Origin of the sequence: Photobacterium kagoshimensis (assembly GCF_050337045.1) — a bacterium.
Classification (GTDB): Bacteria; Pseudomonadota; Gammaproteobacteria; order Enterobacterales; family Vibrionaceae; genus Photobacterium; species Photobacterium kagoshimensis.
In genome coordinates this window covers 1-57,671 of sequence record NZ_JAKJSO010000021.1, presented here as the reverse complement: position 1 = coordinate 57,671, position 57,671 = coordinate 1, and the positions used below count along the sequence as shown (strand labels likewise).

The following is a 57,671-nucleotide window of genomic DNA, read 5'->3' as shown; positions in this document are numbered from 1 at the left end:
GCGAAGAAATAGCTCGGTAGCGGTGGCTACTGGGCTTTTTATTTGAACGATAGCTGAGTAAAAATTGCTGTTGTACCGAGGCGTCATTGAAATCCCCCAGTGTTGTTTGCAGACTTTTCAGTAACGTTAACTGCTCTTTAAGTCTTTCTCTGTTTATTAAGGGGGCAAAAAACTCTAGGTTATAGCGTAACTGCTTACAGGCAATACGTAATTGATGGATCTGGCAATCGTCACGATTCCTATCTCCATTCTTATCACTGACAAGTAAAACGCTGTGTTGCTTTACTGCTTGAGTCGTTTTTTTTATGACTTTTTGCGCGGCATCTAGGCATTGTCGTTGGCTTGCATTTTCACGTTGTTTTTTTTGTTGAGCGAGTTCTTTTGTTTTTTGCTGTCCCCAATTTTGGTTCAGTACGGCTTCTATATGCGCCGCTTGTTGTTGGTAATCATCGCTTTTTAGCCAACGTTTAACCGCTTTAAAACTGCTTTTACGTGCATCCTGAAGATCATCAAAAAAACGTGCCAGCCCTTGATGGTGAATATGTTCTAAGTAATTAAAATAATCGTCCATTTTGAGTAAATAGACATCGAGATCCCGCAGTTGGTTGGTGTGTATCATCATTATTTTTAATTGAGGGATCAACGCGGAATAGGCGTCCGTTGGACAAAGGTGTTTAAGTTGCTTTAGTAAGCTTCTAATCCGTCGTAACGACACCCGATATTGATGAACAAACTCTAAGTTATCGTCACGGATAATGCCTTTTTCGTGTTGGCGAGCATGCGTAAATTCGTTTAAGAGGAATTGTTGAAACAGTGGCAGTAATGGGGCTTCTGATTGGAGTTTTAGTTTCAGTGATTTCCGCTTAGGTAACGTCAACGTATCTCGCGTTGTCACATTCATAATTTACTCCCTAACTACGCCCACTGGCTTTATATTGGCTTCCACATGCGTGCCAATTATAAATTTAGCGTGTCTGCGTGCGTTTTGTTGATTACTTGATTGGCAAGTTGGGTTTACGGACTGGGTTTACAAATGAGCAAGATGGTTTTAGCTGTAAATCTCCCATTATTCCAGAGTAACTGCTAACTCTATTAATAAGGTTTTTCTACCACGGTAGGGTGAAAGATGGAAAAGCAAGAAGGTAACCCATTGGGAACCGACGGGTTTGAATTTGTAGAATATACAGCGCCAACCCCTGAAGGGCTTACCAAGCTTAAACACCTCTTTAGCTTGATGGGTTTTGCGGAGATTGCGCAGCATAAGCACAAAAACGTCTGGCTATTTCGCCAAGGTGATATCAACTTTATTATTAATGGTGAGCCGCAATCACAAGCGGCAGGTTTTGCTGGGGCGCATGGTGCTAGTGTGAACGCCATGGCTTTTCGTGTTCGAGACTCGGCGCGAGCGCTTGCGTATGCGGTTGAAAAAGGGGCTACAGCGTGTGCGGCTCAGGCTGGGCCGATGGAGCTAAATATTCCTGCAATATACGGCATTGGGGAGTCCTTGATATACCTTGTTGACCGCTACGGCGAACAAGATATTTACGAGGTAGATTTTGATTTTTACTCAGACTATGAAGTGCGGTTAGCGCACGCAAATGCTGGGCTAGAGGTGATCGATCACCTTACGCACAATGTGAAGCAAGGCAACATGAACTTATGGGCCAGCTTTTACGAAAAAATTGCTAACTTTCGTGAAATTCGCCACTTTGATATTAAAGGGCAATTGACAGGGTTAGTGTCACGCGCAATGACAGCACCCTGTGGCAAAATTCGGATCCCTATTAATGAATCGAGCGATGATAAGTCACAAATTGCTGAGTACCTAGAACAGTATAAAGGGGAGGGTATTCAGCATATAGCACTGAGTACATCAGATATTTACGCAACCGTTGCGCAGTTAAAAGCTGGGGGACTTGTGTTTATGCAAACCCCGTCAACCTATTATGAAGGCATTAATGCACGTATTACGGGGCATGAAGAGGACATCACGGCATTGCAGTCACTGAATATTTTAATTGATGGCGATGAATCGGGGATTTTACTGCAGATATTTACTGATACGGTTATTGGGCCTGTGTTTTTTGAGATTATTCAGCGCAAAGGCAACGAAGGGTTTGGTGAAGGTAATTTCCAAGCACTGTTTGAATCAATAGAGCTCGATCAAATTCGTCGAGGGGTATTGAACAAATCTTAGCTCGACAAATTTGTACAGAGAAGGCAATCGTTATGATAATGGGCGAGAAGGTTTCGTGCTTAGTTGCTTCTTTTGCCTATTTAAAAGTTCATGTTCGATTTGGTCAACACGATCATGAAAGGCTTGGTTAGCTTGCGAATATAGCCGATGATATTCTTGTTCTGACTGATTTTCTTTTTCAAGTTTTAATTTAGTTCGTTATGCACGCCACCAAATTTCAGCTTTTCTTTTAGCATCGCGTAATTGAGAGTCGGTGAGCGTGGCGATTGAAATGGTCAAAGTTGTACCTTAGTGATAAGTATTGGTTTGATATTCTATCACTTTGTTTTATGACTTCATCAATTGAATAGCAGGACAGATAAAAAAGCCTGCTATATAGCAGGCTTAGTAGATTAAGTGAGGTGTTTAGCTTTCTTGCAAGCCATGCCATTGGTAATGGTTGTTGGGCTTTTTACTCACGATACCTTCAGCCATAAACTGTTTGAAAATGTCATCGACATCATCACTGTTCATCTTCAAAAAGCGTGTAACAGCGCGCTTAGTACAATTTACTTTGTTGTCATTCAGTGCGGCAAAAACTTGCTCATAAGGCGTGAGTGGTTTTTCTGGCTCGACTGGCGCATCATTTTCAGGCTCACGTTTTTCGTCAGTATTCACGTGGGTCAGTAGCTCGGGCTGTTTGTGTAGCGCGTTATCAAAAGCATCGATGGTAATTGGGTTCATACGTCGGAATTGATGACGAAAACGTTGCTCTTCACCGATCAAGCCAACAAAGAAAGCCGCAAAGAAATCCAGTAAAACTGAAAGGAACACCACGAGCCCAAGTTGTGCTGTCTGGGTTTGAACATTCAGTGACTTCGCTAAACTGTCAATCAGCCCCAATACTGAACCTTGGCTTACTACGGGTAGGCTATCGCGTTGCATTGCCAATTCTTGTTGCTGGTGGCGTAATTTATCGTTCTCTTTTTGAATTCGCGTTACGCCCGTCGCAATGCGCTCCATCTGAATGTATTTTTCTGCGGCGACATTGTTAAGTGCAATTTGCTGTTCAATGGCTTCGATTTGCATATTGAAGGCGGTGATTTTGCTTTGCTGAACATTGACATGGCTTTGCGCTTGGTTGGTTGCGCTGTTGATACCACCAACAGAGCCGCCAATCGAGATTGCCGCTAATACGGTATAAAAAGCAAATGCCGAAAAAGCGCCTGTGTAATTACGGCGGGCGCGGCGTTCGCCAAATTCATACCATGCGAAGAATTTACCTAACTCAAAAATCACCGCCAAGCCGCCAAAAAGGAACTGCATTAACGGGTCTTCATCGATCGATAAAAAGAGTAATAGTGAGAAAACAATCGACGCTAGAATGGAAGCGCTTGTAAAACTGTAAACCGTCCACATTGCGAACGGACCTTTGGGATACCTTACCGGTAGGGTGTCATTGTAAATCATAGTTATCGTATCTATTGCGTAGGTCGTTAAACCCTGCACGACGGAGAGCCCATCGCACTCAAAATTTAAGGTGCGAAAGGATACCTTAAAAAGCGGTGCTATCCCTTATAAATCAGCCCTTGTGGCATTTTTAAGCTGTAAATTCACACTCGGCTTTCATAACTGTTTAAAGCTTGAACGATGCCTTGCTGTAGCAAGGTTAATTTGTGCTAGTGATCTTAATGAATCAGCGATGACTGTAAATAATGGGTCTAAATAGAAACAAGGGGGAGCACACTCTGTCGTATCCAGCTGGCGGCTACTTTTGTCGCTGCGTTACCTATGTGCAACGAGCATTCTGAACTTTCTACTAAATTGCATTTATAAAGGCAGCCAAGCAACACAAACAGTTGTACAAAATAGGCGGTGAGGCTATGTACGTTGCCGTCAATGATGCCAATAAGGAATTAAGTTAACTTGTTGATTTAAATTGATTAAATATCAAGCTGTTAGCCTGCGTATTTTTGTGATTGCTCCTTTGGGGATGTAGTATTTGTGCCGCTTATGAGTATACGCTCACCCATTCACATCTAGAGTGCACATATAATAATGAATCACAAAAAAGTAGGGCCATGGCTAGCGAGTGCTTTGATTAGCTTATCCGTTGCAGGATGTAACAGTGATAGTAAGGAAAGCGCACCGAAGAAAGAGCCCCAAACTGTCGTTAATGCACAATTTGCAGCGACTTATCTTCAAACTATTCAGCCGCCTGAATTAACGAGTTACGCCTTTCACTATGATTCGTCAGAATCGACGACGAAGACAATCTCTAAAGCTGCGCAAGATGTATCGTATAAAGGGACATTGCGTATCACTAATCGTGCCACCCCTTCTGAACATACCGATTATGACTGGCCTGTCACGCAGCGCGCTGATGGGAGTGTGGAATCGCACCGCGCCTTGTCTTTAAAACCGGGTACTTACGACTTTTTACTTATCGTTGAAGACAGTAAAGGTCACCAGTATTTAGCAGAATCTCTGGGGCAGCAAATAGTTGATAACGAGCAGCCTGAATTGACGTTTGTGTTAAAGCCAAACCTTGGTGAAACCATTACTGATCTTGATTTTGTCGCTTACGTTACTAACTTAAAGTTCTCATTCACCGCCGAAGAATTAGCGGCGTTAGTTGAGCCACAATTTGGCCTGAAAATTAACGATGAGAAAGAGCGTGTCTTCAACATCAACAAAGAAACGGGTCTGTCAGAAATCGTTCTGAACGTTCAACCGGGCGAATACACCATGGATCTGAAGCTGTATGACGGTGATCTGATGGTTGGCAAGAACGAGAATGAAACCAAGCTCAATATCGTTGAAGGCTCAGATGCCAAGATGGACGTGATCCCGCTACAAGCGGATGTCACGGTGAAACTGGATGAGCTAAAAGATCTGGGTGAGTTTACCTTTAATGTCCCGTCAGAAATTGTTGAAGAGGTGGGCGATGAAAGCAAAGTCTCACTGATTGTTCGTCTTTCATCTAACAGTACTGATGCGTTAATTCATGAAAAAGTGCTTACAGTTGTGAGTGACAATAAAGGTGGTTTTTTTGCGAGTGATGTTTTTGAAACCCAAGGTGAAAGTGCAGTAACCGCAAGCTTGGCATTTCATCATATTGATGAAGCGGCTGATGGGTATCAAAAGGCCCCGTATGCTCAGTGCTTAAGTGCGATCAATATCGATCTTAACCAAGGTACGGGTTGTAAATTAAGCCTAAAGCGCGCAGGTATTATTACCGGTCACATTAAAGGGACAGTGCACTTCAATATTATCGATCAACAGCAACAAGCAGCCAGTGGCGCCAAGGTCTACTTGAACAATGAATTAGTCGGTATCACAGGTAAAGAACTGAGCCCTGGTTCCTTAAAGCTGAACTTGGTCGCTGGCGAGTATATGGTGAAAGCTTCTCAAGGCACCATGCTTGCGAAAGATACTATTGAAGTAAAACCTCTCGATGTATTGAATAAGGCCTTGTACCTAGGGCGCAACCCTGACTTGGGTACGGGTAATTTTGTTGAGCAGAGTCAGATTTATACATCTAGTTATGTCGATCCCAACTCGATTAGCAGCGGTGATATTAATGGTGATGGTTTAGTTGATTTAGTGATGGGGGGATATCGAGGTTATCAGGTAGAAATCGCTCAACTTGACGGCAGCTATAAATCGGTGAAGAAAGAAATTCTACCTGCAACTTATCGACAAGTCGCATTAGGTGATATGAATGGTGACGGTGATCTGGACTTCATTCTTAGCGCAGATAAAGGTGGAACGATTGATTATTATCAAAATGATGGTTTGGGGAATTTCACGAACTACAGTGAAGTGATGGCGCAAAGCGATGATTATTCCATTAGAACGATAAAATTAGCAGATATCGACAATGATGGTGATTTAGATATTGTTGCCACGGTTTCAGGAAATAAAAGTGCTAGTGGCGATCAAACTCGAATCTTTGTCAATCAAGGCGGTGGACGGTTTGTGGATTCAGGGCAGCGCCTCGCGACGAAAACCAACCAACCTACCATTGCACTTGCCGTTGGTGATATGAATGGTGATAAGAGCATCGATATAGTTGTGGGTGAATCGGGCACTGGGAGTAAAGGATTAATTTACCTAAACAATGGTAAAGGTATCTTTGATAGTGCGACAGTCATCTGGGACGATAACAATGAGTCTTCAACTTCCGTCGCGTTAGCGGATGTAAATGATAACGGCAAGTTAGATGTATTTGTCACAGATGCAGATGGCAGAAACCGTTTATACCTCAATGAAGGTGATGTTACGTTTAGTCAGTCGAGTTCGAGCTTCGGCACTAAAGGCCAACGTGCTGTTTTTTCAGATATCAACAGTAATGGTAAGCCTGATATCTTAATACTCGATGCTAATAGCTTAGTTACCGCCTATTCAAATAATGGCAATGGTACTTATGCTTTATCACACACAGTGGTTGGTGCTTCAGATTTCGGAACTACGGATGACTTACATAGTACTGATCTTGATAAAGATGGTGATCAAGACATAGTGGTATTGGGCTATAAAATTGAAACACCAAAACATGTTTATGGTCGTATTTACCACAACACCCCACATTAACCGAGTGTAGTGAAGCCCCCCTAGTAAGGTAAGCGGTAGTTTTTCTGCCGCTTTTTTATGATTGCTCGTGAGGTGAGTGTCAGTATTGAGCTGACGTGTGACTGCTATCAATATTACTGACTTTGTTGTTCACTGGTGTTGTAAAAATGTTAATTGACTTCTAGTGTTAAGACTCTATTCAAACAGCTGTTTAGATCTATACCTTATATAGGAGCAAAACATGGAAGCGATGCTAAAGGATTACCCTGTTATCACTAAAATCCCCGTCGCATGGGGAGAGATGGACGCACTTAATCACGTGAATAACGTGGTTTACTTTCGCTACTTTGAAACAGCACGTATTGATTACTTTTTACAGCTTTCATTGATGGATGATCTGCAAAAGACAGGGATCGGCCCTGTGCTGAAAGAAACGCAGTGCAGTTATAAAATTCCGGTGACCTTTCCAGACACTTTGCACATAGGATCCAAGATTCGCAATATGGGTGATGACCGTTTTACCATGGAATACAGTGTGTATAGCCAAAAATTGGCTAAGATCACTACCGTTGGTCGTGCAGAAGTGGTGATGTTTAACTTTAAAACCAATCAAAAAGCATCTATATCCGAAGAAATAAGGGCTCGAATTAAAGAAGTTCAAGCAGAAACAGATGACGTAACACTATAAAAGAGATGGATTTGCACTTTTTTATGATTTTTTGCTGGAATTGTGCCCATTTGGTCGTTTGAGGGGTTTACAGTCGTCTAATGCATCGCTAATATACGCCGCACTTACGGAGAGATGGCTGAGTGGTTGAAAGCACCGGTCTTGAAAACCGGCATACGTTTATAGCGTATCTAGGGTTCAAATCCCTATCTCTCCGCCACATTTTAAAAACCCGCCTAGTGGCGGGTTTTTTCGTATGTAGCACGTGTTTATAAGCTGAGCTCGTTCTTAGTTTATGAAGACGGTTATCTAGGCGTCCTGAGAGCATCAGTTCAGAAGTTTAGGGGGAGAGGAAGCGTGAGTATTACTCAGACAGTGCTATATTTTAGCAAGCTATACTCACCCCTTTATTACAGCATGTTGTCAGGTTATTTTAGGTGAGCGAGTAAATTGATGCTGATGTGACCAAAACAATCAATACTATATGCAGCGATTCCTGTAATTGACGCTATAGCTATGTTTCGTTTATCACAATAAGTGTTATACTCCCCACCTTGAATAGTGACAGTAATTGTTTATAGAGAAAAACAATGACAGATTTATCTAAATACAGAAACATTGGTATTTTCGCGCACGTTGATGCGGGTAAAACTACTACTACTGAGCGTATCCTTAAGCTTACCGGTGAAATCCACAAAATCGGTGACACACACGATGGCTCAACAACTACTGACTTCATGGAACAGGAAGCTGAGCGCGGTATTACTATCCAGTCTGCAGCAGTAAGCTGTTTCTGGAATGATCACCGCCTAAACGTTATCGATACTCCTGGACACGTTGACTTCACAGTTGAAGTTTACCGTTCACTTAAAGTACTTGATGGCGGTGTTGGTGTATTCTGTGGTTCTGGTGGTGTTGAACCTCAGTCAGAAACTAACTGGCGTTACGCGAACGAATCAGAAGTTGCTCGTCTGATCTTCGTAAACAAACTAGACCGTATGGGTGCTGACTTCTTTAACGTTGTTGACCAAGTTAAGAAAGTTCTAGGTGCTACTCCTCTAGTTATGACTCTACCAATCGGTCGTGAAGATGACTTCGTTGGTGTTGTAGACGTTCTAAGCCGTAAAGCATACGTTTGGGATGACACAGGTCTTCCTGAAAACTACGAAATCCAAGAAATCCCTGCGGATATGGTTGATGACGTAGAAGCTTACCGTGAAGAAATGATCGAATCTGCTGTTGAGCAAGACGACGATCTAATGGAAGCTTACATGGAAGGTGAAGAGCCTTCTATCGAACAAATCAAGGCTTGTATCCGTAAAGGTACACGTAACCTAGCGTTCTTCCCAACGTACTGTGGTTCTGCGTACAAAAACAAAGGTATGCAACTTATCCTTGATGCTGTTGTAGATTACCTACCTGCTCCAACTGAAGTTGACCCACAACCTCTTACTGATAAAGAGACTGGCGAACCAACTGGTGAAGTAGCTACAGTATCTGCTGATGAGCCACTACGTGCTCTAGCGTTCAAAATTATGGACGACCGTTTCGGTGCCCTAACATTCATCCGTATCTACTCTGGCCGCATGAAGAAGGGTGACACTATCCTTAACGCAGCTACGGGTAAAACAGAGCGTATCGGCCGTATGGTTGAGATGCAAGCTGATGACCGTAACGAGCTAACTGAAGCTCAAGCTGGTGACATCATCGCTGTTGTTGGTATGAAGAACGTTCAAACTGGTCACACTCTATGTGATGTTAAGCACGAGTGTACGCTTGAGCCTATGATCTTCCCAGTTCCAGTAATCTCAATTGCTGTTACGCCTAAAGATAAAGGCGGTTCTGAGAAAATGGGTATCGCGATCGGTAAAATGGTTGCAGAAGATCCATCTTTCCAAGTTGAAACTGACGAAGAAACTGGCGAAACCATCCTTAAAGGTATGGGTGAGCTTCACCTAGATATCAAAGTAGATATCCTTAAGCGTACTTACGGCGTAGACCTAATCGTTGGTCAACCACAAGTTGCTTACCGTGAAACTATCACTCAACCTGTTGAAGATAGCTACACGCACAAGAAACAGTCTGGTGGTTCTGGTCAATTCGGTAAGATCGATTACCGTATCAAGCCTGGCGAAGTTGGTTCTGGCTTCAAGTTCAGCTCTGTTGTTGTTGGTGGTAACGTACCTAAAGAATTCTGGCCTGCAATCGAAAAAGGTTTTGCTGGCATGATGGATACTGGTGTACTAGCTGGCTTCCCAGTTCTTGACGTTGAAGTTGAACTATTCGACGGTGGTTTCCACGCAGTCGATTCATCTGCAGTAGCTTTCGAAATCGCAGCGAAAGGCGCATTCCGCCAATCTATGCCTAAAGCTGGTGCTCAACTTCTTGAGCCAATCATGCACGTAGACGTGTTCACACCAGAAGATCACGTTGGTGATGTTATCGGTGACCTTAACCGTCGTCGTGGTATGATCAAAGACCAAATGGCTGGTGTTACTGGCGTACGTATCAAAGCGGACGTTCCACTATCAGAAATGTTTGGTTACATCGGTTCTCTACGTACAATGACATCTGGTCGTGGTCAGTTCTCTATGGAGTTCGCACACTACGCACCATGTCCTGCTAACGTAGCAGAAGCGGTAATCGCTGAAGTTAAAGAACGCGAAGCAGCTGCTAGAAAATAATTTAGCACTTTTCGTTAATTAGCTTTATAGCCCCGATAGTGAAAACTATCGGGGCTATTTTTTTATCTGTACATCATAAAATTAGCGAGATAAAAATATGAACATAACGCTATCAGAGCGCGATGCCGTCTATAAAACCATTTTTTCACGACGAGATGTCCGTGGTGAATTCTTGCCTACCCCTATACCGCAAGATGTATTGTTACGTATTCTTAACGCGGCTCACCATGCGCCAAGTGTTGGGTTTATGCAGCCATGGGACTTTATTGTCGTTAAACAGCCGCAAACGAAAGCAAAAATTAAGCAAGGATTTTTGCAGGCGCACCATGAAGCCGCCGAGTTGTTTGCGAAAGCGTTTTCTAATGAAACTCGGAACCAGTATTTATCATTAAAATTAGAAGGTATTGAAGAAGCGCCCATTGGGATTTGTATCACCTGCGACCGCCATCGCTTAGGGCCTGTAGTGTTAGGCCGTACCGCCAAGCCCGAGATGGATTTATACAGCTCAGTGTGTGCAATACAAAATTTATGGTTAGCGGCAAGAGCTGAAAATTTGGGTGTTGGTTGGGTGAGTATTGTTCATGATGATGTGATGCGTGAAGCGCTGAATATTCCCGAAAATATTGAGATTATTGCGTATCTTTGTGTGGGGTATACAACATATTTTCACGACAAGCCAGAGCTTGAAAAGAAAGGTTGGCGAAAAAGAAGGCCATTATCGGAGGTTATTCACGAAGAAACATGGGACTCTGATAAGTTAGACCAATAATCCCCCCTCTGTGCACACAAAGGGGGGATTTTTTAACGATTAAAATCTAAAGTGGTTTAATTCGTGCTTTTGACGCTCAGCAAGAGAAGATAGTTCATTACTTGCAGCGGCACTTTGACTAATACCTGTTGCGCTTTGGCTCACAATTTCATAAATATTAGTAATATTGCGATTAATATCAGCCGTAACTTGTGACTGTTCTTCAGCGGCAGTCGCCACCTGAGTATTAATGTTGGTAATGTTTGACACTGATTCTGTAATACTGATCAGTGCGTCATTGGTTTGCTGGGCTAGCTCTCTATTGCGTTGCAGCATTTCTAAGCCAGACTGCATACTTTCGTTTGCGATACCTGATTTTGATTGTAGCTCTTCAATGATCGTTTGAATTTCAAGGGTAGATTCTTGGGTTCGTGCTGCTAGCATACGTACTTCATCGGCAACTACCGCAAACCCTCGGCCACTTTCACCAGCGCGTGCTGCTTCAATCGCGGCATTTAGTGCCAGCAGATTTGTTTGCTCTGAGATGCTGCGAATGACTTCGATCACCTTGCCAATTTGCTCTGATTGATCTTGAAGTTGGGTCACCATTTGCGCGGCTTCATTGAGCTGAGATGCCATTTGCGCATCTGCTTCGCTGCTTTCAGTAAAGAGGTCTAGCCCTTGTTGAGCCATTTTGTTAGCTTCTTGTGCTGCTGCATCGGCACTGACTGCGTTCTCATTGACGTTCTGTGCCGTACTTGACATTTGGTTGACTGCAGAAGCGACTTGCTCAACCTCGATGCGCTCTTGTTCTGAGTGAACTTCTGACTGTGCCATTACTGCAGCCAGCTCTGTCGATGCTGAGGCAACATCTTCACTGATACGTGTTAATGATTCGATAGTGACTTTAAGTTGATGAACTGTCGTATTAACGTCGTTTGACAGGTGAGATATTTCGTTATCACCGTCTACTTCAACGGTTACATTCAGCTCACCTTTTGCTACACGGCGCATGATTGTTTGAAGGTTGATGATCGGGCGTGTAATCATCCCTGTTAAGTACCATGCGATGCCAATTGACACAAAGAGGAATAAGGTTGTTAGGCCAGTCGCTTTCATCACTGTTGAGGTAAGTAGCGCTTCCTCATAGGCAATTTCAGCTTCAATAACACGTGTCACTTCTTCCGTCAGCGCGTCCATTGAGAGGACAAGCGTATTACCCGTATCGCGAAATTGAGCGATTATTGAACGGTATTGATTCTCATTGATCGTGTGAGTTTGATACTTCTCTAGGCTTGGAAGCATCGTATTATTCGCAAAATGGATATAGGCGTTAAGGGCTGATTTTATCGCGGCAATTTCGTCATCAAGTTCTGGCAACTGGCTTAAATCGGCCAGCACTTTGTGAGCATCTTGGCGGGTAGTTTCCATTATTTTGGGGAAGCTACGCATTTTATCTTCATCGTAAAGGCTATAAACCGCGGCCATACGCATTAAATATACATGATCGACGAGTTCATCAACTTCATCCTTATGGTGAAGTGCAGAGCTGGTTGTTTCGCTAATTTCATCAACAACCAAGCTGATATTGTTTTGTGCAAAACCCAGCGATAGCAGGATCAGGGTAGTCGCAATTAGGGTTGGTAACAGAATTTGAGTACGTATTGATAGCTTTTTGAGTGAATGTAACATCTATTTCTCCACAAAGAGGGTATGAATCGCATCTTTTGTTTGATGTGAAATCTTGGTTGTGTTTATCGGCTACTTGTTTGTTAACTGAAGTAAAATAAATGCTTTTATTTGCTTATTGGTAGTATTGTTTTTTTGCGATTAGTTTTGAGTCGTAAAAGGGACTTTTTTAACGCGATGACGTCCTCAGTTTTGCTGCTTATTTCTTCTATACTTATGGAATACAGAGAGAGGAGTATCGAATGTTTGTTGCCGTTGAGCATGAGATTTTAGACCCTGAGCTTTTTCAAAAAAAAGCCGGGGAGAAGTTGCGTAACCCTCCTCCAGGGATGTGCATGATGACGGCAATGTTTGATCGTCATGAAGCGGTCTGCCAATGTATATGGCAAGTTGAATCGCTCGAGTCGGTATTGGACTTTATTGATGCTGAGTTTTCAGAGTGTGCAGTGAATAGTTACTTTGAGGTCGATCCTGATATCGCGATTGGTTAAGCCAATGTCGTGGTATTATTATCGTGATCGGATATGCAAACTGTATTTAGAATACTAAAACGCCCTGCAATCTATGATGGATTACAGGGCGTTGTTTTATGTGACGATGAACTAACTGTTTAACGTCGGCCTAGCTGTTTAATTACCAGCAATACTCAAACGTGCAAAACGGATTTTAGGCGCGAAGAAATCACGCTCGTAATCGTTTTGCAGCGTATTACCCACCGCATCGATCTCTTTTAGCATTTGGTAGAAATTACCTGCTACCGTAATACCACGGACAGGTTGGATTCGTTGTCCATCACGGCATAAGAATCCGCTGGCACCGAATGAGAAATCGCCACTTACCGCGTCAGCGCCTGAATGCACCCCTTGCAGTTCAACCAGTTCTAGGTATTCACCTGCCGAGACTTCAGCATCAGAGCTTGACCCTGTCGCGATAACGGTATGGCGATTAGAAACACCAAGGCCACCTTTGGCTGAGCGCGAACCATTGGCGGTATTTTCAATGCCAAAGTAGCTCGCCGTGTGACTATTGTGCAGTAAGCTTTGTAGCTGGCCTTCACCAATCAGAATCGTATCTTTGGTTGCGAAGCCTTCACTGTCAAAGGCTTTAATCGCCGATCCACCCTCGACTAGCGCAATATCTGACACCGTTAGCAGGGAGCTAGCAACCTGAGTGTTCAGCGCTTCTCGCCATGGGTTAATGCCTTTCATTGCCGCTTGGCCCGACAAACACATGCCAAAGGCGCCAAACAAGCTGCTTAAACAACTTAGCTCAAACATGACACTGTAGTTGTTGGTGGCAATAGGCTTACCTTCTAACAAGGCAAAAGCTGTCTCATAGCCATGCTCAATACAGTACTGTGGGTTGAGTTGATCAAAACGGCGACCTGAAGACATGCCACCGTGCATGGCTTGTAGGCCATCTTTTTCAATTAGGCTATAGGCGTAGCAATAGGTTGAGCGCTCTTGATGCTGACATAAGCTACCTTGGGTATTAGCCAAAATGATTTGGCTGTCGGATTCGCCGAAGCCATTGTACGGCGCACTCTTAGCGTGAGGTTTAGCGACTACGCCACTTTCAAGTGCCAGTGCGAGGGCGATTTTATCATCAGCGGTTGCATCATCTTGCTGATAAATTTCTGCGACATCTGTGGTTAATTGGCTACCGACACAGCTTATGGTTTGGTGTTCATCAGCTTGAGTAAATTTAGCATTGGTGAGTGCTTGCTCAACCATAGCATCCAAACTTGCTGGTTCAAGTGATTCTGAATAGCTGGTTGCAACATGGGCATCTTTAACCACCCGAACGCCAATCACTTGGCCTGAGGTGACTTTGTATTCGTCTAGCTCACCCGCGTTAGCCTTGAGTGAGAAGTTATTGCTGCGGTTAGCAATAACATCGGCTTGAGCGCCAGCGGCTTGAACCCGCTCTAGTACCTGATCGATGGCGTGTTGTAGTGTGTTTGAATCGGCCATTAGTTGCCCCCTCCTACCAGAATGTTATCCACTTTTAGTGCAGCTTGTCCGACTGTGGTCGGTACAGAGCCACTAACTGAACCACACATACCTGCGGCTAGAGCGAAGTCTTGACCTATCATGCTAATTTCTTGCAACACTTTAGGGCCAGTGCTGATCAAGGTTGCTGTTTTCAAGGGTTTCGTTATTTTGCCGTTTTCAATCAGGTAGGCTTCCTGTACTGCGAAGTTAAATTCACCAGTCCCAGGTTGTACTGAGCCGCCACCCATTTTTTGGGCGTAAATGCCGTGTTCGACACTCGATACCATCTCATCTAGGCTGCTATTGCCCGCTTCAATGAAGGTATTACGCATACGAGAAGTTGGGGCATATTTGTAAGACTCGCGGCGACCAGAGCCTGTTGGCGCGTAACCTGTTTTTAATGAGCCCATGTGATCGACCATAAAGCTGGTGAGCTTACCGTCTTTGATCAGTTGTGTGCGTTGGGTTTCCATACCTTCATCATCGATGTTAATGGAACCCCATTCGTTGCTCATGGTGCCATCATCAACGGCGTTAACCAAAGGGTTAGCAATCATTTCGCCCATCTTGTCATGGAACACAGAGGCCTTTTTGGCAACAGAGGTGGTTTCAAGTAAGTGGCCGCAGGCTTCGTGGAAAATCACACCGCCAAAGCCGTTCCCGATGATCACTGGCATTTCGCCTGATGGACAAGGATCAGCATACAGCTTAACCATGGCTTGTTTCGCGACATCTTGGCCAAGCTGCTCTGCGTTGAGTGTATCTAAGAACTCCCACCCCGTTAGTGCGCCCGGTGCTTCAAAACCTGTAGACTGTTCACTGCCGTTTTGGGCAATTGCGGTTGCTGCTACACGAGAGTAGTGACGTGTATCGCCAATGTGTAGACCTTTAGAGTTAAAAATTTCAATTTGTTGTTCGCGTTGTAAAATACGACCAATAAATTGTGAAATCTTGTCATCTTCGTGGCGAGCAGCATGATCCACCTGACGCAGAAAGGCAATTTTACCTTCTAGGTTGGCATCTTGTGCCAGTGGGTGCTGGCAGTGATGTTGGCTCGTGTAGCGGTTTAGATTCAGTGAGCCAGCTTGGGCAATTTGCTCGCGTTTATCTTTGGCGGCAAGCAGCCCTGTGACGCGCTTAAGCTCATCTTCGTCGGTACTGTTGGTGTAGCCATAAAGCACTTTGTGGCCAAAGAAAAGGCGAATACCGATACCAAAATCGATACCTGAATTAATTTTATCTACGTTACCGGAAATGAGTTCAACAGAGCTGGATTGATGGTGTTCAACAAACAATTCTGCGAAGTCTGCGCCAAGAAACAGCGCGTGATCGATCACCGCTTTGGCGATAGCAGGGTTTAGCATAGGTGCTCCTTGCTGTAATAAATGCGATTGTACGCCCTTGCGAAGCTACACTGGCTTCATGGCATAGGGAAGAGCTTCAAAAGAAGCTCTTTCTTCAATCATAGTCTTAACTTTTTTACTATGAATCTAAGATATCGAAGATACCTAATTATCTTAGCGATATGACAACCAAATTACGATTTTTGCACAATCGATAGCAAGATAGTTTCAAGCTCATCCCACGGCAGAAGGTCTTTATCTATCACTTCAACGCGTGATTCGAAACCATCCAATGATAACTCACTCACTGAGACGACTTGATTCACAGCATTAAATACAAAACAACCGCGTTCAGTATTCACAACGGCTTTTACACGCATCGCGTTAATGTTTGAAAGCAGCTTAAACATTTGCGAAAAATCAAAGATTTGGTCTGCACCAAAGAACCAGCCACAGCTTCGGTAGCCTTGGCCGCTATTTTCTTTACGCACATAAGTTTGCCCAGGGGCGAGTTCAAAGCCAGGCAATGGCACCGCATTGTCACTGTGATGATGGTGGTGGCTGTGTGTTGCCGGGCGTTCGATGCGATCCAGTTCTAGCCATTCTAGCGCCAGTTTACCTTGTTCAACCTTACCGATAGCCGCTTTGGTCGGTTGGCACGCTTGGGCGAAGGTGTCGAAAGCGACGAGGTCGTATTCGACACATTCATCGACTTTGTTGGCGACCAAGACATCCGCGAGGCCGATTTGATCTTGGAAGTTGTCATTATCGGTATACAGGGTATCGGATAAGTGACGAGGATCAACAAGCGTAATGGTGGCTTTTAAGTCGATGTAATTGGCAAATGATTCGGTGGTCAGTTTATTGATGATTTCTTTCGGATGGCCTAACCCTGTTGGCTCAAGCAGTAGGCGGTCAGGTTTTTCTGCTAAAAGTGCATTGATCCCAACCGACATTGGCAAGCCTGCTACACAGCACATACAGCCGCCAGGTACTTCTTGTACTAATGCGCCTTGTTGATCCAAGATGGCGCCATCAACACCTATGTTTCCGAATTCATTGATTAGAATTGCCCACTTTTCATTTTCTGGTTTGCGAGCAAGTAAAGAGAGAATCGAGGTCGTTTTACCGGCACCTAAAAAGCCAGTGATGATATTAGTAGGAATGCGCTTCATAAGGTCCGTACTGAGTGAGAAAAATAAACGTTATAGTATAACAAAAATAATCCAGTGTGGATGGTGCGAACAAAGAAGAGCTAAAAAAAGGAAAGACGTAGCCTTTCCTCCTAAAGAAGACGAAAACAATGCGCATTATTCACAAGGTGGTGCGAGGTGAATCACGGCTAACCCACCTAAAGAGGTTTCACGGTACTTCTTATTCATGTCTTTACCTGTCTGGTACATGGTTTCTATGACTTTATCGAGTGAAATGAGTGATTTACTGTTACGTTTTAAGGCCATTCGTGATGCGTTGATCGCTTTCATTGCCCCCATCGCATTGCGCTCTATACACGGGATCTGTACCAAGCCGCCGATAGGATCACAGGTCATGCCGAGTGAATGTTCCATCGCAATTTCAGCCGCCATGCAAATTTGTTCATTACTGCCGCCGCGCAGTGAGGTTAATCCAGCCGCTGCCATTGACGACGATACGCCCACTTCCCCTTGGCACCCCACTTCCGCGCCAGAAATGGATGCATTGGTTTTGTAGAGCATGCCAATCGCTGCAGATACGGCAAGGAAGTCTTTGACTTGCTTGGTGTCTAATGGCGCGATGAACTTGTTGTAGTACATCAGGACAGCTGGGATCACCCCTGCGGCGCCATTAGTCGGAGATGTCACCACTTGGCCTCCTGCGGCGTTTTCTTCACTTACCGCAAACGCGAATAAATTCACCCAATCAAGAATGGTCATAGGGTCATTATCTATATGCTGGTTGGATTCGAGCTGCTTTAAGAGTGCAGGGGCACGGCGGGTGACGTGTAGCCCGCCTTCGAGAATGCCTTCATGCTGGAACCCACGATGCATACAATCTGACATGATTTGCCAAATTTGAGCGGCACGTTCATTAAAATGCTTAGTATCGTTAAATGTCATTTCATTGGCTTGAACCAATGCCCCTATACTGAGTCCATCACGCTCCGCCATTGCCAGCATTTCATCGGCGGTTTTGAAGGGGTATGCCACCGATTCTTCATTGGTTGACGCGGGGCCAGACATTTCAGCTGCTGTTGCAATAAAGCCGCCACCGATGGAGTAATAGGTTTCTTCGCTTATGGTTTTGCCTTGAGCATCAAGAGCGGTAATTGTCATGCCGTTTTCATGCAAAGGCAGGTTAGTGGTATGGAAAACAATGTCGTTTTCAAACTCAAAAAGTATCCGCTTTTGTGCACCAAGCAATAAGGTGTTGTTCTCTTTTGCTGCTGCCATTTCACTGTTGGCTACCTCAATATCAATGTTATCGGGCCTGTTGCCCATTAAACCGAGAAAGACGGCACGGTCAGTGTGGTGGCCTTTACCTGTTAAGGATAACGAGCCATACAGCTCGACTCGCACAGTATGAATATTCTCAAGCAAAGGTAGGATTTTTTGACAGAATTGATAGCCCGCAATCATAGGGCCATTGGTATGCGAACTGGATGGGCCAACACCAATTTTGTAAATATCAAAAATAGACAACATAATGATTTTCCATATATTTTATTATGTCTGTGATTAACAGGCTGGGGGATGCAAAAGGCGGATAGGCACTTTATTAACAATAAACTCACCTAAAGCTTAGTGCGATTGTTATGGCATACCAAAAGAAGCCCAGTGACTTCTGTGATCTTCTCGATATTTTGTTGATCTGATTGTTATTTACTTAATTCAGGTCGATCTCTAAATTCCGCAAGCGCGGCAGGGTTTGCTAATGCTCCGAGGTTATTTACTTTTCTATTTTCGACTACCTCTTTAACCGCCAGTTCGACTAATTTGCCGGATTTGGTGCGGGGAATATCGGTAACGGCAACAATGACAGCAGGTATATGACGAGGTGAACAATGTTGACGGATCCTTGCGTTAATTGTCTGCCTAAGCGCATCATCCAGTACCTGATCTGCTTGTAGCTGAACAAAGAGTACCACCCGAACATCATTTCCCCATTGTTGACCAATTACAATAGAGTCAACGATTTCAGCTAGCGGGTTCACTTGGCGGTAAATTTCTGCGGTGCCAATACGCACTCCGCCAGGGTTAAGCACGGCATCTGAGCGGCCAAAAAAGGTAAACCCTCCCTGCGAGTGAGTATGTTGGCAAACAAAATCACCGTGATGCCACACATTGGGATAGGTATCCCAGTAAGCATGATGATAACGCTCGCCTGTCGGATCATCCCAAAAGCCAATTGGTTGATTGGGAAAGCTATTGGTACAGACTAATTCGCCTTGCTGATTGAGTACGGGATCGCCATTGGGGCCAAAGACTTCGACGGCCATACCCAGTGCGGCCCCTTGGCACTCTCCGCGGTAAACAGGGGTGAGCGGGTTGCCAATTACAAAGCAGCCACAAATGTCGGTCCCGCCTGAAATTGATGCCAGTTGTAGATCTGATTTTATATGGCTATAGACGAAATCAAATTGTTCAGGTGCAAGCACAGAGCCTGTTGAGCATAGGGTGTTTAACGAGGATAAGTTATGCTGGTGGCGAGGTTGATAACCTTGCTTCTCTAAGGCTTCCAAATATTTCGCCGAGGTGCCGAATAAGCTGATGTTCTCGTCGTCAACCAGTTGCCAGAGCCTGTCGCCATTAGGATAAAAGGGCGATCCTTCATACAGAATAATCGTGGCGTCAGAGGCTAACCCAGTCACCAACCAGTTCCACATCATCCAGCCACATGTAGTGAAATAAAACAGGCGATCAAGCGGCTTTATATTGCAATGAAGTTGGTGTTCTTTGAGGTGATTCAATAAGGTGCCACCACAGCTATGAACAATGCACTTGGGTTTACCTGTGGTCCCCGAGGAATACAAAATATACAAAGGGTGGTTGAAAGGTACTGGAGTAAATTCAAGCTGGTGCGGGGTGTCTTCAGTGCCTTGCTCGATGATCTGTGGCCAAGAGATTAGCGTGATAGTGGGTAGTGTTACTACTGGCATCTCGGTCGACAGGTAGGGGATGATAATAAGCAGTTCAACACTGGGTAGCTGTGCGAGGCATTGCTGAATCGGCTTGATACAGCTGTGCATTTTTCCACTGTAACGATAACCATCGGCAGCCAATAAGACTTTCGGTTTTGTTTGACCAAATCGTTCGACCACGCTCTCGACCCCAAAGTCGGGGGAGGTTGAGGTCCAAATCGCGCCAAGTGAGGCTGTGGCTAGCATGGCCATCACGGTTTGAGGAATATTGGGCAAATAGCCTGCGACGACATCGCCTTGTTGGACACCTTGCTTTGTAAGGTATTGAGCCAATAAGGCGGTGTCTTGGTATAGCTGCTGCCAACTTACCCGCTGCGTTAACGCATCGTCATCTTCACAATAAAAGACAATCGCGTCTTCCTGTGGTTGTTGCTGCCAACCTTTTAATAAGTTTTCGGCAAAATTAAGGCGAGCATTGGGAAACCAGATGGTGTCTTTTGCTGGCATGGCGGAAGAGGGATCACACTGACTGATGGGGGAATGCTGTTCAGCTATACCTATACTAGCCGTTTTTCCCGTCCCCATATTGGTCCCTTTTACATCGCAAAAATCCCACACTGTCGCCCAAAATTGTTCACTGTCGGTCACTGACCAATGATGGAGCTGATGATAATCGTGAAAGAGCCTGTTTTGACGGCGACTGACATCCACCATGAATTGATACAGCAAGCTAGTTTGCATTCGCGTTTTGCTTGGCTGCCAGCTTATTACGCCCTCGTCTTTTGGTGTTTTTGCATCTGATGCCGCCATAACTATTCCTTATCTAGGTGGTCAGGATGAGCAAGCTGAAAAGCGGGTAACAATTGGCAAGTGCGATCTATGTCATTAATGAGTGGAAAGGGAGCTAAATCAAAATTGAATCGTCGCGCATTGTAAATTTGTGGGATCAGGCACAGATCGGCGAGGGTCGGTTGATCACCACAACAAAAATCCGTTGGCGTCGTGCGTTGCATCAAGAGTTGCTCAAAAGCGGAAAACCCTCGGTTGAGCCAATAGTGATACCACACCATTTTTTCGTTTTGATTAACTCCTAACTCTGTATTGAGGTAGTTGAGCACTTGTAAGTTGTTCAGCGGGTGAATATCGCAAGCAATAAGCATCGCCAGTGAGCGACATTGCGCTTTTTGCCACGGGTCATTGGGGAGCAGTTTGGGGGCTGGGTAGATTTCGTCAAGGTACTCAATGATCGCAAGGGATTGCCCTAATGGCCCATGTTCATTTTCTAGGCTTGGTACGCGTTGATTCGGATTGGTATGGCGATAATCATCGCCTTGGTGTTCGCCATCAATCAAAGAGATTGGCACAGTCTCATAACTCAGCCCCTTGAGGTGAAGTGCGATACGTACCCGATAAGACGCTGACGATCGGTAGTAATCATAGAGTTTCATCAATCTTCCCACTGAGAATCTAGTAATACGGTTAACGTTTGGTTGATGGATGCACAGCGTGATGGTTTAAGTCTTCGTCAAGATAGGTGTGTTGATAACGAACTACACGTTGCTCGATGGCGCCAAAAATGGATTCGTTCGCCTCGTTGAACATCTCGATACGCACCGTGTCGCCAAAGTGCATAAAATCGGTTTGTGCTTCACCGTGTTCTAGGGTTTCCAACATACGTTTTTCTGCTATACAGCATGATCCTTGCGAGCGGTCTTTATTCGAAACCGTGCCTGAACCGATAATAGAGCCTGCACTCACATGACGCGTTTTAGCTATGTGTTGGAGCAGTTCGGCAAAGTTGAATGTCATGTCGGTACCAGCATGCGGTTGACCGAATAATTGACCATTGAGGTGCACGTGTAAGCGGTGGTGAAGTTTGTAGTCATGCCATGCTTTGCCAAGTTCGTCTGGGGTGACAGCTACAGGGGAGAAGCTAGAGGCGGGCTTGGACTGAAAAAAACCAAAATTTTTCGCCAGTTCATTAGGGATTAAGTTTCTTAACGAGACATCATTTACCAGCATCAATAACCGAATATGGTCGTGGGCTTCTTCTGTGCGCAACCCCATAGGAACATCGTCGGTCACTATTGCTATCTCGCCTTCAAAATCGATCCCCCATGCTTCGTCTGCCGCTTCTATGTCATCGGTTGGTCCTAAGAACCGGTCAGACATGCCTTGGTACATCAGAGGATCAGTCCAAAAGCTGTCAGGCATCTCGGCGCCTCTGGCTTGGCGTACTAATTCGACATGGTTAACATACGCGCTGCCATCGGCCCATTGATACGCCCGTGGTAATGGAGAGGCGCAGCGTTCTGGATTGAACACAAAGCTGTCTGGGGCATCGTCATTATTCAGGTTGCGGTATAAATGGGCTAAATCCGCTTCAACATGGGGCCAATTATCGAGTGCAAATTGCAGAGTCGGTGCAATATCATGTGCATGTATGGCACGGGTTAAATCGCGGGATACGATGATAAGTTGACCATCACGACCTTGCTTGAGAGAGGCTAATTTCACAATAAGTTCCTCGTATCGGTTTACATTGTAAATGGTAGCGAAAACGGTTGATGATAGGCCGTTAACCTTGTTGCTGCCATGAGTGGACGTAGTCCTTGTTTTCAGCACCATGCGGCAGCTCTGCGACATCGAGCGGAAAGCGCGCATCTATCATGACAGCGACTTCATCGGTTTGCGTTTTAGGTTGTTCAACGCTTGCTTTTAAAGCCTTGGGATGAGGGCCATGTGAAAAGCCGCAAGGGTGGTGTGTGATCATCCCAGCTTCGATATTGTCTCGGCTGAAAAAATTACCTTTGTGGTAGAAAAGCACTTCGTCGTAATCATCATTATTATGAAAAAAAGGCACCTTTAAGGCGTGAGGGTCGCTCTCTATGGGGCGAGGGACAAAGGTACAAATCACAAATCCATTGGCAACAAAAGTGGTATGTGCAGATGGTGGTAAGTGATATCGGTGGCTCATCAATGGCCTGATGTCACGCCAATTAAGTTTGAACGCGGTTAGATTCCCTTTCCAGCCTTGGGCATCCAATGGATTAAATGGGTAGGTGATAGTATTTAAGCCTTGGCGTGCCTTGAGCTTGACTTGCCACTGCTGCTGACTGTTTTGTTGTGCTAAAAATGGTTCATCAATCCGCGCATATTCCAGCATTGCGGGATCATAAACTGCATGTTGGCCCACTAATCCTCGTTCGGCCATTTGGTAACTACTGTTGGTGGCTTCGATCATCAGCATAGACACGGGTTCATTGACTTCTACCCGCCAGCTGGTGGCTCTTGGCAGCACGATATAATCACCATCTCGAAAGCTTAAATGGCCATAATCGCAATATAAATCCCCGCTGCCTTGATGAATAAATAGCACCTCATCACCATCACCATTACGCACTAAGTGATCCATGTGTGTTTGGGTCCGCCATAGGCGCATTTTTACTTGTTCGTTATAGAGCAGTAATGAAGCATCCCACGGTGTCTGACTTTCAACGGCGATCTTATTGGTGTCTATGGCGCGAGGGCGCAGCTCTCCTTCCCACTCGATCCAGCCCGTAGGTGGGTGCTTGTGATACATGTGACTGGCTGGGCCAAAGAACCCTTCTTTACCGCATTCACGCTCATACGTTTCTGGCGGTAAATCGCAGTGTGCTTGATGTGACGCATCGCCTTCAACGATGGGAAATTGAAACCATTGGCGCATTCCGTGATCCTCACAAATAGTTGAATGCCTGTCTTAACTTTGGTTGAGAGTCCGCAAACAGGCAAGGTTAGCAAGCGTGTCTTCGTGAGGTTATGAGCCGTATCGAAAGGGATATGGACGGCTTGTTGTGCGAATAGATTTACAGGGAGGGCGCCCTTCGTTTGGGAACGTGAGTCGATTGGACGTCATTTACAGACTTAACAAGGCAAAATGTTTGAGTAAAACGTTTTGCATTTATAAAAAGCAGATTGTAAATAAAATGTTACATGTTGTGCGCTGGCTTTCTTAATTCTGGCTTTTCTAACTGCGCTGAAACTTCCTACCATTAATGATAGAGATAATAATAAGCGCGCATCTGTCAGTGCGAATATGTGCGGCACCATGCTCAATAAGGGTATTTTATGGGAAGTTTAACTCAGTATGTCTCCAAGCAACCCGATGCCAACGGCGTGATTCATTGGAGTGATGATGAACATAGTGTTTGGCATGATTTGATGACTCGTCAACTTCGCTGCATACAAGGCCGAGCGTGTGATGAGTACTGCGCAGGGTTGGCTTTGCTTGATCTTCCACAAGCTCGCGTGCCTCAGTTGCACGATATTAACCAAGTGTTGCTTGCAACGACGGGCTGGCAATGTGTTGAAGTGCCTGCACTGATTAATTTTGACCGTTTTTTTGCCATGCTTGCTAATAAGCAGTTTCCTGTTGCGACTTTTCTGCGTCGTAGGGAAGAGTTCGATTATTTGCAAGAACCTGACTTTTTCCATGAAATCTTTGGGCATTGCGCCATGTTAACTAATCCTGCGTTTGCGGCTTTTACGCATTCCTATGGTCAACTTGGCGCAGCGGCATCGAGTCAAGATCGGGTTTATTTAGCGCGATTATATTGGTTTACGGTGGAGTTTGGTTTATTGCAAGCACCGCAAGGGCTACGGATCTACGGTGGAGGGATCTTGTCTTCTCCGGCTGAGACGGAATATGCAATGGCAAGTGATGCGACAGCAGAGAAAGCGCAGATAAGTGCCTTTGATCCTATTGAGGTAATGCGAACACCTTATCGGATCGATATTATGCAGCCCATATATTTCAAGTTGTCTTCTATTGCGCAACTGTATGATCTGGCTCAGCAAGATATTATGGCCATGGTTCATCAAGCCAAACAGCTCGGGCTACATTCGCCACTTTACCCACCTAAGCTACCCTCAGAGAAACAAGACCCGCATTTGAAATCAGCCTAATCTACAAGGCGTTTCTATACTTATGAAATTAGCTAGAACCCAGTATGTATTTACACAAGGAATGTTTTCATGACGTCTACACTACATCAATTGAAATGTGAAGCGTGTCAGGTGGATGCTCAGCCTGTCGATGATGCCGAAATAGCAAAACTGAGAGTGAATATTCCTGATTGGAAAGTGATGGATCGTGACGGGATTTTGCAGTTAGAGCGTGAATACCAGTTTAAAAACTTCAAATTAGCTTGGGCGTTCAGTAATCAAGTTGCTGAAATTGCAGAGGCCGAGTTTCATCATCCTACAATAACGCTAGAGTGGGGAAAAGTGACGGTTTGCTGGTGGAGTCATTCGATCAAAGGTCTGCATCAGAATGATTTTATTTGTGCAGCAAAAACCGATCAATGTGCAGAGGGAACGAGCCTGTAAGCTCACGGTTAATTGTCACTCTGAAGTGTCCCTAATTGCTGCTGCCTGATCTTATGGGTCACTTCAGAGTGGTTGGTTTCTAATTAAGAGTTTGATCGCGCCTTTTCAACTAAATTAAATTGATGCGTTGCTTTTTTCATTGCATCACGCGCTGCACGCTGCTTCCTTTTTTGCTGCCATTTTTCAGAGAAATCTAGGTATTGGTTGGCACTGGCTAACCGAATGCTAATCAATGAAGAGAAATCTGCTGGTAACTCTAAGGCAACTTTATCAACTTGCTTTAATAAAGCATCTAGCTTCGACTCCGTTCTGACTTTTTTCAGACGCTGGTTGAAGCTTGCAAATTTAGGCGCGTATAAAAGCTCTGCGGACTCATATGGGAAAGGGGCGGGTAATCCTTGGTTTTTCGCTGCACGGAACATATCTAAGTGCGTAATGGCTTGCTTAAGTAGCTTCGCTTGCTGGATTTGATCTTGTGTCCCTTCTCGGTAAGCAAAGAAGGTGTCGCCAACTTTAATTAAACTCTCCAAGCTGTCGACATCATGAGCCTTCATTGCTTTCGCAAATTGTGCTGCGAAAGTTTCTTCTGCTAACGATGTTGGCTTGAATGTAGCGTCATGACGTAAGGTTTGAAGCTGAGTGAGCAGCTGGTAAATACTTGCTTCTTCAGTGTCACTATAGCTTCCCTTTTCTAATGCAGTGTTAATGCGGTTAGTGATGACATCAAGTGTTGATTGCCAACTGGTTGAAATGTCGGTACTCAGAATATTCAAAGCATGAGAGTCTGGGTAGAGCTTATGCGCTTGTGCGAGTTCAGCTTCTATTGCGTAGTAATTAGGATAGTGGTTGGTGCGACTATTAAAGATCTGATCAATCTTATGTTCATATAAGGCAAGAATCGCTTTTTGCTTATCGCGCAGTAGGCCCTGAGAGATAATAGGGTGCTGTTCTGCGAGCTCTGGTAACTGCTCAATGATCTCTCGAGGTTTTAAGTAATTAAGTTGTTTCTGATCTTGGATGCTTGTTTGTAACTGATTAATAGCTGTAGTTAAATCAGAGATAGTTTCTTTCTGTTGATAGAACACATAACCGAGTACAGAGCTTAAACCCAAAATGGCAGCTAACATCATTGCGACGGGCTTATGCTGTTTGTGCAATTGCGCCTGGATCACTTCAATATTATCAAGCCGCTTATTGGCATCTAGCGCCAAACCTTGCTGAACGGTACGCCACTTTGATGGGCTCAAGTGTTTAGGGCGAGAAGGCTGAATGTTTTCTTTTAATGCAACATCTGCGGGTTTACGGTGGTAAGGGTGCTTACTTGAACATAGCTCGTAGCAGATGCAGCAGAGTGCGAAGATATCATCCTTGATACTTGGTGGATTACCATTTAACAATTCAACTGAGGCATAGTTAGGGGTGTAACCACCAAACTCGACATCATCACCCTGCGGAACCGCTGCGTATTGGTCGTGATTTAAGCCCGTTTTTTTAGCAATGCCAAAGTCGAAAACCTTAATATCCCCATCACGTGTCAGCATGATGTTACTTGGTTTGAGATCGGCGTGAACAACACCATTTTTATGTGCATAACTGAGTGCTGACATCATTTGATCAAGCAACGAAATTGCGCGCTTATAAGGCAAACCATGAGGGCGTGAACGTTGAATAACAACATCAAGCGTTTCACCATCAAGATATTCCATAACGATATAGTAAATCTTTTTATCAATACCGAAATCGTACACGCGAATAATATTTGGGTGACTTAACTTTTGCGTTGTTTGTGCTTCATGGATTAATACTTTAGCGGCATCAGGTTGATTGATAAATTCATTTTGTAGTGCTTTTATGGCGACAAAGGGATTAGCGACACCTGCCGCTTCTAATAAAAGATCTGTTGCTCGGTAGACATTACACATACCGCCATTACCAATGCGTGACTCAATACGGTAACGACCTTTTATCACCATATTAATTAAGTCGCTGTCACTGTTATTTGAGGTGACGGCTTCTTGTGTTTTTTTGTTGGGTTGTGGTTCATGATGACTTCGAACCACTGTTTTATTGTTTAAATCATCACTTGTTTCTGTCTCATGGTGTATGTCTTTATGTGGCTGTGCATTATTGATTTCTGTTTTCTTTACCATGAGATGTCTCCAATTCTATTTGGTGGTGATAATATATTTAGTAAAAAGGAGTGCAATCATTATTTTCTGTTTATTTGTTATCAGCCCGAAGTGAAATTGAAACTCATGTAATTGATAGAATGAAAAATAAAGTTTGCCTCTCAATTATTTATGATAAGCAACAAAACTCATTGATGAGACTCTGCGAATATACATAATAAAGCACTCTTCATGTTCCGTTATTGATCTTTAAGTTAATAAGCTTAAAGATATGGGTTTATTATGGATTTTCAACTTTCAATTATTAGCTATCACCGCTATACCTCTCAATTAGATGCCGTTAAGACTTTAGATAGCGTTAAAGAAAATGCAGCTATTTACATTGGTCGCGCTGAGTTATGTGATTGGATTCTACCTGACCCTGATCGTGTTATTTCAAGTCGACATGCAGTGATTGAAAAATCTGCTGGGCGTTTAATGATAAAAGACTTGTCAACAAATGGTTTATTCATTAATCGTAGTGTTGAACCGCTGGGTAAGAATAACCATCATGAATTATCTCTGGGTGATATAATATCGCTAAGTGATTATGAGATTGAAGTTCAAGAGTTAATCTCCGAAGAAATAGAATCGAGTGTTACGTCAACACAATCAGAGTTAACTAATACTCGTGCTCTTGCTATTTCTTCGAAAGATTTAATGAGTGAGCATGATGTAAATAAAGAAAAAGAAATAGATATTAATAATGAAGTTTACATTGGTGATGTAAATGATAGCTTTACTTCGCCTAAGAATGAAAATATCGATTTAATGCAATTTAATGAAAGTATTCCTGAAGATTGGAGTGTTTTATTAAAAGAGAATGCTGCCGTTGAGTCTAATGACCAAGCACCTCTTTCATCTCCAGCAGCTGAAAAGATCGAAGCGGAAGTGGTCGAAAATACGCCTGAAGCGATTCAAAAAATCCCTGAGCCAAAAAGCACACCGAAAGGGTTAGTAAAAGAGGCGAATACTTCTATTTCATCAAAGCCCACCCCATCAAAGAAGACACCTGTTAATACCTTAAATATGCTAGCGGAAGGTGACGAAGCTAAGCTCTTGCACGCATTTATCGATGGTATGAAGGTGCAGGGACACCAAATTCATCCTGAGATGGATGAGCAGTGGTGGTTCGAAATGGGTGAAAGTATGTGCTTACTACTTACTGGTCTTATGTCAACACTGCAAAAGCGGGCGGATTTTAAGCAAACTAACCGATTGATGCATACTTCATTTAAGCGCCAAGAAAATAACCCGCTCAAGTTTTCTGCCAATTTCGAAGATGCGATTCACAATCTATATCACAGAAAATCGCCTAGCTTTCTTTCTGCACCAAGAGCAATTAAAGAAGCTTTTTCAGATATCGATCAACATGAAAAAGCGATGGTCTATGGCACAAAAGGGGCGGTTAAAGGGGTTATGGCTGCGTTGGAGCCCAATCGAGTTAACAGCATTGAAAGCCCTGAAGGGTTATTAGCGAGTTGGTTCGGTTCCAAGCAAAAAGCGAATAATTGGCAGCGTTATGAAGCCTTATTTTATGAATTAGAAGATGACCTACGCCAAGAGCAGCCATTCTATTTAGATGATTTTGTAAAGCATTATGAAGCGAGCTTAAAAGGAATAGGAGAAAAGTAATTATGCTTAATACTATCAGATTGTTTGTCTTTGCTACATTAATGGCCATTTCTTTAAATGGATGCAGCGTTGCCAATCTTGTTGTCGACCCGTATACAACATTAAAGTTTACGGTAAGTAATAGAGTCAACCCTGATTTGAATGGACGAGCTTCTCCTGTCGTTGTGAAAATCTATGAGTTGCAATCTAAAACAATATTTGAAAACCAAGACTTTTTCATGATTTATGATGAAGCAGATAAAATTTTTGGTCCTGATTTAGTCTCTCAAGATACGCTTTCTTTATCGCCAAGTGAAGAGTTGTCTTATGATATTAAAATGGCACCAGGGAGTCGGTATGTCGGTATTGTTGTTGCTTATCGCGATCTAGAAAATTCGAAGTGGCGAGAAGTGATTGAAATTGATCATAAAGGCTACAATACCTATAAGCTGATTGTTGATAAATTATCAATACATATAGATAAAGCTTAATCAAAATATGAGAAGTGAACCCAGTAAATTAATATTGGGTTTTTCGTTAATTTGTTGACTTGTATATCATCCATTTTATTAATCATTTGCGTAATTGTTTTATAGAGTAAGGTCATTTATGAGTAACTGGGAACGTGTTGCTTGGTGTGAAGGAATGTTTTTAAGACCGCAGCACTTTCAACAGCAAGAGCGCTATATATTAAATGAAAGTTCAAGCTTTGCGAGCCACTTAACAGCATACCCTTGGGGGGTCGTAGAGTTAATAATTGATGAGTCATTATTAGCTCAGAGTGCATTTGCTGTTAAAAAAATAAATGCCGTCATGCCTGATAGCCGTGTTTTATTATCACCGCAACGTGATCAATTGCCAGAACCAATTAAAATAGATAAAAATACAAAAGATAAAGTGATTGTTCTTGCTATTCCTATTGAACAGGCAAATGCTACAACTATTTCAACCTTGGGTGATAATCAAGTAACACGCTATCACTTTAAGGATCAAACAATTGTTGATACCAGCGGTAATTTGGGTGAGGAAGTTCTTCAATTAGCCTCGTTAACTGTAGAGTTAAAATTAGACAGTGAGCGCTTGACAGGTTTCTATACGTTACCCATTGCTCGTGTTATTGAAGTTACGGATGAAGGGAATATTATTTTAGATAAAAACTTTATTCCACCAACATTGAATGCGCAGCTTAATCCTAATATTCAAAGTTTACTTACAGGCTTAGTTGGTAAGATTAAATTACGTGCAGATACGTTAGCTGGCCGTTTAAATCACTCGCAAGGCAATGCAACATCCATTGCTGATTTTTTAATGCTACAGACGCTAAATCGTTATGAACCAGTGCTAAAGCATTACTCAACAATTAAAGGCACACACCCAGAAACGATCTGTCAGTTACTTTATGGTATGGCCGGTGAGCTTGCAACTTATGCCAGTAGCCGAAAACGTCCTTCAGAACTGCCTGTATATACGCATAAAGGACTATCGGAAGTCTTTAGTCAGTTATCGAACGCACTCAATCACTGCCTCAGTACTGTACTTGAACAAACAGCCATTCAGATACCTATTGAAACCACGAAATTTGGTATTCATATCGCTTCGGTACCTGATAAAAAATTACTGGCAACAAGCCAGTTTGTATTGGCTGTTAAAGCGGATATTGAACCAGAAGAGCTACGAAAGCGCTTCCCTGCCCAAGTGAAAATTGGTCCGGTTGAGCATATCCGTGATCTGGTTAATAACCAACTGCAAGGAATTTCTGTTGATGCGTTGCCTGTCGCACCACGACAGGTTCCATACCATGCTGGCTTCCATTATTTCCAACTGGATAAGAGTAATGACTACTGGGCTCGTTTAGCCGCCAGTGGTGGAATTGCTATTCATTTATCTGGTAATTACCCGTCATTAAGCCTGCAGTGCTGGTCAGTGAGTCAATAAGTTAGCAAGTGGTGTTGAATATGTCCGATCAAACTGTTTTGAAGCCTCAGCCAGGTAAGCGTAAAAAGAGTGCGCCTCAGAGTAAGTCAGAAGCCGTCACCGAGGCAGATTTAAATCAAACGGTACTTGTGATGCAAGCGAGTAAAGGTACCAGCACGCGTCGGTTGCCATCTTTAGGGGAGAACCCATTAGTAGATCAAGCTAGTGGTATTTTGTCGTTAATAGGCCAAATTCGTTCAACTCACGATCATAGCGATGTCGCTTTTTTGCGTCAGACCTGCATTGAAAAAGTGCGTGAATATGAAAACCAATTGCGTGGGTTAGCGGTCGCGAGTGATGACATTGAAGCGGCCCGATACTGTTTGTGTTCGTTTTTAGATGAAACGGTGCTGAATACTGCTTGGGGTGAGCAGTCGGTATGGCGTTCAGAAAGTTTATTGTCGGTTTTTCATGCTGAAACATGGGGAGGAGAATACTTTTATTCATTGCTTGATAACGCATTATTACAACCTCACCAATATTATCAACGGCTTGAGCTGCAACACTTGTGTTTAGCTCTGGGGTTTACAGGTAAGCTACGAATAGCCGAGCGTGGTGAAGAAAAGTTACAAGCCTACCGTTCGCAAGTATCGGAAGCGTTGGCGCAAGTTAAAGGAAAGCAACAGCCGCTCTTATCGCCAGACTGGCAAGCAAATGTATTAGGGGGAAGTGAAACGCATAGTGGGATCCCTCTATGGGTGACGGGCTCCTTTTTTGGTTTATTGATGCTCTCTATGTATATGGGGTTCAATTACAATATTAATGCTTATTCCAATCCAGCTTTTCAATCGCTTAGTAGCTTAGTGCCCGATCATATTGATGAATCTTCGGTGCAATATTACCAAGATCCTGCTGCGTTAAAACTACAACAATTGCTGCAATCAGAAGTTGAGCGAGAGTTGCTCGAATTTGAAAAACACCCAGATCGCATTCGCCTTATTATTAAATCCAGCGAGTTGTTTGCCTCTGGTAGTAATGAGATCCAAGCCTCCGTTATGCCTGTGCTATCTAAAATTGCTCACGCGCTTGAATCAACCACAGGGCGAGTGATGATTGTTGGTCATACTGATGATCGGCCAATTTTCACCAGCAAATACCCTTCAAACTGGCATCTTTCCCTAGCGCGAGCGACATCAGTGGCCAATGTGCTAGCGATGGGCACTGAGCTTCGTGGGCGTTTGTGGCCAGAAGGACAAGGTGATGCCAATCCTCGCCAACCCAATACCAGTGATGCAAATCGAGCGAGTAACCGTCGTGTCGAAATCGATCTTCTATATCAACAACGCAGGGCTGAGAAGTAATGATGTTTATTAAGCGGATGTGTAGTGCATTGATTGATATTTTCCGTAAAAAGTGGGTGATCACTTTACTTGGGCTTGTCGCATTATCTTTATTAATTTGGTTCGGTGGCCCGTTAGTTGCTATTGCAGGATCTGAGCCTTTAAGCAGCCCTGTTTCGCGTTTAGTCGTCCTACTCGTTTTTGCAATGCTATGGGGTTTTTACAATATTGTTCATCAGGCAAAAAGCAAAAAACAAAATGAGCAAACCGTTAAAACGTTGCTCGATGGTGATGACGCTAATCCAGCCGATGCCGCATCGCAACAAGAGATAGATACACTGCGCTCTCGCATCGTGCAGGCACTTGATGTCATGAGTAAAACGTCAGGAAAGCGTGGAGGCGGTGCTTATCAATTGCCTTGGTATATATTAATTGGCCCGCCAGGTACGGGTAAGACAACAGCATTACAAAATTCAGGTTTGGAGTTTCCACTGCAAGAAAGCCTTGGCAATGATCCATTAGCCGGCATTGGTGGAACACGTTATTGCGATTGGTGGTTTACCAATAAAGCCGTGTTGATAGATACCGCAGGACGTTATACCACTCAAGATAGTAATACAGATCAAGATTCACGTGCTTGGTTTGGTTTTTTAGGCTTGCTGAAAAAGCACCGTACACGTCGACCTATTAATGGCGCGATTATTACGGTCAGCCTAGCCAATTTACTGACTCAAACCCGAACTGAGCGCAATTTGCATGCGCGGGCAATCAAGCAGCGCATTCTCGAACTGAAAAACCAGCTTGGCATGCAATTCCCTGTGTATGTGATTTTGACCAAAGCCGATTTGATTGCTGGGTTCAATGAGTTCTTTGCTGATCTTACACCAGAAGAAAGAGAGCAAATTTGGGGCGTCACTTTTCCAGAATCGGCTCCTGATTCTGAAAAAGGTGTGGTGGGCCTATTTAATAAAGAGTTCCACCATTTATTAATGCATTTACTTGAAAAGATGAATGCACGTTTGAGCTCTGAGCGTGACATCGATAAACGTACGCTTATTTACGAATTTCCGAAACAGTTGCGTTTACTACAAGCAGCTGCAGATGATTTTTTAAAAGAGATTTTTGCCGCCAATGCCTTTGAAGAGCCGCCTTTATTGCGTGGTGTCTTTATTGCGAGTGCAACTCAAGAAGGGGTACCGATTGATCGTGTCATGAAAGAAACCTCTGGAGGGTTAGGGCTAAGTCAAGTACCACTTCGCCAAGCAGGTGGAGAAGCGAAAGGTTTCTTTATTAAACGTTTGTTTGAAGATGTGATCATCAAAGAGCAGTTTCTTGGCACTGTGAACCGTGTGCATCAAAAGCAAAATCGGTGGCTACATCGTGCTGTTGTGGGCGTGAGTTGTACTGTCATTGCCGTTATGGGAGGCATTTGGACGCAGAGTTATCAGTGGAATAAATCATTAGTCGATAACGCTTTGACAGCGATAGATCGCTATCAGGCTATTGTTGGCGATGGGTTAAACGCTGATTTGGATGTGGTGAGTTTAGTTGACGCACTGGATGAGCTGAAGCAACTGCCTGCTGGTTTTGAACATTACATGCTTAATGAAGACAGCATTAAGCACTTTGGCTTATACCAAGGTGAAAAGTTAGGCCAACCTGCTGTCACCGCCTATTACCAAGCGCTGCAAGGGGTCTTTGCACAGTTCTTGATGGCCGGTCTTGAAAAAGAAATGCATGACAATGTGCAATACCGCGAATACTTGTACGAGACGTTAAAGACCTACCTGATGCTGTTTCAACCTCAGCATTATGATGCCACGCAGGTCACGAGTTGGTTAGAAGCGTATTTTGACCGTACATACCCTGGCGAAATTAATGAATCCTTACGTGCTTCATTAATTGCTCATAGTAATAATTTGCAAAAAGCGGGTGTGTTGAATGTAGCCATGAATGAAGACGCAGTAGGCAGCGCTCGAAAAGTGTTAACTGCGATGCCATTGTCTGAACGTGCTTATCAGCGTTTGAAATTGGAATACATCGATAGCCATGTTCCTTCATTTCGTTTAACCGATGTTTTTGGCTCTCAAAGCCTGACTATTTTCGAACGAAAAAGTGGTAAACCGCTTAGCATGGGGATCCCAGGCCTTTATACCTACAACGGCTTCCATGGTGTGTTCCAACTTGAAAGTAATCGAATGGTGAAACGTTTGATGGAAGATAGTTGGGTGTACGGTGATGAGTTAGTGCTAAAAGAAGGCAACATAGATCATGTTGTGAAAGACGTTAGGTTTAAATACTACCGCGATTATATTTATGAATGGACACAACTGTTGAATGACCTTCAGTTGAAACCCTATTTATCTGCTGAACGTGGTTTATCGCAAGCCAAAATTTTAGCGGGCCCGGAAAGGCCGGTTGAATCCTTGATTACTGCGGCACAAAAACAATTGCGCCTCACCAAAATACAGGTGAGTGAAGAAGCAGAAGTTGCAGGGAAAGTTGCCTCAAGCGTTGCGAATGCTGCGCTGCATAATCAGAAACAGCGCATTAAACGTTTTTTGCCATCCGATCTTGGTAAGACCGAAATTACGTTGCCGGGTAAAGAAGTTGAAGATGCCTTTGGCGAGCTCTTAAATGTGTCAGAGACGCAGCTTGAAGCGGTTCATGAATCATTTGTGCACTTAAATAATTATCTGGCTGAGCTGACAAGCTCAGGTAATAACGAGCGTATTGCCTATAAAAGTTTATTAGGTGAGAGCAATACCCGCACGATTGGCGCTGCGATGAAAACCGCACGAGCGAATTTGCCTTATCCATTTTCCAGCTGGCTGGGGAATATATCTTCCCAAACATCTAAGTTAGCGAAAAAAGGTTCGCAGCTACATGTTAATGACGTGTGGAAGTCGACGGTATTAAAAGAGTATCAGACGTTAATTAAAGGGAAGTACCCATTTGATCCTAAGTCATCTCAAGATTTACCACTGAAAGATTTTGAACGTTTCTTTGGCTATAACGGCACACTAGATAGCTTCTTTAAGCAGTATTTAGCGCCATTTGTGGATAAATCTAAGCGCCAGTGGCGGTTTGATAAATCAATTGGTTTAAATGAAGAAAGTCTGCAAGTTTTTGCTCAAGCCGAAACGATCCGTAAAGCCTTTTTTGATGTCGGTAGTCAAAAGGCCAAAGTAAGTTTTGGTATTAAGCCGATTTATTTAGACCAGCACATTAGCCACTTCAAACTGGAAGTCGGACGGCAGGCTGTGACATACCAGCACGGCCCTACTCGCGCAAAAACCTTGTATTGGCCTGGTGTTGGTCAGACTCGGGTGGTCTTTACACCACCGCAAACAGGCCATGTTGTTACTGAATCTTATGGTGGTAGTTGGGGCTTATTCCGTTTATTAGATAAATCATTAAAAGCACGACCAAAATCGCGAAAAGACAACATTTTGGTTGTGGATCTAAAAGGAAATAAAGCGCAACTCGAGTTAATACCAAACAGTGCGATTAATCCATTTTGGTCTCGTGATATGGAGCATTTCTCATGCCCAGTCACGCTATAAAACCGGGTTTTGGTTACTTTGGAAAAGTACCGCAACGTGGCGACTTTATTCAATCAGGATTGGCGACAGGATTCGCGAATGGTTGGAGTGAATGGCTACAAGCTGCGATGGCCGTTAGCCGGGAGCAGCTTGAAGAATCATGGCTTGAGTATTATATGACAGGCCCGATTTGGCACTTTGCTTTTTCACCAAATGTGTGTGGAGAACAAGCCATGATCGGCAGCTTGATGCCCAGTGTTGATAGTGTCGGCCGACAATTTTATTTCTCGTTAGCGACACCCATAGATCAAGCCCCTATTGATTTTTTGCTTAATAGAAAATGGAGCATCAAGGCTGAAGAACATATTTTGCAAGTGCTTGACGACGAAGTGGATCTTGCCGTTTGGGTAGAAACCACTCAGCAAGCATGTTGGCATCACGATGTCATTCAACAGGATGAACCGCTACAAATATTAATGGAAAGCGATCGTCATACGATAGCGGCAGAGGCAGCGAATGCTGAGCAATTACTGCATCACGCCTATCAGCAGCGTTTTGGTCGTTACTGTGTATGGTGGACGAATGGTTCTGAGCAGGTGCCTGAATGTAGTGTTATTTCGAGTGGTTTACCTTTGGTTAGTCAGTTTTCAGCTTTATTGGATGGGTGTTGGGAAGAATGGGGATGGTAATGCAAAACAAGAAATGGAATTACTTTTCATTCACACAATCACACTCAGGAAAGGTACGTACTTATAACGAAGATGCTTGCTTAGCGATGCAAAAAGAAGGGGTATGGGTCGTTGCTGATGGTATGGGAGGGCATGCTGCCGGTGATATTGCGAGCCGCATGTTGGTCGATATTGTCGAGCAGAAAGTATCAGCTATTGGGTTGCCATTTTTAACCGTAGATCACCTGCATGAGGCGCTCGTCGAAGCGAATACACGAATTTATCAATATGGTTATCACGATCTTGCTAAGTCGATCATGGGAACAACCGCTGTTGTATTGCTGATAAAGGAAGCGCAATTCCATTGCCTTTGGGTGGGTGATAGTCGGCTGTATTTATATCGTGACGGGCAATTGCTTCAGCAATCTAGAGATCATAGTCAAGTGATGGAGATGGTAGAAAAAGGCCTGCTGAACGAATACGAAGCAGAGCAGCACCCTATGGCAAATGTGATCACCCGCGCGGTGGGAGTTGATGAAAAAATCGATATCGATCAGTTATCTGGTTCACTGCAAAATGGAGATCAGTTTTTATTGTGTTCTGACGGGTTAACCAAAGAACTTGCTGATCACGAAATGGCACTGTGTTTCCAAGCAACCAGTGTGAATGAGGTGGGCCAGGCTTTAATCCATTCTGCGCTAGTGCGAGGGGCTTCAGACAACGTGACTTGCGCGGTAGTAAAAGCAAGGTATCAGGCTTCGTCAGAGTGCATCGTTTCACCAAATTATAGTGATGCCACAGTCCCTGTATTTAATAATCAACGCATCAGTTTACAGGGGGAATAATGGCGATATTTCCTTTTGAACAATCAGCACAAATTGATTTAACCGCGTTATCGGTGGCGATTACACCAGAACGACCTTGTGGTGAAGATCCAAGGCATGATACATCGCCGTCGTCTGTCTATTATCAGTTAAAAAACGTGCGTAATAATGCCCGCACGTTAGAGCGTAATGCGCTAATTGATGGCGAGCCCTTGCTTAGTTTTTCTAATCAATGGGGCCCATTGATCGAACAAGTGCCTGCTCTGTTATTGAATGAAACCAAAGATCTTGAGTTTACAGCATGGTACATCGAAGCCCTGATCCGCACATATGGTTATGCAGGGTTAAACCATGGGTTTATGGTTGCCAAGTTGCTTATCGAGCAGTTTTGGGATGGGTTATACCCTTGGCCTGATGAGGATGGTGTAGAAACGCGTGTCGCACCTTTAATTGGACTTAATGGTATTGAAGGTGAAGGTACCTTACTGATGCCGATTTCTTGTATTCCAATCACTGAATTTGATGGTGACCGAGCCTATGCGCTTTGGGAGTACGAACAAGCTTGCGAAGTTGATCGCCTGGAAACAGAAAAAAAACGGCACCGTATTGATCAAGGCGCGATTGAATTGAGCGTATTTGAATCGGCGGTTAGTCAGTCTAGCGGGGCTTTTTATGCCGCTTTAGTCAGTGATATTGAAAACTGCATATCATCTTATCAGCAACTTGTGACAGTGATGGATCAGGCCTCCGGCCTCTCATTACCAACATCTCATATCGCTAAGCGTTTACAAGCTGCGCTTGATGCGGTGAAGCACATTGCAGCCGATCAGCTACGCCAAATGAATGAGGTAACTCAGTCGCAAGAAGAGGTTGAGACTGATTCTGAATCCCTGAGTGATGAGCAACCTCAACCTAGTACAAATCTTGCCGAACAGCAGCTACGTACTCGTCAAGATGCCATTTTACAACTGAAAACTATTTCAGACTTTTTTAGAAAAACAGAACCACATTCACCGATGTCGTATGCCATCGATCAAGTTGTGAGATGGAGTGATCTCGCCTTACCAGATTTACTTGCAGAGTTAATTGATGATGGTTCTGCGCGGCAAGGTTATTTCAGGTTAGTTGGCATTTCTTCTGAAAATGACACCTCATCTTAATATTTATGACACCAGCTAGAAAGAAGGAATATAAATATGGAAAGTATCCACGGGAAGTTGTCTCGGGTACGAAAGCCACGTGTTCACATTACTTATGATGTTGAAACGGAAGGGCTTACAGTTAAAAAAGAATTGGCGTTTGTTGTTGGTGTTATGGGGGACTTTGCCGGTCATAACACTGAAGATGTCAAACCATTGAAAGACCGCCGCTTTATTCAAATAGACCGTGACAACTTTGATGATGTGATGAAGCGTATGAGCCCTTCACTTAACTTTAAAGTGGACAATACGTTAGCGAATGACGGAACAGAATTGGCTGTTAATCTTGCTTTCTCTTCAATGAAAGATTTTGAGCCAGCAGCGGTTGTTAATCAGGTTGAGCCGTTGAAAAAGTTACTTGAAACGCGCAATAAACTTCGCGATTTGATGACCAAGATCGATCGTTCTGAAGATTTGGAAAATGTACTCGAATCTGTCCTTAATAATACCGAGAACCTGAATAAGTTAGCGGGTGAATTGAATCTTGGTGATGATGAAAACGCACCAGCAAAGCAACCTGAAGGAGAAGGGGCGTAATGAATATGCAAACTCAGGAGCTACTTGACCCAACAGTAGAAGAAACCAGCCAATCCTTCTTAGAACAAGCGCTTGTTGCGACTAAGCAAACCGAGTCGTCTCGTGCAGAAGAGCTGCTGCGAACGCTGACAGAGGAAGCGCTAAAAGGTACGTTAACGTGGAATAAAAATTTGACGGTTACCTTCAATGAAGCCATTAAATCAATCGACGATATTATTTCTAAGCAATTGGCTGAGATCATGCATCGTGATGAATTTCAGAAGTTGGAAGGTAGTTGGCGAGGTTTGCATCATTTAACAATGAACTCTGATACCGGCCAGACATTAAAGATCCGCATGTTCAACATGAGTAAAAAAGAACTGCATAAAGATCTTAGTAAGGCGGTGGAATTTGATCAAAGCCAAATCTTCAAAAAAGTTTATGAGGCCGAGTTTGGCATTGCGGGTGGTGAGCCTTATGGCGCCTTAGTGGGTGACTATGAATTTACTAATCACCCTGAAGATATTGAAATGTTGGGCTTAATGTCTAATGTTGCCGCCGCGGGCTTCTCGCCATTTTTGTCTGCAGCATCGCCTGGGCTATTTGGGTTTGGTGAGTGGGAAGAGTTAAACAAACCGCGTGATTTAGAGAAAGTCTTTGAATCACTGGAATACGCACAATGGCGCTCATTCCGTGAAAGCCCTGATTCACGATTTGTTACTTTAACCATGCCGCGTGTACTTTCACGTCTACCTTATGGTAAGGCCACACTGCCAACGGAAGAGTTTGGTTACGAAGAGTTCTCGATCGATGAAGAGAGCGGTTTAGCGGTAAATGTTAAGCACGAAGAGTATTGCTGGATGAATGCGGCTTATTCTCTTGCGACTAAAATGACGCACGCCTTTGCAGAATCAGGGTTCTGTACTGCGATTCGTGGTGCAGAAGGTGGCGGTAAGGTTGATTTTTTACCTGCGCATAGTTACTTGAGCCATGAAGGTGATCCAACACTGAAGTGTCCGACGGAAGTTGGTATTACCGATCGCCGTGAAGCGGAACTGGGTAAGCTAGGATTTTTACCACTATGTCACTATAAAAATACGAATTATGCCGCTTTTTTCGGGGGCCAGACTTGTCAAAAACCAACTAAATACGATACGCCGGATGCATCAGCCAATGCAGAAATATCAGCGCGTCTACCTTATATCATGGCAACGTCGCGATTTGCCCATTATTTGAAAGTAATGGCCCGCGATAAGATCGGTAGCTTCATGGAAGCTGATGATGTTGAACGTTGGTTGAACCGCTGGATTTCATCGTATGTGAATGCTTCTGAAGGCGCAGGCCAAGAAAGCCGAGCTAAGTACCCATTAGCGAGTGCAAAAGTTAAAGTGCAGGAAATTCCTGGTCAACCTGGCGCGTATAATGCTGTTGCATGGCTACGTCCATGGTTGCAAATGGAAGAGCTGACAACGTCCCTGCGATTAGTCGCAAAAATCCCAGATGTAGGTTGATATTATTAATACCTCTTGAATTTAATATATATTGTTAGCGCTGGCTAAATATATAAACAATTCACTTTGTAAATGTAATTAGAGCTGGTTGTTAACCAGCTCTAATATTTTTAAATAAGAGGCATCTTTGGTTAATCAAAAGCTTTCATTTATATCAAAAACGTTATTGTCTTCAAGTAATGCTAATCATCAAGAAGCGCATGATCTATATGCGAAGAGTCAACTTGTAGATACTTTTTTAGATACAAAGGATGATGCTTTATCGTTGAAGATGTGGCTGGATATACACAATTGCTTTAAGAAAAGAGAGTATGATAAACAATCATTAACAGCATTGTTGTTATCAACTATTGTCGCAATAGACAAAAAAATATCACAACAATTAGACCAGATTTTACATCACGAGAGTTTAAAAAAGTTAGAAGCAAGTTGGCGTGGGCTTGAGTATTTAATTGAACAAGAAAATGAATACGATACAGAGCAAAAATGTAAGGTTAAGTTATTACACCTAACTTGGAGTGAGTTGACAAGAGACAATGCGAAAGCGATTGATTTTGACCAGAGTGATTTTTTTCGGGTAATTTATAACAATGAATTTAATATGCCAGGAGGGGAACCCTTTGGCCTGTTAATTGGCGATTATAAAATTACGCATTGTTTACATGGTTACCAACATGCCAATGATATAGATACATTACGGAAAATATCACAAACTGCCGCTGCTTCTTTTGCACCATTTATCACATCGGCTGACCCCAGTTTTTTTGGCGTCGATAATTTTTCAGAATTGGCTTCTGTCGCTCAGATAGAAACACAATTTTCTCAGCCTGAGTATGCAGAGTGGCAAAGCGTGAGAGCCATGGAAGATGCTAAATTCCTAGGTATTACTTTACCCGATATCCTTTTGCGATCGCCTTATACGCCTGACGGTTCAAGACGGGAAAAATTTGCTTATCGGGAGTCGCTCTCGCATTCTGAAGATGATTACCTGTGGGGAAATGCATCTTATGCTTTTGCAGCTGTCGCGGTTCGTGCGTTTTGTGAGTCGGGTTGGTTTTCGCATATACGCGGCGTACAAGCAGGAAGATATCGCCAAGGGTTAGTGGTTAAGGTCCCGCAAAGTCATTTTTGTGTAACGCGTCGATTAAAAAAGAATAAGATATCAGTCAATTTGCAGGTCGGTGATAGACTGGAAAAACAGTTATCTGATAGTGGATTTATTCCTGTATCTTCTGTTTATGAGACTGGATTTTTATCATTTTATAGTAATTCATCTGTAAATGAATCCAAACAGTTCTCCTCAGAATCCGATGCGGTTAACGCTCGCTTAGCCTCTATGTTGCAATATATTTTATGTGTATCAAGGTTTGCGCATTATATAAAGGTAATTGGCCGTGACAAAATAGGATCATTTGAAACAGCAGATCAAATAGAGCGTTACTTTCAAAAATGGTTAATGCAGTACACGACCTCGTCTGATTCACTGTCGGAAGAAATGCGTTCTAAATACCCATTACATGAAGCTAGAATCAGTGTTAAAGAAAAAGTAGGTAATCGAGGTTGTTTCTATTCGGTCATTCACTTACGCCCTCATTTTCAGCTAGATCAAATGGTTTCTAATATTCGATTAATAACAGAACTATCACCAATATCAAATTAAAATGGATAATGTTATGGAAAGTTTAAATATTCGCTTACAGCAGGAAAGTATCAAAGATATTCTTTGTGATTATATGGATAGGCTGAAAGCGCAACCCAAAGACAGTGATTTACGCAGTAACTTTATTGAGCTGTTATGTGTCGATGGACAGCTAGAGCGTGCTGATCAACAACTTTCTCTGTTAATAAAACAATATCCAGAGTTTTTAATTGGAGGAAACAATTTACGTCAGCTTATTCATGCTGCACAAGCAAGAGTTGACTTTTTCTCGGGTAATGCCACCGCTCAATTATTAAAAGGTGACGCGCAAGAGTTTGAATGTTTAGTTGCATTAAATATTGCTCGATGCCAAAAGAAGCAGGCTGAAATTCAGCAGTTTGCTGTGCAGTTAGAATCCAATCGAACTCAATCTGGTTCTGTTATTAATCAGAAAAACGTCGAGGATTGCCGTGATTTAGACGATAGCTTAGCTGGTTACATTGAGCTCTTTGGTACCGATGGTCAGTATTATTTAGTGCCTTTTGCTGAGGTTGAACGCCTGCAATTTATGCCAGTGACTTCCCTAGTTGAACATATTTGGCGCAAAGTTAGCATTGAAGTGAATGATGGACCAAGCGGTGATGCTTTCATTCCGATGACGTATGTCGATAGTACCACGGATGCGCAAAAATTAGCCCGTGAGACCGATTGGGTTGAGCTTTCGGGTACGTCTGTTGTGGTTGGGCAAGGACAAAAAATGTGGCTGGTTGGTGATAGCGCGCTTCCTCTCGCTCAGTGTGAACTCATGGAAAAAGTCGCTTAATGTTTTTTGAGATACGCAATCATGCATGTGCCGTTAAAACCATCACTGTTAGATAATCTAATCGATGAAGCCCCAGAAACTGCCACTGAGCAGCCCATTGCTTATAGTTTACAAGCGCTTAAAAATAGCGTTCGGCGTGATATCGAACTGTTATTGAACTCGCGTCGCTCTTGGCTGACTTGGCCTAAGCGTTTAACTGAGCTAGACACTTCAGTCATGAATTATGGCTTACCTGATTTCTCATCAATACCTTTTAGTGGTAGTGATGGCCGTAGCTATTTGTGTCGAATTGTTGAAGATACGATCACTCGGTTTGAACCTAGATTTGATGCTGTTTTTGTTTCTGTTTTAGAGGAAGGCGCACCTGAAGATCGTGTTTTACGATTGCGTATTCAGGCGATATTTCGCGTTGGGACTGAACAAGAAGAGCTTGTTTTTGATTCTGAGGTTGAGCCTGTGAGCTTAGGGATCAAGGTTGAGGAGTCATGAGATGAGTGATGATTTGCTGAAATATTATAACCGCGAACTGGCCTATATGCGGAAAATGGGCGCGGAATATGCGGAAAAGCACCCTAAAATTGCAGGGCGTTTACGCTTAAGTGATAGTCAGATTGAAGATCCGCACGCGTCACGAATGATGGAAGGTTTTGCGTTATTAACAGCGCAAATTAGGCGTAATTTAGATGATAGTTACCCACAATTAACCGAAGCACTTATCGGCCAACTTTATCCTGATTATCACGCGACGATCCCGTCAATGAGTGTGATTCAAATGTCGGCGAAAGATAACGTGAGTGTTGGCTTTACGGTGGGCAAAGGTGAGCCCGTCGAGCTGGTGGCAGATCATTTCAAGCGCTGTCATTTTCAAACCTGTTCCTCTACGCAATTATGGCCTTTTGATTTAAGCCAAGTTAGCTTTGAGAATGCTCCGTTTCATGCACCTGAACCTCATTTTAACCGAGCCGCTCGTTCGGTACTTAAATTACAGCTAACGGGGACGGATGGCGAACACCGTTTAAGTCATTATGATTTTTCATCATTAAGGCTGCACTTAGGTGGCTTACCACATATCAGCCATCAGCTTTATTTGTATCTGTTACGTTACGCTGTTGGCATCGCGATTGTTCCGAAAGCGCATCCTCAAAATGTAAAGTACATCAGTGCAAAGCATATTAAAGCGGCAGGGTTTGAAGAGCAGCAGGCTGTGATTCCATATCGTCAGCAGAGTTTTTCTGGTTATCGACTCTTGGTCGAATATTTCTTATTGCCAGAGAAGTTTTTATTTATTGATTTGGTCGAGCTTGAATCAACTTGGTTTGGTGATGATGACGAGGCTGAAGTCTACATTTACTTTGATGAGCCATCGGATCTTATGGTGAAGCAACTAGCAAAAGAGAACGTATTGCTAGGCTGTATACCCGTTATCAATTTGTTTGAAAAGCAGGTTGAACCGATAGCGCTCGATCACGTGAGCCATGAATACCCGATAGTACCGTCGTATAACCAATCTGAAGCCAATGAAGTGATCAGTGTTGAACGTGTCACCGCATACAATTGGCATAACACTGAAGTTGAAGTGATGCCATTTTATGGTGGTGAACACCCGAACTACCTGTCTGATAGTGAGCTGTATTGGAGTATTCGTCGAGAAGATGTGAACTGGGCGGGAGGCTTTGATGAACCCGGACGTGAAACCTTTATTTCTATTGTCGATCGCTATTCAAAACACTTAGACCCAGATGAAAAGGATCGATGGAGTTTAAAAATAGAGACGCTGTGTAGTAATCGAAATTTAGCCTCCCGCTTACCATTTGGCGGTGGTCAACCTAAAGTATTTTTAACACAGCAAGGTGATGTGTTTGAGCGGGTGCGTTGCCTATTTCCCCCCACAGAACCTATTCGACCTCGGTTACACGATAGTACTCGTTGGCAGTTAGCTAAACTATTGACGCTAAATAGCTTTACCGAGGGCAATAGCCTAGCAACATTGAAAGAAACATTAAGGCTATATGATTTTAAAGCCTCTCCCCAAACCAAAGTATTGATCGACGCCATTGTGGGATTAAAAGTGACACCGGCCACTGCGCGAGTGAATCAAAATGGCCGTGTGGGGTTTTGTCATGGCTCTGATATTGACCTTACTTTTTCTATCAGTGATGTACAAGAACCCATGATCTTTTTGTTCAGTAATGTACTCGCACATTTTTTTGCACAATATGCTGCGGTTAATAGCTTTACGCGTTTACGGGTATGGTTACAAGGCCAAGAGCAAGCATTTCATGAGTGGCCTGCAACGGCGGGTGGGAAGGTGTTGCTGTGAGCAATGATTTTGATCTTACAAAGTTTCAAGGCCAAGACCTGTATGAGGTTGTGTATGCTTTATATTGCCATTATATCCGCTCAAACGGCCACTTTGAGTTAGGAACTGATGCCTTTATTGATGATGAAACGATACGGTTTGTTGCGTCACAACATCTTGGATTTGCAGCAAACGAAGTTTCTATTCGGCCAAATAAGGTGGATAAGCATCTAACACTAGAAGTGAGCTCTTTTGGCCTTACCGGCGTTTCAGGCGTGCTTCCTCATCATTATACGGAATTGATTTTGCAACGCATGAAACATAAAGATTATGCGCTAAGAGACTTTCTGGATTTATTTAATCACCGACTGATTTCGTTGTATTACCGAGCTTGGGAAAAGTACCAGTACGCGGTTCATCACCAACGCTACCTATGGGGCCAACCAACAGATATTCATCAAGCTCTTTATTCCCTCACAGGTGCTAGCGAGGATAACGATATTTACTGGGGGGGCTTGCTGGCGAAAACGGTACGAAATGCCGCATCTTTGAAAGCGATCCTCTCCCAAACCTTGAAATGTGATGTAGATATTGATGAATTTGTTGGCCGCTGGATCCCGTTACAAGCGAACGAACAAACAGCGCTTTGTTCACGTGCCGAACCTGAAGGACTTCATGCTCAATTAGGACAAACGACGGTTTTAGGAAAACAGGTGTGGAATGTGAATGCGGCTATTCGAATTATTCTTCATGTAAATGAGGCGCAGTTAACACGCCGACTCATTCAAAAAAGTGACTTAATGACACGCCTTAATCATCTCGCTCGGCACTTTGTACCTCAATCCACGCAGGTTGATTGGGAAGTACAAACACATTACGTCGATTTGCCACAAGCCTCTCTTGGGAATGAAACCCAACTAGGATTGAGTGCCATGCTTGGGATGCCATCTTTGCTTGCAGCAGAGTCTGTAAAAATTTCAATTAACTAGTATTAGCCAAAGGTAATTTATGTCGACAATGACATTGAAGTCGTTAGTGGAAAAACTCACACCTGACGCAAAAAGGACACTAGAATCAAGTGCCGCATTAGCCAATTCTCGAACTCATGCAAGCGTAGAAGTATTGCACTGGTTGTGCTGTATTTTGGATTCAAAATCAAGTGACTATCAAGCCATCAGCCAATTTTTTGATATTGATGATGCAAAGCTAAAAAATGACTTGTTAGTCAGACTTGAGCGCCTGCAAACGGGGTGTGAAGATGCGCCTGGGTTAGCCATCCATACCGTCAGTTTACTTCGACAAGCGTGGCTTGCTGCAACGATTGAATTTGGCGATGACAGCCTTGGTATTGTCCATCTATTCTATGCACTCTCATCAGATGAGGGGTTGTCGTCTTTTGTTAGCTTATACAGTGACGAAATTACAAAAATAGACCCAACTAAGTTATTGCACGTTTGGCCAGAATTAAATAAAAACATAACCAGCGCAACAGCGTCTGTCAGTTCGTCGACCTCGCAGCCTGCACTTGAACAATTTACCATTGATCTTACCGAACAAGCTCGATGTGGCGAGATTGATCCTATTGTGGGGCGAGATAATGAAATTCGTCAGATGATCGATATTTTATCACGCCGCCGTCAAAATAATCCGATATTGACGGGCGAAGCGGGCGTTGGCAAAACCGCTGTTGTAGAAGGCTTGGCGTTACGCATCGCTGCGGAAGATGTGCCTGATAGCTTAAAAGGTGTGATCATCCGTTCACTTGATCTTGCTTTGCTTCAAGCCGGTGCGGGGATGAAAGGTGAATTTGAGAACAGGCTGAAATCTGTTATTCAAGAAGTGAAATCTTCACCAGTGCCGATCATTATTTTTATTGATGAAGCACATGCTATGGTTGGAAGTGGGGGGCAAGCAGGGCAAAGTGATGCCGCTAATATCTTAAAACCCGCCCTTGCCCGTGGTGAATTGCGTACCATTGCGGCAACGACTTGGGCCGAATATAAAAAGTACTTTGAAAAAGATGCAGCTCTTGCTCGCCGTTTTCAAGTTGTGAAGGTTGAAGAGCCAACTGAAGAGTTAGCTGTCGTTATGTTGCGCGGTTTATTACCTGTTATGGAGAAACATCACGGGGTCAATATTACTGATCACGCCTTGCAAGCGGCGGTTAAATTGTCGAATCGCTATATCAGTGGTAGACAACTACCCGACAAAGCGGTGGGTTTATTGGATACAGCTTGCGCTCGTGTCGCGATGAGTCAAGCAACCATGCCGGCCAAAGTCGAGCGATTACAAAAAGCGCTTGAGCAAAAGTTGGTTGAAATTAACCAGTTGGAAAAAGAACAAATAACTGGGTCATCGCACCATGCTCACGTCGCTGAGCTTAAGCGACTGTATGATGAAAAAGAAACAGAGCTGCATGTTTATCGAAATCATTGGCAGCATGAAAAATCACAAGTAGAACAAGCACGTACATTGATGGACGCACTGCTTGAAGGCAATGAACAAGTACAGACCCATGACGAGTTAGTTGAGATTAAGCAGTCTTTAGCGGTTAATGATGAGCCTATGGTGTTTTTTGAGGTTGATGAACACTTAATTGCTGAAGTGGTCGCTGATTGGACGGGAATACCTGTTGGTCGTATGCAGTCCGATGAGATCGAACAAATATTGTCGCTTGAACAGCAATTAAAACAACGTGTTATCGGGCAAGATCATGCGCTTAATCACCTTGCTGAGGTAGTGAAAATTTCACGCGCTAACCTCAATGATGAAAATAAGCCCAATGGGGTCTTTTTGTTGGCTGGCCCTAGCGGTGTTGGTAAAACTGAGTCCGCGTTGGCCCTTGCTGAGCAGATTTATGGCAGTGAAGCGCATATCACCACAATCAACATGTCTGAATATAAAGAAGAACACAAAGTTTCATTGTTATTGGGTTCTCCTCCGGGTTATGTCGGATTTGGTGAAGGTGGCGTGCTTACAGAGGCCGTGAGACGGAAACCTTATAGTGTGGTTCTGCTTGATGAAATAGAAAAAGCCCACCCAGGTGTCCAAGATATTTTTTATCAAGTGTTTGATAAAGGCACGATTAAAGATGGCGAAGGGCGAGATATCGATTTTAAAAATACCATTATTATTTTGACGTCGAATATTGGCACAGACTTGATCATGCAACTTTGTGAAGATCCTGAGATGATGCCAAGTCCGGAAGGGTTAGCGGGAGCATTGCAAGATGAACTGTTGAAAGCATTCAAGCCAGCCTTTATTGGCCGAATGAATGTGATTCCATTTTTTCCATTAACATCCGATGTATTAAAAGAAATTGCCAAGCTACAGTTAAATCGATTAGTAAAAAGATTTGAACAAAATTATGGTGCTTGTTTTAGATATACTGATGAAGTCATCAAATATTTAATTGATTTGTCTCATGAACCTAATGCAGGTGCTCGTATAATTCAGCAAAATATACAGAAAGCATTATTGCCACTATTATCAACCGCTATATTAAATAGGCTTTCTATCAATAGCCCTATTGATAGTATTCTTCTTAATATTGAAGATGATAAATTCACCGTAGATATAGAATAAATAACATGCTTTATCATATGGTTTTGTGAACCATTTTCAAAAAAGCGGAAATGGAAATTGCGCAATTTACAATATATGTAATTATCCACCCGTCAATTTAATTACCTGACCTTAATCGGTTATTTATAGTTACTACTATCATTAAAGGGATAGTAGTAACTTTAATTCGAACATGATTAATTTAACGCAAAAACAAATGAATGCTAATAGGAGATTTGCATGCAAGCGAATACTTACCTGAAATATGGTGATATTAAAGGCGAAGCAACAGCTGAAGCTTATAAAGATATGATTACTCTTCTTTCTGTTGATTGGAGTGTTGGTCGTGAAATCACTTCATTTACAGGTACTGCACAAGACCGTGAAGCTAGTTCTGCTCGTTTATATGATATGACGATCACTAAGCTCCAAGACTCTGCATCTACTGCACTATTTAAAGAAGCAACAATTGGAATGGGTGTTCCCGCTGTATTCCACATGACCAAGCAGGGTAAAGATGGTGTCGAAGACATTATGAATATCACGCTTACAGATGCAATGATTTCATCATATGCAGTGTCGGTACAAGATGATCGCCCAATTGAAACTATTACTATTTCTTATACAGAAATGGAAATGAATGTAATGCCATCAGACGATACGAACAAGAAAGGTGACACCTTACGTTACGCATACAGCGGCACAAAAGGTCAGTCAATGTAATATCTGTGGGGTGGTTTACCACCCCATAGTTAATATGGTTAATAGTTTATATGCAGAAAACATCACAAGAAAAAAACAGTATTAAAATATCCACATTGCTTGGAGAAGATACATTAATATTAACAAGCTTTGACTATAACGAGTCTTTTTCTGAATTATATTCATTAAAAGCTAACGCATTTGCTAATGGGGTATTAATTGATAGAGATTCACTGATAGGATCTAAGGTAACGATAGAATTTAAATATAATGTTGATAAGCAGGCTGTCACGCGCTACTTCAACGGTATTGTTGCACAGCTAGACTGTGTAGGTAGCCGTGTTCCTGATAGCGCTGATGGTAAGTTATATCAAGATTATATTTTAACGATTCGCCCTGATTTTTACTTGGCCAGTTTTAAAAATCACTACAAAATTTATCAAGAAAAAACGCTTGAAGAAATTGTCAGCGATGTCTTGGGTCGGCACTCTATTGCTTTTAGGGATGACAGAACGAAGTCATACCCTATTTATGGCTATAAAGTGCAGTACCATGAAACGGATTTAGATTTTGTACTGCGCTTATTACAAGATGAAGGGATATTTTTCTTTTTTGAGCATAGCGAAGACTCACATCAACTGGTGTTAGCCGATTCCATAGAGAGCTACACACAATGTGAAGAAGCCAATGTTAGTCATATGACGGGGTCATACAATGAACCGCATATCCACCATTGGACCACTGGATTACAACTGGCTGTTGGATCAAGTGCTGTCTCTGGATTTAGTGTCGAAAGTCCGAGTAATCCCCCTTCTGCGATGCATAGTCAATGTACGCCAGGGATAACACCTCCTGAAAGTGAGCTTTACCAGTATCAGGCTGAGTCAGGGTTTAATCCAAGGGTTGATTTTTGTAGTGGCAATATCCTTGAAGCACTGCAGCGCGATAGTTTGTCGTGCAATGGTTCTAGCAACTGTCGTTCTTTTACTGTCGGTAAAACCTTTACTTTTTCAGAGCATGAAGATCCAGTGCAAGTAGGCAAGAGTTACGTTATTACTCAGCTACACCTGCATGTTGCCATCCATTCTCAGATGGGCTCGCAGAAAGAAGCGCAGCAAGTTATTCATAATCAGTTTAGTTGTGTGCCTGATACCGTTGCCTACCGCCCGCATAACATTATCACTAAGCCAAGAATACATGGTGTCCAAACTGCGATTGTTTCAGGTAAGGAAGGTGAAGAGGTTTATCTGGACGAACTTGGTCGCGTTAAAGTGAAATTCCATTGGGATCGTGAAGGTGAATATCACGAGAATAGTTCGTGTTGGATCCGTGTTGCTCAGGCATGGGCCGGAGCGGGGTGGGGGAGTTTCTTCACGCCTCGAGTAGGGCAAGAGGTTCTTGTTGATTTTGTTAATGGCGATCCAGAGCAACCTGTCATTTGTGGGTCGCTTTATAACGCCAGCCAAGTCCCCCCCTATACGCGCGGCGCTGTTAATGGCATTCGAACCCGATCATTGGAAGGCAAAGGTAAGAACTTCAGTGAAATACGGTTTGATGATACCAAAGACAATGAGCATTTAGCGATTCATGCTGAGAAGGATCATTTCGTCACTGTTGAAAATGATCACCTTGAACAGGTCGAAAACAATCACCAGCTGGTAGTTAAAAACGATCGAATGCTCGTTGTTGAAAATAATCAGCAATTAACGGTAAAGAATGATCATATTATTGATGTGAAAAATAACCAATCGAATAAAGCAGGAAAACAAATTGTTATAGAAGCGGGGAGTGAGATAACGCTCAAATCAGGCTCTGCATCTATTACCTTGTCGAGTGGTGGTGATATCAGTATTCAAGGCTCCAATATTAATATAAATGGGCAAGCAATTACCTTAAAAGCAGGACAAATTGCACTCAATTAACTGTTTACAACGCAATAAACAGTAGGGGGCTTTAGCTGATAGAAAACAAAATAAAGTTCGTTAGTGCTAAGGCTTAGTTTTATTTGATACATAGTGTTGGTTAGGTTGTTATGCCGTTATTGTTATCGCCATTAGTGCTCAAAGTTGGTACAGAATCAGATAAAGGGAAATTATTTGGCTGTGAGAATATAGTACCAAAATGGGTTGAGTCAGACTCTTATACAGGGCGAGCGCATTTAACTATTTCTGACCTATCACTAAATTATATAACACGGCTAACTTACCTCTTTAAGGCATGTGCGGGTTGTTTTCCTGAAGATTGGCAATCACTTCCTATTATTTTTTTAACCCCAGCATTTAGTTCAAAAGAGCATACAAAGGTACTTTTTAATTCTTATTGTAAAGCCCTTCCTTTGCTTTCTGAGCATAAACAGCTCTTCTTTTATCCTTATGGTCGTGCGGCCAGCTTACTTGCGATTAAACAAATAGAACAGCTACTCTCAGGCAATAATACCTCTCGAGTTTTAATTGTTGGTGTAGATAGCCATCATAAGTTATGTCCAACTTCTCAGGAGGCTTGCGATAGCCATTATGAAGAATCGCATATCACTGCCTGCGATAGTATGGCTGTCATTCAGGTTGAATTTTCAGAACAAGGCTTAGTGACTCATTGGCATGGAAAGTCTGCACAAGCGAAAGTGAACGAAAAAGGGCAGGGTGTCGCTAATTTATTTTATATGCTTAATAAGCAATCTGATCTCTCTATTGATGCTATCCACCTTCCATTAAATAACACGACGAAAATGGCTAATGAGTGGCTTGAGCAACTCCCAGGTATTGCATCTTTATTAAGTAGCGAACTTAAATGCTTGTTTAATGGTATTCGTGTAGGAGACTTGGGTACAACAATGGGGATTTTTAATTTACTGCACACTCAAAGCTTGTACCAAAATGGTGAGTTAGAAACTGATCAAGCAATATTGCAATTGGATCTTTCTGATGGCTTGTACCAAAGTGCAGTATTATTTGGCTGGCAAAACGAAATAAGTGATGCAGCATAATGAGTTTGATTGTAGGTATTAAACTCAAGGCTATTGATGGTCTCGTCTATCATTTTGTAAGCAATCCTCAGCAGCAAGATAACCCTGATGCTGTTACTTTGGATTACCCTTCTTCAGCTCACTTGTTATTGAAGATGTTTGAGCCTCTCTATGATGGTGTTCATGGCCGAGACTTATTGTCTGTTGCTGAGTTAGTGGAGCCTGTATTAGCTCGACGAGCTCGATTAGAAGCATCTGCTTATAAAACAGAAATTTTTCAAGTGCTAAGCCATGCGTTAATGAACAAACGTTTGTCTTGTTTAAGGATGCCAGAGACAAAACCTGTTATCGCGCATGAAGAACAACCCATAGTGCCAGCGGTCGAAAATCAGACCTCACTTCCTAAAGCAGGCCAAGTCTCCCAACCTACAGAGGGCGTTGGGAAAGATGCCGTTCGAAGCGACATCCCGGCTGTCCCTTTGAGTGAAACGGCGTTTTGTGGGGATCCTGTTTCTATGGTGACGGGTGAAGAAGTTCTCTTACTGACGGATGTGACTATAACTGGCGGTCACTCGCTGGAATGGGGGCGTATTTATCGTTCTGGGCAATGTGATATCGATGTCGGTATGGGCTTTGGCTGGCGAAGCGTATATCAATACGAACTTGCCAAAATAGCGGTAAAGGCAGGGGAAGAAACGACTCACCAGTGGTGCTTTACGGATAATGAAGGCAGTACGCTTCACTTTGATACAGTAGAGATCGGCGCTGTTAGCTATCAGGTGCGGGCAGGGGCTAGCTTGTATCACCATCCGGAGAACTATCATTTATTGCGCTTGAAAGATGGTCGCCAACTGCGCTTTAGCTGGCTTTATGGCGCTTGGCGGATGGATAAGCTTCGCATAAGCCAAACCGTTCAATATGGTTTTCAGTATTCCATTGCTGGAAGAATGACAGGCATTGATATTAACGGCTATCTCGCTTTGGTGCTTAGGTATGATCGCAGTGGCCATCTGATTTCAGTTGAAGTTCCTCAAGTATCAAAAAATGATCCGATCGTTGTACTCGCTTCTTATCAATATGATGAAAGTGGCCATCAAGTATCAGCAACAAATCGTCATCAACAAACTGAGCGTTATCAATATCGCGATGATCATTTATTGACTTGCCGAACGCGTGCTTCTGGATTTAGCCATTACTTTGAATGGCTAGGTCAAGGCTGCGATGCTAAATGTCGCGCGCAATCTGGCGATAATGGTAATTATCACTACCAGTTTGATTATGACGCACTCAGCAAGGTTACTGTGAGTACCGATAGCCGCGGTCATCAGTGGCAGTATAGGCATAACGAACAAGGCTTACTGATAGAGAAAGTGAGCCCTAAAGGTGCGCGTTGGCAATATCGTTATAATCCACTAGGCCTGAAAGTTGCCGAGGAAACACCGAATCGTGGTGTTACTCATTATCGCTACAATCACCAAGGGCTATTAGCCGAATTAGAAGCCCCTAATGGCGAGCTAACCACTTTTCGTTATAACCGCTTCGGGCAATGTGTCGAACAAAAGAACGCGTTGGGGCTGGTAACATCCCATCGATTCAATAGCCTTGGGCTGCTTCTTGCTACCTGTCACCCTGATGGGCGAGAAGATGAATATCACTATGATCATCAAGGTCGCTTGGTTAAACATCATTCGGCAAGCGGTGAGTTATTTCACTATTGGTGGAATGCGAACGGCTTGCTTGATGCTGTAAAAGTGAATAACGCCCTTACACGCTATAGCTATGATAACGCCAGTGAAATAAATGGTATTGCCTATCCTGATGGACAGGTTATTGCCCTTCAACGCGATGGTAGTGGCAATATCATCAAAACGAGCCAATACCATCCCGATTCTGATGAACCTGCGGTCACTCAGTCGTATGAATATGATCAAGCGGGTCGGCTTATCAGCTCTACCGATCCTATTGGCCGTACATTGCGTGTTGTCTGGGGCGGGTTATCTCAACCAGAAATGGTTGTTCAAGCTGATGGTAGCCATATTGCCTATCAGTATGATGCAGAAAGAAATTTAGTCGGGATCAAACGAGGTGATGGCTGTTGCTACCAACTTGAATGGGATGAAGAAGAACGTTTGAGTCGTACAGTCGGCTTTGATGGACGCGATCAACACTACCGCTACGATGAGAACGGAGAGTTAATCGCACTCCAAGAAGCCGACAGAAATGTTCGTATACAGCGAGATATTGTTGGGCGTGTGACGACTATGTTTGCCGTGTCTGCAAGCGGGACACGAGACAGCATTCAGTTCCACTATGATGATGCTAATCGCCTCATTAATGCCAATACAGCGACAAGAAAATTACGTCAAGAGTGGCTGTTGCATTCGCATCCTGTTGCTATTTGGCAAGATCATCATCAGTTTCAATATGGTTTTAACCGCCAAGGGTTACGTCAGCAGTTAGTACTGGCGGATAACCAAAATATCACCTATCAGTATGACGCTAATCAGCAACTGAGTCAGATCGTCCTAAATGGTGACATGATCCTCGATATATCGCGTGATGATCAAGGCAGGGAGTGCCAACGCCAGCAAGGAAATGGGCTCAATCTGGATACTCACTATGACGAACAAGGCCGCTTGTCTCATCAGCAATGGAATACGCCATTAAGCGATAAAAAAAGTAGCCACGACCGCCATTATTTTTACGACCAAGCCAGTCAACTTACTCGTATCCATGATCGTCACTTAGGTGAACAAGCCTTTAGTTTTGATGCATTAAATCAACTGCAATCACACCGTGTTGGCTTAGATATTCATCGTTATCAGTTTGATAGCTTTGGTAATCCGGTGTCTGAATCAAGTGTGGTCGAGCAAGATCGACTATTGGCGCATAAGGATACTGCGTTTAATTATGATCGCTACGGTAACCAGATCCTCTCGCGTTCCCAGAGTGCGACCCAGCATCGCCAATTCAATGGGCTGAATCAACTTGTTCAAGTTAACCATCAAGGCCGAACAAGTTTTTATGAATACGATGCGCAAGGGCGTCGCAGCCGTAAAGTAACCGAGCAAGAAACGGTTGATTTTCTGTGGGATGGTGATCAGCTCATTGGCGAATATCAGCAAGGTCAGTACCGCTGGTATATCTATGCACCGAATGATTTCACCCCACTGGCTTTGATTGACAACGGTGAAGTCTACTACTTCCATACCGATCACCAAGGCACACCCCTGGCGATTACCGATAGTTGCGGAGAAACGGTATGGCAAGCCAATTACCGTACCTTTGGCTTTGCTGATATCACCATAGAAAAAATCAAAAATCCGCTGCGCTACCAAGGGCAGTATTTTGATGACGAGTCAGGTCTGCACTATAACCGCTTTCGTTACTATGATCCGATCACGGGTCGCTTTATCCACCAAGATCCGATTGGCTTATTGGGGGGAATAAATCACTATCGTTATGCGCCCAATCCCGTGCAATGGGTCGATCCATTGGGGTTGAGTTGTAAGGAGGGGATCTCAGCAGAGCATCAAGCATGGCTCATGGAGCAATTTGGTGATCAAAGTATCAAGCCAGTTACATTATTGCCTGTTGAGTGGATGGTCGAAGAAGTTGCTGATTTAACCCGTATTTTAACTGAAATGTATAAGACTGGCCCAACATTAGCCGGTAGCGCTGCTTTAGCTGTATCTTTGGTGCCGGGGAAAATGGCAGATAAAGCCTTAACGCCGGCGGTTAAAAAGCTAGATGGTGTGGGGAATACAGCTGCTTATGCAGCAAAAAAAGCCAGTAAAGCCAAAGCGCTTAAAGTAATGAAAAAATACACCCCTCCTTGTTTTAAGCCGGGTAAGGCGCTGAAAAAACGCTTTAAAAATAACCCCAAAAAGCTAGAAAAAGAGTTTTATAAACAGTTAAAAGACCAGCAAGACGGCATTAATAAGATGGCGGTGGGTAAATATTTAGAAAACAGAGAAACTTTGACGGGATTAGTCAAAGAGTATGGGCATAAAAAAGCACGAAAAATACTCACCAATGGCGGTGCAGCTCAGGTAGACGCAAGAAAAGACTTAATAGATAAAATAATAGAGTCAGCCTCAGAAAGTTACCGTAACCAAGGGATGTCTACCCGAGTAGCAGAAAAACTAGCAGCAGAAAAAGCGGAAAAAACACTGAAAGAGTTAGCCGCATTGCACGACCCAGACATGATAGCAGGGGGTGATGATAAAATTCGCCGATTAGGCAATAAAAATGTGAACTCTTCTTTGGGCTCGCAGTGGGCAAAAGAGAGTCGTGTCAGTAATATAGACAAAGCGGCTAAACAGGCAATGGCTAATTCAGGTGCTGACACAAAAATGAACATTGAATTAACTCGATGTAAACAAAGGAAAGTATAATGAATAATAATTTTGAGCTTGATGAAGATTTCGAGTACTTTTTAGAAAAGTTTGGCGAGCCTTTTACCAGTATCCCTTGCTCGCCAGCCACAATAGCAAAATTTAAAGATAAATTACCTGATAGGCTACTTGAATATTGGCAAGCATATGGTTTTTGTGGTTTTAAGCAGGGGTTATTCTGGATAGTTAATCCGGCAGACTATGAAGATACCCTAGATGAATGGCTAGAGCACACCGACATACCTGATAATGACATTTACCATGTTATTGCGCGTAATGCTTTTGGTGATCTGTTTTTATGGGGCGAAGAAACAGGCTACAAATATAAAACAACAACTCGGCGAGGTTGGCTCATTGAGAAGGATGGCAAGCCGCGTAAGCAACATCATATTGCCATTGAAAGATTTTTTGGTTTTGCTCGCGTAGACTGCCACGACATAACCAGTGAGTCAGGCAAGCCTTTATTTAATGCTTGTATTAAAAAACATGGCGCACTAGGTAGCGATGAAATGTTTGGCTTTGCGCCCAGTTTAATTGTTGGTGGTGAAAGTGAGCTAGCAAACCTTAGCAAAGTTAATATTTTTGTACATCTCTCTATTTTAGCGCAGTTCGGTCAAATAGAG

At 43.3% G+C, this 57,671-nt stretch carries 41 protein-coding genes and 1 tRNA gene (1 of these 42 running past the window's edge); 30 read left to right on the top strand and 12 right to left on the bottom strand.

Going from position 1 to position 57,671, the window contains the following annotated elements; all coding sequences use genetic code 11:
- Positions 1-901: the 5' portion of a CHAD domain-containing protein gene (locus tag L4C35_RS18820; RefSeq protein ID WP_428464341.1), read on the bottom strand. 110 nt of this gene lie to the left of the window's left edge; 901 of the gene's 1,011 nt are visible here — the first part of the coding sequence; the start codon lies at positions 899-901; its stop codon lies beyond the left edge, outside the window.
- 225 nt (positions 902-1,126) lie between these two features.
- Here L4C35_RS18820 and hppD point away from each other — a divergent pair, with 225 nt between their 5' ends.
- Positions 1,127-2,197, top strand: coding sequence for a 4-hydroxyphenylpyruvate dioxygenase (gene hppD, locus L4C35_RS18815; protein ID WP_428464340.1), 1,071 nt, complete (start codon positions 1,127-1,129; stop codon positions 2,195-2,197).
- 405 nt (positions 2,198-2,602) lie between these two features.
- Here the strand turns inward: hppD and L4C35_RS18810 are convergent, their stop codons facing one another.
- Positions 2,603-3,595 (bottom strand): Preprotein translocase subunit SecY, encoded by a 993-nt coding sequence (locus tag L4C35_RS18810; RefSeq protein ID WP_428464339.1) that lies wholly within the window; start codon positions 3,593-3,595, stop codon positions 2,603-2,605.
- 639 nt (positions 3,596-4,234) lie between these two features.
- Here L4C35_RS18810 and L4C35_RS18805 point away from each other — a divergent pair.
- The 5 genes from L4C35_RS18805 to bluB all read left to right on the top strand — a co-directional run bounded on the left by L4C35_RS18805 (position 4,235) and on the right by bluB (position 10,871).
- Positions 4,235-6,772, top strand: a complete 2,538-nt coding sequence (locus tag L4C35_RS18805; protein WP_428464338.1) for an FG-GAP repeat domain-containing protein — start codon at positions 4,235-4,237, stop codon at positions 6,770-6,772.
- A gap of 220 nt (positions 6,773-6,992) precedes the next feature.
- Positions 6,993-7,439 (top strand): acyl-CoA thioesterase, encoded by a 447-nt coding sequence (locus tag L4C35_RS18800; RefSeq protein WP_428464337.1) that lies wholly within the window; start codon positions 6,993-6,995, stop codon positions 7,437-7,439.
- A 108-nt stretch (positions 7,440-7,547) separates the two neighbouring features.
- A tRNA-Ser gene (locus tag L4C35_RS18795) sits at positions 7,548-7,638 on the top strand.
- 370 nt (positions 7,639-8,008) lie between these two features.
- Positions 8,009-10,102, top strand: a complete 2,094-nt coding sequence (gene fusA, locus L4C35_RS18790) for an elongation factor G (RefSeq protein ID WP_428464336.1) — start codon at positions 8,009-8,011, stop codon at positions 10,100-10,102.
- Positions 10,103-10,199: 97 nt separating this feature from the next.
- The gene (gene bluB, locus L4C35_RS18785) at positions 10,200-10,871 is read left to right on the top strand and encodes a 5,6-dimethylbenzimidazole synthase (RefSeq protein ID WP_428464335.1); all 672 of its coding nucleotides are present in this window, start codon (positions 10,200-10,202) and stop codon (positions 10,869-10,871) included.
- A gap of 39 nt (positions 10,872-10,910) precedes the next feature.
- On the opposite strand, the gene L4C35_RS18780 is transcribed toward bluB, so the two are convergent.
- On the bottom strand, positions 10,911-12,542 hold the full coding sequence (locus tag L4C35_RS18780) for a methyl-accepting chemotaxis protein (protein WP_428464334.1): 1,632 nt from the start codon (positions 12,540-12,542) through the stop codon (positions 10,911-10,913).
- Positions 12,543-12,781: 239 nt separating this feature from the next.
- Here L4C35_RS18780 and L4C35_RS18775 point away from each other — a divergent pair, with 239 nt between their 5' ends.
- On the top strand, positions 12,782-13,030 hold the full coding sequence (locus L4C35_RS18775) for a hypothetical protein (protein ID WP_428464333.1): 249 nt from the start codon (positions 12,782-12,784) through the stop codon (positions 13,028-13,030).
- A 138-nt stretch (positions 13,031-13,168) separates the two neighbouring features.
- On the opposite strand, the gene L4C35_RS18770 is transcribed toward L4C35_RS18775, so the two are convergent.
- The 8 genes from L4C35_RS18770 to L4C35_RS18735 all read right to left on the bottom strand — a co-directional run bounded on the left by L4C35_RS18770 (position 13,169) and on the right by L4C35_RS18735 (position 23,702).
- Positions 13,169-14,512 carry a TldD/PmbA family protein gene (locus L4C35_RS18770; RefSeq protein ID WP_428464332.1) on the bottom strand — a complete coding sequence of 448 codons (1,344 nt, stop codon included), beginning with the start codon at positions 14,510-14,512 and terminating at the stop codon, positions 13,169-13,171.
- Positions 14,512-15,897, bottom strand: coding sequence for a TldD/PmbA family protein (locus L4C35_RS18765; protein WP_428464331.1), 1,386 nt, complete (start codon positions 15,895-15,897; stop codon positions 14,512-14,514). Before L4C35_RS18765 ends, L4C35_RS18770 begins: the two co-directional genes overlap by 1 nt.
- 173 nt (positions 15,898-16,070) lie before the next feature.
- Entirely contained in the window at positions 16,071-17,051 is a 981-nt protein-coding gene (locus L4C35_RS18760) for a CobW family GTP-binding protein (RefSeq protein ID WP_428464330.1), read from the bottom strand.
- Between the two features lie 135 nt (positions 17,052-17,186).
- On the bottom strand, positions 17,187-18,557 hold the full coding sequence (locus tag L4C35_RS18755; RefSeq protein ID WP_428464329.1) for an L-serine ammonia-lyase: 1,371 nt from the start codon (positions 18,555-18,557) through the stop codon (positions 17,187-17,189).
- 173 nt (positions 18,558-18,730) lie between these two features.
- The gene (locus L4C35_RS18750) at positions 18,731-20,803 is read right to left on the bottom strand and encodes an acetoacetate--CoA ligase (RefSeq protein WP_428464328.1); all 2,073 of its coding nucleotides are present in this window, start codon (positions 20,801-20,803) and stop codon (positions 18,731-18,733) included.
- 2 nt (positions 20,804-20,805) lie between these two features.
- Positions 20,806-21,441, bottom strand: a complete 636-nt coding sequence (gene maiA / locus L4C35_RS18745; RefSeq protein WP_428464327.1) for a maleylacetoacetate isomerase — start codon at positions 21,439-21,441, stop codon at positions 20,806-20,808.
- A 31-nt stretch (positions 21,442-21,472) separates the two neighbouring features.
- Entirely contained in the window at positions 21,473-22,510 is a 1,038-nt protein-coding gene (locus tag L4C35_RS18740; RefSeq protein WP_428464326.1) for a fumarylacetoacetate hydrolase family protein, read from the bottom strand.
- A gap of 61 nt (positions 22,511-22,571) precedes the next feature.
- Positions 22,572-23,702 carry a homogentisate 1,2-dioxygenase gene (locus tag L4C35_RS18735; protein ID WP_428464325.1) on the bottom strand — a complete coding sequence of 377 codons (1,131 nt, stop codon included), beginning with the start codon at positions 23,700-23,702 and terminating at the stop codon, positions 22,572-22,574.
- A gap of 401 nt (positions 23,703-24,103) precedes the next feature.
- Here L4C35_RS18735 and phhA point away from each other — a divergent pair, with 401 nt between their 5' ends.
- Positions 24,104-24,940, top strand: a complete 837-nt coding sequence (gene phhA / locus L4C35_RS18730; protein WP_428464324.1) for a phenylalanine 4-monooxygenase — start codon at positions 24,104-24,106, stop codon at positions 24,938-24,940.
- A 69-nt stretch (positions 24,941-25,009) separates the two neighbouring features.
- On the top strand, positions 25,010-25,363 hold the full coding sequence (locus L4C35_RS18725) for a 4a-hydroxytetrahydrobiopterin dehydratase (protein ID WP_428464323.1): 354 nt from the start codon (positions 25,010-25,012) through the stop codon (positions 25,361-25,363).
- Positions 25,364-25,446: 83 nt separating this feature from the next.
- Here the strand turns inward: L4C35_RS18725 and L4C35_RS18720 are convergent, their stop codons facing one another.
- Positions 25,447-27,513, bottom strand: coding sequence for a serine/threonine-protein kinase (locus tag L4C35_RS18720; protein WP_428464322.1), 2,067 nt, complete (start codon positions 27,511-27,513; stop codon positions 25,447-25,449).
- A gap of 261 nt (positions 27,514-27,774) precedes the next feature.
- Here L4C35_RS18720 and tagH point away from each other — a divergent pair, with 261 nt between their 5' ends.
- The 21 genes from tagH to L4C35_RS18615 form a co-directional block, all read left to right on the top strand.
- Complete coding sequence (gene tagH / locus L4C35_RS18715) at positions 27,775-29,166, top strand: type VI secretion system-associated FHA domain protein TagH (RefSeq protein WP_428464321.1); 1,392 nt, start codon at positions 27,775-27,777, stop codon at positions 29,164-29,166.
- Positions 29,167-29,168: 2 nt separating this feature from the next.
- Positions 29,169-29,636: a type VI secretion system lipoprotein TssJ gene (gene tssJ / locus L4C35_RS18710; protein ID WP_428464320.1), complete on the top strand. Its 468-nt coding sequence runs from the start codon at positions 29,169-29,171 to the stop codon at positions 29,634-29,636.
- Between the two features lie 118 nt (positions 29,637-29,754).
- A complete protein-coding gene (tssK, locus tag L4C35_RS18705) occupies positions 29,755-31,080 on the top strand; it encodes a type VI secretion system baseplate subunit TssK (RefSeq protein WP_428464319.1) in 1,326 nt (441 codons plus the stop codon).
- A gap of 20 nt (positions 31,081-31,100) precedes the next feature.
- Entirely contained in the window at positions 31,101-32,420 is a 1,320-nt protein-coding gene (tssL, locus tag L4C35_RS18700; protein WP_428464318.1) for a type VI secretion system protein TssL, long form, read from the top strand.
- Positions 32,420-35,965, top strand: a complete 3,546-nt coding sequence (gene tssM / locus L4C35_RS18695) for a type VI secretion system membrane subunit TssM (RefSeq protein ID WP_428464317.1) — start codon at positions 32,420-32,422, stop codon at positions 35,963-35,965. Before tssL ends, tssM begins: the two co-directional genes overlap by 1 nt.
- Positions 35,947-36,633 carry a type VI secretion system-associated protein TagF gene (gene tagF, locus L4C35_RS18690; protein ID WP_428464316.1) on the top strand — a complete coding sequence of 229 codons (687 nt, stop codon included), beginning with the start codon at positions 35,947-35,949 and terminating at the stop codon, positions 36,631-36,633. Before tssM ends, tagF begins: the two co-directional genes overlap by 19 nt.
- A complete protein-coding gene (locus L4C35_RS18685; protein WP_428464315.1) occupies positions 36,633-37,457 on the top strand; it encodes a PP2C family protein-serine/threonine phosphatase in 825 nt (274 codons plus the stop codon). Before tagF ends, L4C35_RS18685 begins: the two co-directional genes overlap by 1 nt.
- Positions 37,457-38,596, top strand: coding sequence for a type VI secretion system protein TssA (tssA, locus tag L4C35_RS18680; RefSeq protein WP_428464314.1), 1,140 nt, complete (start codon positions 37,457-37,459; stop codon positions 38,594-38,596). Before L4C35_RS18685 ends, tssA begins: the two co-directional genes overlap by 1 nt.
- Before the next feature lie 36 nt (positions 38,597-38,632).
- Positions 38,633-39,172 (top strand): type VI secretion system contractile sheath small subunit, encoded by a 540-nt coding sequence (gene tssB, locus L4C35_RS18675; RefSeq protein ID WP_428464313.1) that lies wholly within the window; start codon positions 38,633-38,635, stop codon positions 39,170-39,172.
- Positions 39,172-40,662: a type VI secretion system contractile sheath large subunit gene (tssC, locus tag L4C35_RS18670; RefSeq protein WP_428464312.1), complete on the top strand. Its 1,491-nt coding sequence runs from the start codon at positions 39,172-39,174 to the stop codon at positions 40,660-40,662. Before tssB ends, tssC (L4C35_RS18670) begins: the two co-directional genes overlap by 1 nt.
- A gap of 127 nt (positions 40,663-40,789) precedes the next feature.
- On the top strand, positions 40,790-42,322 hold the full coding sequence (gene tssC, locus L4C35_RS18665; protein WP_428464311.1) for a type VI secretion system contractile sheath large subunit: 1,533 nt from the start codon (positions 40,790-40,792) through the stop codon (positions 42,320-42,322).
- A gap of 13 nt (positions 42,323-42,335) precedes the next feature.
- Positions 42,336-43,124 carry a type VI secretion system accessory protein TagJ gene (locus L4C35_RS18660; RefSeq protein WP_428464310.1) on the top strand — a complete coding sequence of 263 codons (789 nt, stop codon included), beginning with the start codon at positions 42,336-42,338 and terminating at the stop codon, positions 43,122-43,124.
- A 21-nt stretch (positions 43,125-43,145) separates the two neighbouring features.
- On the top strand, positions 43,146-43,613 hold the full coding sequence (gene tssE, locus L4C35_RS18655; protein ID WP_428464309.1) for a type VI secretion system baseplate subunit TssE: 468 nt from the start codon (positions 43,146-43,148) through the stop codon (positions 43,611-43,613).
- Between the two features lies 1 nt (position 43,614).
- Positions 43,615-45,444: a type VI secretion system baseplate subunit TssF gene (gene tssF / locus L4C35_RS18650; protein ID WP_428464308.1), complete on the top strand. Its 1,830-nt coding sequence runs from the start codon at positions 43,615-43,617 to the stop codon at positions 45,442-45,444.
- The gene (tssG, locus tag L4C35_RS18645; RefSeq protein ID WP_428464307.1) at positions 45,441-46,412 is read left to right on the top strand and encodes a type VI secretion system baseplate subunit TssG; all 972 of its coding nucleotides are present in this window, start codon (positions 45,441-45,443) and stop codon (positions 46,410-46,412) included. The genes tssF and tssG overlap by 4 nt, the downstream gene beginning before the upstream one ends.
- Positions 46,413-46,431: 19 nt before the next feature.
- The gene (gene tssH / locus L4C35_RS18640) at positions 46,432-49,008 is read left to right on the top strand and encodes a type VI secretion system ATPase TssH (protein ID WP_428464306.1); all 2,577 of its coding nucleotides are present in this window, start codon (positions 46,432-46,434) and stop codon (positions 49,006-49,008) included.
- A 219-nt stretch (positions 49,009-49,227) separates the two neighbouring features.
- Positions 49,228-49,710 (top strand): Hcp family type VI secretion system effector, encoded by a 483-nt coding sequence (locus L4C35_RS18635; RefSeq protein WP_428464305.1) that lies wholly within the window; start codon positions 49,228-49,230, stop codon positions 49,708-49,710.
- Positions 49,711-49,760: 50 nt separating this feature from the next.
- Complete coding sequence (gene tssI / locus L4C35_RS18630; protein WP_428464304.1) at positions 49,761-51,611, top strand: type VI secretion system tip protein TssI/VgrG; 1,851 nt, start codon at positions 49,761-49,763, stop codon at positions 51,609-51,611.
- Between the two features lie 110 nt (positions 51,612-51,721).
- Positions 51,722-52,672: a hypothetical protein gene (locus L4C35_RS18625; RefSeq protein WP_428464303.1), complete on the top strand. Its 951-nt coding sequence runs from the start codon at positions 51,722-51,724 to the stop codon at positions 52,670-52,672.
- Entirely contained in the window at positions 52,672-57,048 is a 4,377-nt protein-coding gene (locus L4C35_RS18620) for a polymorphic toxin type 15 domain-containing protein (RefSeq protein WP_428464302.1), read from the top strand. The genes L4C35_RS18625 and L4C35_RS18620 overlap by 1 nt, the downstream gene beginning before the upstream one ends.
- Positions 57,048-57,671: GAD-like domain-containing protein (locus tag L4C35_RS18615; protein WP_428464301.1), on the top strand; the 624-nt coding region annotated here is incomplete at its 3' end. The genes L4C35_RS18620 and L4C35_RS18615, both read left to right, overlap by 1 nt.

What these genes read in the sequence shown, in the direction of transcription:
- L4C35_RS18805 (WP_428464338.1), top strand. Translation starts at nt 4,235, where the DNA reads ATGAATCACAAAAAAGTAGGGCCATGGCTAGCGAGTGCTTTGATTAGC.
- tssL (WP_428464318.1), top strand. Translation starts at nt 31,101, where the DNA reads ATGTCCGATCAAACTGTTTTGAAGCCTCAGCCAGGTAAGCGTAAAAAG.
- L4C35_RS18735 (WP_428464325.1), bottom strand. Translation starts at nt 23,702, where the DNA reads ATGCGCCAATGGTTTCAATTTCCCATCGTTGAAGGCGATGCGTCACAT.
- tagF (WP_428464316.1), top strand. Translation starts at nt 35,947, where the DNA reads ATGCCCAGTCACGCTATAAAACCGGGTTTTGGTTACTTTGGAAAAGTA.
- tssM (WP_428464317.1), top strand. Translation starts at nt 32,420, where the DNA reads ATGATGTTTATTAAGCGGATGTGTAGTGCATTGATTGATATTTTCCGT.
- L4C35_RS18800 (WP_428464337.1), top strand. Translation starts at nt 6,993, where the DNA reads ATGGAAGCGATGCTAAAGGATTACCCTGTTATCACTAAAATCCCCGTC.
- L4C35_RS18770 (WP_428464332.1), bottom strand. Translation starts at nt 14,512, where the DNA reads ATGGCCGATTCAAACACACTACAACACGCCATCGATCAGGTACTAGAG.
- tssH (WP_428464306.1), top strand. Translation starts at nt 46,432, where the DNA reads ATGTCGACAATGACATTGAAGTCGTTAGTGGAAAAACTCACACCTGAC.
- L4C35_RS18725 (WP_428464323.1), top strand. Translation starts at nt 25,010, where the DNA reads ATGACGTCTACACTACATCAATTGAAATGTGAAGCGTGTCAGGTGGAT.
- phhA (WP_428464324.1), top strand. Translation starts at nt 24,104, where the DNA reads ATGGGAAGTTTAACTCAGTATGTCTCCAAGCAACCCGATGCCAACGGC.
- tagH (WP_428464321.1), top strand. Translation starts at nt 27,775, where the DNA reads ATGGATTTTCAACTTTCAATTATTAGCTATCACCGCTATACCTCTCAA.
- tssF (WP_428464308.1), top strand. Translation starts at nt 43,615, where the DNA reads ATGAGTGATGATTTGCTGAAATATTATAACCGCGAACTGGCCTATATG.
- maiA (WP_428464327.1), bottom strand. Translation starts at nt 21,441, where the DNA reads ATGAAACTCTATGATTACTACCGATCGTCAGCGTCTTATCGGGTACGT.
- L4C35_RS18750 (WP_428464328.1), bottom strand. Translation starts at nt 20,803, where the DNA reads ATGGCGGCATCAGATGCAAAAACACCAAAAGACGAGGGCGTAATAAGC.
- L4C35_RS18755 (WP_428464329.1), bottom strand. Translation starts at nt 18,557, where the DNA reads ATGTTGTCTATTTTTGATATTTACAAAATTGGTGTTGGCCCATCCAGT.
- L4C35_RS18780 (WP_428464334.1), bottom strand. Translation starts at nt 12,542, where the DNA reads ATGTTACATTCACTCAAAAAGCTATCAATACGTACTCAAATTCTGTTA.
- L4C35_RS18685 (WP_428464315.1), top strand. Translation starts at nt 36,633, where the DNA reads ATGCAAAACAAGAAATGGAATTACTTTTCATTCACACAATCACACTCA.
- L4C35_RS18660 (WP_428464310.1), top strand. Translation starts at nt 42,336, where the DNA reads ATGGAAAGTTTAAATATTCGCTTACAGCAGGAAAGTATCAAAGATATT.
- fusA (WP_428464336.1), top strand. Translation starts at nt 8,009, where the DNA reads ATGACAGATTTATCTAAATACAGAAACATTGGTATTTTCGCGCACGTT.
- L4C35_RS18775 (WP_428464333.1), top strand. Translation starts at nt 12,782, where the DNA reads ATGTTTGTTGCCGTTGAGCATGAGATTTTAGACCCTGAGCTTTTTCAA.
- tssI (WP_428464304.1), top strand. Translation starts at nt 49,761, where the DNA reads ATGCAGAAAACATCACAAGAAAAAAACAGTATTAAAATATCCACATTG.
- tssC (WP_428464312.1), top strand. Translation starts at nt 39,172, where the DNA reads ATGAATATGCAAACTCAGGAGCTACTTGACCCAACAGTAGAAGAAACC.
- tssJ (WP_428464320.1), top strand. Translation starts at nt 29,169, where the DNA reads ATGCTTAATACTATCAGATTGTTTGTCTTTGCTACATTAATGGCCATT.
- tssA (WP_428464314.1), top strand. Translation starts at nt 37,457, where the DNA reads ATGGCGATATTTCCTTTTGAACAATCAGCACAAATTGATTTAACCGCG.
- tssB (WP_428464313.1), top strand. Translation starts at nt 38,633, where the DNA reads ATGGAAAGTATCCACGGGAAGTTGTCTCGGGTACGAAAGCCACGTGTT.
- L4C35_RS18620 (WP_428464302.1), top strand. Translation starts at nt 52,672, where the DNA reads ATGAGTTTGATTGTAGGTATTAAACTCAAGGCTATTGATGGTCTCGTC.
- L4C35_RS18810 (WP_428464339.1), bottom strand. Translation starts at nt 3,595, where the DNA reads ATGTGGACGGTTTACAGTTTTACAAGCGCTTCCATTCTAGCGTCGATT.
- L4C35_RS18760 (WP_428464330.1), bottom strand. Translation starts at nt 17,051, where the DNA reads ATGAAGCGCATTCCTACTAATATCATCACTGGCTTTTTAGGTGCCGGT.
- hppD (WP_428464340.1), top strand. Translation starts at nt 1,127, where the DNA reads ATGGAAAAGCAAGAAGGTAACCCATTGGGAACCGACGGGTTTGAATTT.
- bluB (WP_428464335.1), top strand. Translation starts at nt 10,200, where the DNA reads ATGAACATAACGCTATCAGAGCGCGATGCCGTCTATAAAACCATTTTT.
- L4C35_RS18625 (WP_428464303.1), top strand. Translation starts at nt 51,722, where the DNA reads ATGCCGTTATTGTTATCGCCATTAGTGCTCAAAGTTGGTACAGAATCA.
- tssE (WP_428464309.1), top strand. Translation starts at nt 43,146, where the DNA reads ATGCATGTGCCGTTAAAACCATCACTGTTAGATAATCTAATCGATGAA.
- tssK (WP_428464319.1), top strand. Translation starts at nt 29,755, where the DNA reads ATGAGTAACTGGGAACGTGTTGCTTGGTGTGAAGGAATGTTTTTAAGA.
- L4C35_RS18765 (WP_428464331.1), bottom strand. Translation starts at nt 15,897, where the DNA reads ATGCTAAACCCTGCTATCGCCAAAGCGGTGATCGATCACGCGCTGTTT.
- L4C35_RS18720 (WP_428464322.1), bottom strand. Translation starts at nt 27,513, where the DNA reads ATGGTAAAGAAAACAGAAATCAATAATGCACAGCCACATAAAGACATA.
- L4C35_RS18635 (WP_428464305.1), top strand. Translation starts at nt 49,228, where the DNA reads ATGCAAGCGAATACTTACCTGAAATATGGTGATATTAAAGGCGAAGCA.